This is a genomic window from Methylomonas sp. AM2-LC (genome assembly GCF_039904985.1).
Lineage (GTDB): Bacteria > Pseudomonadota > Gammaproteobacteria > Methylococcales > Methylomonadaceae > Methylomonas.
This window is the reverse complement of record NZ_CP157005.1, coordinates 3518871-3576541: the sequence shown is the minus strand read 5'-3', so window position 1 is coordinate 3576541 and position 57671 is coordinate 3518871. Positions and strand designations below refer to the sequence as shown.

The window sequence follows — 57671 nt, the reverse complement described above, 5'->3', positions numbered from 1 at the left end:
CTGTTCAAAGGGGAACGTATTTCATGACTCATATTACTTAAAAAACGGCTTTTGGCTTGGTTGGCGTTGTCAGCCATTTTCATGGCTTGTTGCAACTTCAAGTCGGTTATTTTGTGTTTGTCTATTTCCTGTAATAGCAATTGCGTTTGTTTTGCTGTTTCCTCATGGGCTACCCGTCTACTCTCGGCATTTAATATTAACCACCAAGTACACAGACCAATAAATACCAGTAGCGAAGAATAAATCTTAAGAAAATTATTGGTTAATAACTGAAAGGCTAGCGTATTTTGCTGCACACTTAGCAAGTCTTGATAATAAATAATACTGACGAAAATACCGGTTAATACTGCCAGAATTAAAAACATTAAACCAAAGCGTAGTAAGCGTAAACGTGCAGTCAGGCTAATTAAACTGGGTAACAGATAATTGGCCAGTTGTTCCAGATAATCATCAAAGCGAAACCCAACTTTGCAAGAATCTAGGCAACGAGCATCCAGTGTGCAACACAAAGAACAGATGCTGCCTGAATATGCTGGGCAATAGGCGATATCTTCGTGCTCGAATTCATTTTCACAAATCGAACAGACTGCTTTGGCAAACTGATTGTTGAATTCGCGATCACGTGCAATATAGTGTTTACCTCCCGTCAGCCATGCAAGCGAGGGAACCAGTATAAAAGACAAACCCAAAGCAATAAAGGCGGAAAATGCTTGAGTTGTTTCTCCAAAAATACCGATATAAGCCAGAATTGACACCATAGAGGCTACGAAGGTAGAAATAATGCCCACAGGATTTAAATCGGGTAAATAGGCGCGTTTAAATTCAATTTGTTTAGGGCTTAGACCTAGCGGTTTGTTAATCATCAAATCTGCTGCCACCGCACTGATCCAGGCGATGGACATATTGGAAAATAGGCCTAACACTTTTTCCAAGGCACCAAATACGCCAAACTCCATTAATAGTACGGCGATGAGTACATTAAAAAATAGCCAGACTACTCGACCAGGATGACTGTGTGTAATACGCGAAAAAAAATTAGACCAAGCTAGCGAACCGGCATAGGCATTTGTCACGTTGATTTTGAGCTGGCTTAGCACCACGAATAGGGTGGTAGCGGCCAAAGCCCACTGTGGATCACTAAATAATTCCTGATAGGCAACCAGATACATTTGCGTTGGCTCATGAGCATGTACCGGATCAATGCCGTGCCGAATGGCCAAATGCGCCAATAGTGCACCCGCTAGTTGGCGTAATACCCCAAACACTACCCAGCCTGGACCTGTCATAAGCATGGCGGCCCACCAGCGGTAGTGATTTTGCGGGGTCTTGTCTGGCAGGAATCGTAAGAAATCGACTTGTTCGCCAATCTGTCCCACCATGGAAAAAGCCACGGTGGCTGCGCTGCCAAACATCAGCCAATTAAAGCCTTGGCCACTGCCTGCTATCCAGAAATAACTTTCTACCGTAACAAAAGCATCTGGCTCTGCATTAGCAACTGCAATATAAGGTGCAATTAATAAAATCAGCCACAAGGGTTGAGTCCAGAATTGCATTCTACTGATGGTTGTTATACCAAAAGTAACCAGTGGTATCACAATGATTGCGCTGACAATATGCGCATAAGGCAATGGCAGATGAAAAAACAGTTCCAGCGCCAGTGACATGATAGACGCTTCCAGCGCAAATAATGTAAAGGTAAACGACGCATATATTAAAGAAGTAACGGTTGATCCAATATAACCAAACCCGGTTGCACGGGTTAATAGATCAATGTCAATGTGATGAATAGCTGCATAGTAAGTAATGGGTAAACTGGTAACAAAAATTATAATACCGACAATTACGATAGCCCAAAAAGCGTTGGTAAATCCATAATTGATGGATAGAAAACCACCTATCGCTTCGAGGACCAAAAATGAGGTGGAGCCAAAGGCAGTGCTGGCAACCTGAAACTCTGACCATTTACGAAAACTGCGGGGAGCATAGCGCAAGGCATAGTCTTCCAAGGTTTCATTTGCGACTAAAGCATTATAATCTCGGCGAATTTTGGTAATCGTTTGGCGCAAGGTTTTCACACTATCTGGAAGGGGTTATAGACGAATGGCACTTACTTAAGCCTGTTTACCTTTATTATCAATCATACAAGGATGTGGTGAGGTAACGAACCGCATCAAGTTGGCTGAACATTCAGCTTATACCTAATTCGCGGAAGATGCGGTTCGTGCATCACCACATCCTACGTAATTATATATTTGAATATTAAAGAAAATTCGCTTAAATCAGTGCCATTCGGGTTATAGACTACTCGCAGTTCAAATTTGCTCTGACACTTTTTTGCTGCAAGGAGTATTCTACAAGTAATCCCAGCATTAAAAACCACAATTGTCAGCAATTTAGCGGTTTTGAATAATCTGCGGTAGTCATTGCAACTAAATTAACATTTTAGCGCCGATCCGGTCCAAATTGGATAGTCAACGGCGTACCCTGATTTTGAATGATAAGCTCCTTTTTTTCATCGTCAGTAGACGTCTCTTCCTTAGATACACCACCCGTATTTTGCCTGTCGGTATTCGCATTTTTTACCACAATAGACACACTTGGCAGCCATTTGGGTTGTTTCAGTGTCGTATTTTCAGGCGTTTGCTGTTTGCTAATCTTGGCACGATTAAGTACTTCAAGACAGACAGTGCTGATTTCATCGTTCAGCTTTTCGCTGTTTTTGGGTGTGTCAGTACTGACACTAAAGCTAGATTGCCATTCTGATACTATTTTGGCATGCGCCTCATCCGTTAATCGACAAGTTATGGGAAGTACATCCGCCTTTTGAAAATCTGAGGCGCGTGGATCTGAGTTGCCACTAGAAAACGAAAAGCCTACTGGTGTGTTTTCATGATTGATTTTGCCAATCACTGCGCGTAATTGATGGCTATAAGGGCCGCTGGATGGCAGCGAGTATCCCCACTCGCTTAAGTTACTGCGAATTTTGTTAGTCAGTTCTGATGGTATGGAGGGCAAGTTATCGGCGCTTATTTCCAGACCGATATGTGTTGGCGTGGCCTGCTCAGCACATAGGCAAGCACTAAACATCAAGAAAGTGGTGGCGGTTAGTAACCGAATATTAAACTGAATGTGCATAGTATTACTCCGAATAATGGTTACAAACTCTACTGAAATAAGGCTTTTTCAGCCATACGTCAAATGACTGATGAGTCATTTGACTAATTGTGGCAAAACTAAATTCAGTCAAAAATTCACCTGCAGTTTTTTGATAGCCATCGTAAGTCGTTGGCCGCATTAATCCAACTTAGGGGAATATACATGACTCATTTAATTCGATATAAAGCCCATGGTCGAAAGTTACGACTAGTGACTTGTGTGGCCTTAGGCACCTTAAGCATTGGGCAAGCCTCCAATGCTGTGGCAGGCGCAACATTTAAAATTGATGATACCAAATGGCTAAGTGTGGGGGCTGGTTTACGTACCAGTTTTACCGCCCAGGAAGCCGCCGCGGGTACGCCGGGTAATTCGCAGTGGAGTAATAACTTTAGTCTGGATAATATCCGTTTGTATTTTAACGGACAAGTACATAAATACATAAAATTTGAATTCAATACCGATTGCCAGACCTGTGGTAACGGTGGTGAAGTGAGAGTACTGGACGCCATCGGTAAATTTGATATTGATGCTGGTTACAATCTGTGGGTGGGTCGTATGCTGGTGCCTGCGGAACGGCGCGAAATGAACGGACCTTTTTATAGCCCAATCTACAATGTTTTTGGGGCAGGAACACCGTTTGAACCGGCAGATTACAATACTACCATCCAAAATAACGGTACGTCTGCCGGGTCTTTTGGCCGGGATGATGGTGCGACAATTTGGGGGGCGTTTTTTGACAAGCGCTTTCAATATGCGGTTGGTTTTTTTCGCGGCTTACGCGGCGGGGCAAATGTAAACGATAACTTGTTGTACGCACAACGTTTTGCTTATAACTTTTGGGATGTGGAAAAAAATCCGGGTTATTATACCTCTGGTACCTATTACGGCAAAGGTGGCGACATCTTAACTGTCGGTGTTTCAAATCAATTTCAAGATCAGGGCGCAGGTAGTACCAATTTTCACGGAAGCTTCCGTGGCACTGCAGTTGATGTGTTGATGGAAAAAGTTCTGCCAGGTGGGGTTCTGACTCTAGATGGCGAATATAAAAATTATGGTATTTCCGGTAACTATAACCCTAATTTAGCAGCCAGCACACCTAACTTCAATATGTTTGAAGGTAATGCCTACGATGTGAGTGGTATGTGGTTGTTTCCACAAAAAATCTGGATAGGACAGGCACAACCCTTTCTACGCTATGTCAACGTTGCACCAACAGCCAGTACCACTCGCGAAGCCTATGAGGCGGGTCTTAATTACATCATTGATGGTCATAACGCCAAAGTTTCACTCAGCTGGCAGTATGGCGATCTACTCAGCAAAGGTCTGAATTACACCACCGGTGCCACCGGAGAAAAAGTCAATCAGATGATGCTTGGTTTCCAATATCAAATTTAATCTCCACTGTTCTGTAGGAAAAATTTATGAAAATTAGTGAAAATCCATTTGTAAAACTGACCAAGCCCTTGGTATTAGGTGCTATGTTGTGGGCGGGAGCCTCTGTATCTTATGCCGAAGAGACTATTAAAGTCGGTGTATTACATTCGCTGTCAGGCACCATGGCTATCAGTGAAACCACGTTAAAAGATACCATGTTGATGTTGATTGATGAACAAAACAAAAAAGGTGGATTGTTAGGCAAAAAATTAGAAGCGGTGGTAGTCGATCCCGCTTCAAATTGGCCGTTGTTTGCCGAAAAAGCCCGTGAGTTACTCACCAAAGAAAAAGTGGCCGCTATTTTTGGCTGTTGGACTTCAGTGTCGCGTAAATCGGTATTGCCGGTTATCGAAGAATTAAATGGTATTTTATTTTACCCCGTCCAATACGAAGGTGAAGAATCGTCTAAAAATGTGTTTTACACAGGCGCTGCACCTAATCAACAGGCCATTCCAGCAGTGGATTACCTGATGAATGATTTAAAAGTGCAACGCTGGGTACTGGCCGGAACTGATTATGTGTATCCGCGGACCACTAATAAAATATTGGAAGCGTATTTAAAATCCAAAGGTGTTAAGGATAAGGATATCTTGATTAACTACACACCTTTTGGACATTCTGATTGGCAAAGTATTGTGGCCGATATTAAAAAGTTCGGCTCAACTGGCAAAAAAACCGCTGTTGTCTCAACTATTAACGGCGATGCCAATATCCCTTTTTATAAGGAGCTAGGCAATCAGGGTATTTCTGCCGAAAACATTCCAGTCATAGCTTTTTCAGTGGGTGAAGAAGAGTTATCCGGTATGGATACCAAACCACTGGTTGGGCATTTGGCGGCTTGGAACTACTTTATGAGTGTTGACACGACTCGCAATGCAGCATTTATACAACAATGGCACGATTATATTAAAAACCCAAAACGCGTAACCAACGATCCAATGGAAGCGCATTACATTGGTTTTAATATGTGGGTTAAAGCGGTAGAGAAAGCCGGAACGACTGATCCTGAAGCCGTACAGAAAAACCTGATTGGGGTCGAATTTCCGAATCTAACTGGCGGTACTTCAAAAATGTTACCTAATCACCATATTAGTAAGCCAGTTTTGATTGGTGAAATTCAGGGTGATGGTCAATTTGTTACCGTCTGGCAAACCAATAAGTTAGTCGATGGAGATGCTTGGTCAGATTACTTGCCTGACAGTAAACCTATCATTGCCGATTGGACAGCACCGATTAGTTGTGGAAATTACAATACCAAAACTAAAAAATGTTCTGGGCAGCACTATTAACAGCCAGAGTTTAACCGATTTGCAGAGCAAGGATGCTCTGCAAACCCTAGCAGTAGCTCTTAAATAGGATATCTAACATGATTATAAATTTTGGCAAAAATTTAATGACACTCTGTTTGTGGTTAGTAGAGAGATTAAGCTCTGTGAAAACCCGTAAAAGATATTTGAAAACGCCAGCCGGTTATGGTGAGCATGAGTGCACAATATTAATCCCTCTGCAAATGTTGACTACTACCGCTATAAACTTCATCAAGCCAACATTGGCTGGCGTTTTCAAATGTCTTTGTCTGTGTGGTGTCCTGATAATTTTATCAGGTGTTTCGCAACTGGTTGCCGCGCAAACTCCGGATACCTTTACTGCGGCATTAGAACAGCTTAGACAAGGTAATATGCAGCAACGTGAAGCAGCCATAGAACTACTCGCTGAAGATTCACGCAGCTTGGTTGTTTTGCAAGCCTTGCAGGATGGCAAATTGTTCGATTTAAAAGAGGCCGGTCGACTGGTTATCGCTACTGAAGATCAACAAACGTATGCCTTAATTGATGCAGCTACCCAGAACGCTTTACCCTCGGTAGAGAGCAGTGCCTTGGGCAAAATAAATCTGACTAATAAATTACGTAGCACCTTACGTAAAATGTTAGGTAAATTACAGTTAAATGCTGCCGATCCTCAGCAACGCCTACAGGCAGTTAAAGCTATGAGCAAGGATATCGATGATAAAGCGCTGGAATTGTTGCAAGCTCATCAATTGGTGGAAACTGATTTAAAAATTAAAACAGCTATCGAACAAGTGGTGTTGTTAAAACAGATTGATAGCGACGATAAAAGCAAGCGTATTGCAGCTATTAATACGCTTAAATTACACGATAGTCAGGATGTCTTGAACCGTTTGCAAACCCTGGCTGACAAAGATGCCGAAGGCCAGTATCTGGAGGCGGATAGCGATGTACGCAATCTGGCAGAAGCCGCATTAAGCAATGTAAAAAGCCGCTTGCAAATGTACGCTGCCATAGAAACAGTGTTTTTTGGCTTAAGTCTGGGGGCGGTACTGGTGCTTTCGGCTATAGGCTTAGCCATTACCTTTGGGGTGATGGGGGTCATCAATATGGCGCACGGCGAACTGATGATGCTGGGTGCCTATACTACCTATGTTATGCAGCAATTGCTGCCGCAAAATTTGGGTACTGCGTTAATTTTATCCATCCCGGTGGCCTTTTTGGTGACAGCATTGGTCGGGATTATTATTGAACGCGGTATTATCCGCTTTCTGTATGGACGGCCATTAGAAACCTTATTAGCCACTTTTGGTGTGAGTTTATTTCTGCAACAAACCGTTCGCTCTATCTTTTCGCCCTTGAATCGGAGCGTTTCCTCGCCGGAATGGATGAGTGGGTCTTGGCAAATTAATGATTTTCTATCATTGACCTGGAATCGCTTTTATATTTTGATTTTTAGTTTGCTGGTGTTTGTCGCGTTATTGCAAATCCTGAAACGCACCAAGCTTGGTTTAGAAGTGCGTGCTGTAGCGCAGAATCGTTCCATGGCCAGAGCTATGGGCATTCCTACTGCGCGAGTAGATGCAATGACTTTTGGACTGGGTTCAGGGATAGCCGGGGTAGCTGGAGTGGCTTTGAGTCAGATTACCAATGTGGGTCCTAATCTGGGGCAGGCTTATATTGTGGATTCGTTTATGGTGGTCGTGTTTGGCGGGGTCGGTAATCTGTTTGGTACGCTGGTAGCCGGATTTTCACTGGGTATAGCCAATAAAGTGCTAGAGCCCTATGCCGGTGCAGTATTAGCCAAGATTTTGGTATTGGTCTTTATTATCTTGTTTATTCAAAAACGCCCACGCGGATTGTTCCCGCAAAAGGGTCGGGCTGCGGAGAATTAAATTATGCGTCATTTCTGGTTAACTCTTGATAAACCCTATGTCTCAGTGCTGTTGGTGTTATCGGCCATTACATTATTGGTGCCTATCTTTAATCTACTGTTTGCGGAAGAATCGTTTTTACATTTTTCCAGTTACAGTGTGTCCTTAATTGGAAAATATTTAACCTTTGCTTTATTGGGTCTTTCCTTGGATTTAGTCTGGGGATATGCGGGTATTCTGGTGTTGGGTCAAGGCGTATTTTTTGCGCTGGGTGGCTATGCGATGGGCATGTATCTCATGCGGCAGATTGGTAGTCGTGGTGTGTATGGTAATGCTGAATTACCCGATTTTATGGTGTTTTTAAATTGGACAGAGTTACCCTGGTATTGGCAAGGCTTTTCTCATTTTCCTTACGCTGCTTTGATGGTGTTTTTGGCACCTGCCAGCATCGCTTTTGTGTTTGGTTGGCTGGCCTTCCGTTCACGCGTTACCGGTGTGTATTTGTCAATTATTACCCAAGCACTGACTTACGCTATGTTATTAGCTTTTTTTCGAAATGAAATGGGTTTTGGTGGTAACAATGGTTTAACTGACTTCAAAGAAATACTAGGATTTAATATTCAATCAGAATCGGTACGTTTAGTGTTGCTGTTTTTGTCAGGATTGAGTCTGATTCTGGTGTTGTTATTAAGTCGCTGGATAGTGACCAGCAAGTTAGGCAGGGTAGTCACCGCTATTCGTGATCAAGAGTCCAGAGTGCGTTTTCTGGGTTATCGTGTTGAATTATTCAAATTGTGGGTGTTTGTATTTGCTGCAATGATTGCAGGGTTAGCAGGTGCCTTGTATGTGCCGCAAGTGGGTATTATTAATCCCAGCGAATTCTCACCACTGAATTCATTGGAAATTGTTATTTGGGTGGCAATCGGGGGTAGAGGCACTTTATACGGAGCTATTATTGGTGCAGTAGTAGTTAATTACGCAAAAACAGTATTAACCGGTCTCATGCCCGATGCTTGGTTGTTTTGTCTGGGAGCAGTATTCATTTTGGTAACCCTGTTATTGCCTGATGGTATTGTCGGCTTGATACGTCGCTTTACCAGACAACAGCCACTCCCGATTACCCTGCCAATAAAAGGATAATTGCTATGAATCAACCTGCTATTAGTTCAGAATTCGGCGTGCATGCTCTGACAGAGGATGTAGATACCAGTCATGGGCCTATCTTGTATATGGAAGATGTGAGTGTTAGCTTTGATGGTTTTAGAGCCCTAAATCATTTGTCATTATATATAGACGAGGGCGAGTTACGTTGTTTGATAGGTCCAAATGGCGCAGGCAAAACCACTTTAATGGATGTCATAACCGGTAAAACCAAGCCAGATAGTGGTTCAGTGTACTTTGGACAAACCATAGATTTATTGCAGATGGACGAACCCGCCATAGCCCAGGCGGGTATTTGTCGCAAGTTTCAAAAGCCTAGCGTGTTTAGCGCCCTAAGCGTGTATGAAAATCTGGAGCTAGCCTTAAAAACCAATAAAAATACTTGGGCCACACTGTTTCATAAATTGAATGCAGAGCAGCGTGAGCGAGTGCACACGGTATTATGCTCTATAGGTTTGCTTGAGTTACAGGGGCAATTGGCGGGTACCTTGTCGCATGGACAAAAACAGTGGCTGGAAATTGGTATGCTGCTCATGCAGGAACCAAAAGTCATGTTGGTTGATGAACCTATTGCGGGCATGACTCATCAGGAAATTGAGCGCACTGCGGAATTGTTACTCTCTCTGCAAGGTAAACACTCTATTGTGGTAGTCGAGCATGATATGGAGTTTGTGCGCAGCATTGCTCGAAAAGTGACGGTGTTACACGAAGGTAGTGTTTTAACTGAAGGTACGATGGATGAAGTACAAAATGATACACGCGTCATTCAGGTTTATCTGGGGGGATAATGTTAAATATTAGTATGTTGCAACAGTTTTATGGCGAAAGTCACACCTTGTGGGATTTTGATTTAAAAGTCACTGCCGGTAGTTGCGTGTGTTTGATGGGCAGAAATGGTGTCGGAAAAACCACTTTATTAAAATCGATTATGGGTTTGATTCCTGTACAAGGCGGTAGTATCGAATTTGACGGTGTGGAACTCAGTCAAACTAAGGCAGAAGCTCGGGCGGAACTGGGTATAGGGTATGTGCCACAAGGTCGAGAGATCTTTCCGCTGCTAACCGTTGAGGAAAACCTTAAAACCGGTTTACGCGCCGCTCAAAAGCACGGTATAAAAAAAATACCAGATGCCATCTACGAAATATTTCCCGTACTCAAACAAATGCTCAAACGTCGGGGCGGAGATTTGTCTGGTGGACAGCAGCAACAGCTTGCTATAGGTAGAGCGTTGGTGTTACAACCCCGCTTATTGATTTTGGATGAACCTACAGAGGGCATTCAACCTAATATCGTTACCGAGATTGGCGACGTGATTTTGCGCTTGAATCGGGCTAAAGGTATTCCCGTTGCGCAAGCAGATGCTAACTTGGTAGGTGATGTGCATCAGGCCATTAATCGTATTCACAGTGAATTAGGCGTAACCATCCTGCTAGTCGAGCAGAAACTGCCTTTTGCCAGGAAAGTGGCAAACCAATTTTGTATTATGGATCGAGGTCGGCATATCGCTAATGGCAATATGAGTGAACTACAGGATGATATGGTTAAGCGTTATTTAACGGTATAGTTATATAATCTGAACTTCATGCTGGTTTGAAAATCGTATCCTGCAATTGTTTTAGGATTACGCGAATGGCATGCTTGGATAGAGTTTTAGACAAAAATACAACACTGAATGGATAACAATTACTCATTACATACTGACACTTTTTGTACAGAATGGGAGGCTGAACTAAGATTGGGGTTTGTCTATCGCGCAAATAAAACAGTGATGGCGCATTGTGAGCACCGTGGGCCACTGACTGTGCAACGGCCATTTTATCCAGAAGACAAGCTTTGCCATGTTTATTTATTACATCCGCCTGGTGGCGTGGTGGCAGGTGATCGCCTCAATATTGCAATCAATGTCGACGAAAATGCGCAAGTGCTGATTACGACGCCGGCTGCAGGTAAGTTTTATCGTAGCGTAGGTAAAACCGCTACACAAACTGTGTCTTTAACGGTTGCCGAACAGGCCAGTTTGGAATGGCTGCCACAGGAAACTTTACTCTTTGAGGGGGCGCAGCTAGACTCCAGTTGTTGTATTAACTTGGGCGACAACTCGACATTTATAGGCTGGGAGGTGCTGATATTAGGGCGACCTGCGGCTGATGAAGGGTTTACTCAAGGTTTTGCCAGTTTACACTGGCAGATTAGGCGTGGTGGTCGATTACACTACCATGAACGAATCAATCTAGACGCGCAAGCCTTTACAGCGAATTGGGGTTTGCAAAATAACGCCAGTTTCGGCACTTTGTTTGCTTGCCCTGTGAATAGTCACCAGTTAAGCTTAGTGCAAGATTTAATCGCCGAGCAGCCAGGACGAGGGGTCACTTTGTTGGATGATTTGCTGATTTGTCGAGCCCTTGATCAACGCGCAGATAAGTTGCGTGCATTTTTTGAGCAAGTCAGGGATGTTTTAAGGACCGAATTAATCGGTCAAAAATCCTGTAATCCACGTATTTGGGCCACCTAACCCATCACTTTTATAATCTTAGATATCGAACAATTATGCAATTAACGCATCGAGAAAAAGACAAATTACTGTTGTTTTCTGCATTTCAACTGGCAGAACGCCGTTTGGCACGTGGCTTGACCTTAAATTATCCAGAAGCTATCGCCTATATTTCCTTTACCATTATCGAAGGAGCTCGAGATGGTCAAAGTGTCGCCGAATTAATGGCCTATGGTCGTACTTTGTTGAGTCGTGAACAAGTCATGGAAGGTGTGCCGGAAATGATACATGATGTTCAGGTTGAAGCCACTTTTCCCGATGGTACCAAGTTAGTCACGGTACATGACCCTATAGTGTAGGAGCAGCAAATGATTCCAGGTGAAATGTTTCCGTCCGAGGACGATATAGAACTCAATATAGGCCGATCTACCTGTAAGGTACTGGTAGCCAACAGTGGCGACAGACCGATTCAGGTCGGTTCACACTACCACTTTTATGAAACCAATCCTGCCTTGCATTTTGATCGGCAGTTAAGCTTGGGTTATCGCCTGGATATACCTGCTGGTACAGCAGTACGTTTTGAGCCGGGACAACATAGAGAGGTACAACTGGTTGCCTTTGCCGGTTTAAGAAAAGTCTATGGTTTTCGGGGTGAAATTATGGGTGATTTGGAGTCAGTGCCATGAGTACTATGAGTCGTAAAGCCTATGTTGATATGTTTGGCCCGACTACTGGTGATCGCTTGCGTCTGGCAGATAGCGAATTGATTCTGGAAGTAGAAGCGGATTACACCTGTTATGGTGATGAAGTTAAGTTTGGTGGTGGCAAAGTCATTCGCGATGGCATGGGGCAGGGGCAGCATGATTCGCAGCAGGCCGTGGATTTGGTGATTACCAATGCACTGATTTTGGATTATTGGGGCATAGTGAAAGCCGATGTTGGAATTAAAAACGGCAGAATCACTATGTTGGGTAAAGCGGGAAATCCCGATATACAACCCAATGTCAATATTATCATTGGTCCAGGTACCGAAGTGATTGCAGGGGAAGGGCAGATTCTAACGGCGGGTGGCATCGATGCACATATCCATTTCATTTGTCCGCAACAGATTGAAGAGGCCCTGGCTTCCGGTATAACTACCATGATTGGCGGCGGTACGGGTCCCGCCACTGGCACCAATGCCACTACTTGTACCCCAGGTCCGTGGCATATTGAGAAAATGTTAACTGCCCTAGATGGTTTTCCCATGAATTTTGGCTTGCTGGGTAAAGGTAATGCCAGCCTGCCTGGTGCTTTGGTAGAGCAGGTTCAAGCCGGGGTGATGGGGCTTAAATTACATGAAGATTGGGGGACAACACCAGCAGCGATTGATTGCTGTTTAACGGTTGCAGATAACTATGATGTTCAAGTGGCTATTCATACCGATACATTGAACGAATCTGGCTTTGTTGAAGATACCTTTGCAGCTTTTGCAGGACGCACTATTCATACTTATCATACCGAAGGTGCCGGTGGTGGACATGCGCCGGATATTATCAAAGCGTGTGGTCTTGCCAATGTACTACCGTCTTCCACAAATCCAACCCGTCCCTATACCATTAATACCGTAGATGAACATCTGGATATGCTAATGGTGTGCCATCATCTTGATCCCAGTATTCCAGAAGACGTAGCTTTTGCCGAATCGCGGATTCGCCGCGAAACCATCGCCGCCGAAGATATCCTGCACGATTTAGGCGCTTTTTCCATGATTTCCTCAGATTCGCAGGCCATGGGCCGGGTGGGGGAAGTGATTATCCGTACCTGGCAAACCGCGCATAAAATGAAAATGCAACGCGGTTCATTAGAATCGGATACGTCTCGGCATGACAATTTTCGACTAAAGCGCTATATTGCCAAATACACCATTAATCCAGCTATCAGTCATGGTATTGCCCATGAAGTGGGTTCCATAGAAGCGGGCAAATTGGCGGATCTAGTGTTGTGGCAACCCGCCTTTTTTGGTGTAAAACCCAGTCTTATTTTGAAAGGTGGCATGATAGCCGCAGCACCCATGGGTGACGCCAATGCTTCAATACCTACCCCACAACCCGTGCATTTTCGACCCATGTTTGGTAGTTTTGGGCAAACAGCAGCCGCAAACTCCATGATATTTATGTCCCAGGCGGCCGTAGCTGCAGGGGTTGCTAACCGTCTGCATTTGCAAAAACAGGTGGGTACTGTCAAAAATACTCGAACTATCGGTAAGGCAGATTTAAAGCATAATCATTATCAGCCTAATATCAGTGTCGATCCACAAACTTATCAAGTACGGGCAGACGATCAATTGCTGGTTTGTGAACCCGCTATCGTATTGCCTTTTGCACAACGTTATTTTTTATTTTAAAAGCCAATGTTAAAACTAACCGAAACTCTGCAAACGGGCGAAATAGCTGATGATACCTTGAGCCTGGTTTTTTCTGATCGACAAAAAACCCGCCAACCGGCTATTACTAAAAGTGGTATTCAAGTGGGTCTTTTTTTACAGCGAGGGCAATCCTTACGCAGTGGCTTGGTTTTAACCGGAAGTCAAGGTTATAAAGTACGCGTAGAAGCCGCGCCGGAAGCCTTATCGGTAGTGCATTGCCAGGATGATTTACTGTTTGCCCGCGCCTGTTACCACTTGGGTAATCGTCATGTTGCCTTACAAATTATGCCGCATGAATTACGCTATTTAGCCGATCATGTGCTGGATTCAATGTTGATAGGTTTAGGTTTACAAGTTGAACATTTAACCTTGCCTTTTGAGCCAGAAACTGGGGCATATCATACTCATGCTGGCTGATGTTGCTTTATTGCGCTTAATGCAGTTGATCAGCCCAGGTCTGCCGATTGGGATGTACAGTTACTCGCAGGGGTTGGAACGTGCTATTGATGACGGCTGGATCACCAACAGCACTGAATTGGAAGAATGGATTTCTGGCGTGTTGCAAAATAATTTGTGTTATTTGGACGCGGCTTATTTAGCTCGGTTATACGATGCTTGGCTACTATCCGATTATACGGCGGTTTATTACTGGACTGAACAACTTTACGCGAGTAGAGAAACCTATGAGTTGCGTGCAGAAGATCGGCAAACCGGTCAGGCGCTGGCAAGGTTGCTTAATCAATTGGAGATGCCCGATGCCGAAAACTGGTTAAAACGCCCCGAGACTACTCTAGCCACCTTGTTTAGTCTGGCTGCAGTACGTTGGCAGATAGATAAAAAGCATACAGTTACGGGTTATCTATGGAGCTGGCTGGAGAATCAAGTGCTGTGCGGGGTTAAATTAATACCACTAGGTCAGGTGGCTGGTCAACAATTGCTGTTAAAACTTGCCGGGCGCTTACCTGCTATTGTCGAGCATTCTCTAATGCTAACAGATCATCAGTTAGGTGGTAGTGCTTTTGGGCTAGCTTTAGCCAGTAGTCGCCACGAAATGCAATATTCCCGATTATTCCGTTCATGAGGTCCTAAAAATGATAACTAAACAAGTGCTAAGAGTAGGTATAGGCGGGCCGGTTGGTTCTGGAAAAACAGCCCTGGTTGATGCCTTATGCAAAAACATGCGTGATGACTATGAAATAGGCGTTGTCACTAATGATATTTATACCCGCGAAGATCAACAATTTCTAATTCGCAGTCAAGCACTGCCCGAAGAGCGAATTTTAGGTGTGGAAACCGGAGGTTGTCCGCATACGGCTATTCGTGAAGATGCCTCAATGAATTTGGCGGCAGTCGAAGAATTGTGTGAGCGATGGCCTGAGTTGGATTTCGTAATGGTGGAAAGTGGTGGCGATAATCTCAGTGCTACCTTTAGCCCAGAACTGGCAGACATTACTTTGTATGTCATTGATGTATCAGCCGGTGATAAAATTCCCCGCAAAGGTGGGCCGGGTATTACCCGCTCTGATTTGCTGGTGATCAATAAAATAGATCTCGCGCCTTATGTGGGTGCTTCACTAGAAGTGATGGACAGAGATGCCAAATTGATGCGTGGCGAAAAACCTTTTCTGTTTACTAATATTAAAGCGGGCCTAGGCGTAAAAGATGTCGCCGAGTTTATAGTAAAGCAAGGGATGTTGGGTAGTGCTTAGCTCATTTGTTTGCTTAGCGCATGTTATTTTTTGATGCTAGGGTATTCTGTCAGAGGACGCCGTGCATACGTCCGTGTAGCTTGAGTCAGTATCCGCCAAGTTACGTTACTGAGTAAATTTACTCAGTAACGTAACCTAATGAAATATCAAAAACTTCTAGAAGAATTACTTAAAGAACGGCTTAGCGAAATCGTTCTTTAAGTAATCTGCTTGTGGATTCAAGGCAAGTTGGCTAAACCACTATTTTCGCGATCTAATTTCACTAAATTCTAGGCAAGGCTATATCTCGGTTGATGCACTGATTATAGCTATTTGATATCCGCCAAAACTGCTCAACCCTTTTTAGTAATTGCTTTTGGTGATTGACCAAAAAACTTTGTAAATGCTGTACTAAAGTTGCTGGCATGGTTATAGCCCACTTTATTCGCTGCCACGCTCACCTGACATTGTTCAGAAATGAGTAGTTGATAAGCCTTGTTCATCCTGATTTCTAGCAATAAACCATAAGGAGTGTTATTAAAATAGCGATGAAACAATTTTTTTAATTTAAATGCGTTAGTACCTACCCGTTTAGCTAGCTGCTCAACGGATGGCGGTTGTTTAAATTCATCATATAAAATATCGCGCGCCGATCTTGCCATAATGCTATCTTTCTGATGAGTTTGCATGACATTTTTGGGCTTATTATCAATCAGGCAACTCAGTTCAAATGCAAGTAAAGATAAAGCTTGCCCATGCATCAAAAGACGGTTGCTGCTACTGAAAATATTGCGATCCAATAATTGCTGAGCCCTAACTAGTGCCTGAATACCGGTGGGCTGTAGTCGCTCATGTTTTTGAGATAACAATTGTCTGGTTTGAGTTTCACCAAAATATTTTTCCAGCCAGTTTTTACTCAGGGCAAAACGTAATTGTTGTGTGGTTATGTTGGCTTCGTAGTGTCGCTCACCTATGCTATCAGTATTCACTGGTACTAGAGTGGTATAGCCTTGTTTAAATATCAGCTCATTACCTGCTTTACTGGTAAAAATGGATTGTCCCTTTAAACTGATGGTCATGATAAGTTGCGGTTCCTGATAGTCTATACGACTCAACACAGCCAAATCCCTATTGGGTGTATACAGAGTTTCTATATAACGCAAGCCATCTTCAAGTTGAAATATTGCGGATCGACCGTTTCCCAGCTCTTTAGGTAAGCTTTGATGCAAGCAATCTGTTTGAGGAAGGAAATGTAAATCTTCGCTATCGATGCTCCAGCGCTTTGCAAAAAACTGTTTTGATATCATAGTTAGTTTCGCCAGTCGTATTTAGAATTACTGAAAGACTAAGCATATTTATTGCCACTTTTTTTTATGTTTACAATTTCATGTGCTTATCTGTGTTTAGTATGGTTATTTGACAATATGGCATTTTTAAAAACAAGGCATATCACACACTTTTTTATTAAAAATAAGGCATATCACGCAATTCTTTGTTTAGCATACGAAATAATCCGTTTGGCATATAAAAGAGTCAGATTCCTAAAAGTGTTATTGGGTAAAATTTTTTGCAACTTTTGTACAGCCTAGCGTGGCTGATATTAATGCTAAATAAATAATACTCAAGATATTTTCTTTCTCTATTTCGGACGTTTCATGAAATCTGTAAACCATCATCCTGCTAGCAGTTCTCAACGTTATACCCCCCTAATCGCGGCTTTTATAGTAATGGGTTTTAGTCATTTAACGATGGCTGACGTACAGTCTCAGACTCAAGAAATGGAGTCAAAAGTCATTAAAAAAGCAGCGAAACCGCTTAAAAATTTCAATGCTATACAGTCGAAACAGGATAATAAAACCGCTCCCGCTTTAGCTGGAACTCAATCAGTAGCATCGATTAATACAGAATTAACACCGGTAGTTGTCACTGCCGCCAGTGATCAGAAACTGGCTATTTCCAAAGCTGAAGTTGCGTTGTCTCCAGGAGGTGTCAGTCTGATTGATATTAATGCCTTACATGATCGAAATATATCCAGTATTGCGGATTTTTTTCGCTATATACCCGGCGTTTGGGCAACCAGTCAAAGTGGTAATGACGAAGTATTTCTGACTAGTCGCGGCTCTAATCTAGATGCCAATAACTTTGCAGGTAGTGGCATAAAATTATTGCAAGATGGTATGCCGGTTACTGCTGCAGATGGTAATAATCACAACCGGATGATAGATCCGCTGGCGTCCAGTTTTGCCACGGTGGCACGTGGGGGCAATGCTTTTAAATACGGAGCCAGCACTTTAGGTGGCGCAGTGGATTTTACTTCACCCACTGCTTACGATAATCCTGCCATGCGCTTATTATTGAATGGGGGTAGTTTTGGCCAGTTTTTGGGGCGTGGCACAGTCAGTAAGGTATTTAATGAAAGTATAGATGGCTTGTTAACTGTCGAAGGCAAAGAATGGGATGGTTATCGAGCGCACAACCAGCAGGATAGGGTGGGGGTTTACGGTAATCTGGGTTGGCAAATTACCGATAATGTTGTGAATCGTACCTTTGTCAGTTATATCAAAAACAATCAACAATTGCCTGGGCAATTGACGCGTGCACAATTTAACGCAAATCCGTATCAGGCCAGCAGTCAGGCTTTGGCGGGTAATTATCAGTTAAACACGGAAACAGAAAGAGTTGCCAATAAAACCAGTTGGACCATTGATGAAAAAAGTTCGCTGGAATTAGGATTTTCCTATGAAAACCAGCAACTGTATCATCCCATCGTGAGCAAGGTGTTACTTCCGAATGTAAATGGTGGGCTTAACGATATGTTCAGTATGCTGGTAGATAGCAATCAGCAGGATTGGGGGTCGACAGCCCGCTATAAGTTACGCCTGGACACACATGACTTATTGCTGGGTTTAAATTTTGGCACCAACTCTGATAAAGGTGGCAACTACACCAATAATGCCGGTTTGCGTGGCGCTATGACTAATCGTATTACCAAAAAAGCCGATAATATCGAAATTTTTGCTCAGGATCATTGGCATTTTGCCGATAATTGGACACTGACGCCAGCTGTGCAAGGCGTATTTGCGCATCGACAGGTGATGAACAATCGATTATCTATCCCACAAGACCAACAAGCTAATTTTTTGTTTGCCGCAACACCTAATTTTTATCCGCTGGGCGGTTATAGTAATCATAATTATTCTGGGATTAACCCAAGTTTGGGTTTAATGTACGATCTGACTAAAAACTCCAGTTTGTATAGCAATATTAGCCGCTTATATGCGCCACCCACCAATTACAACATAGCAGACAATATTACCTCAGGCGTTGGTACGCCGTATTTAAAGGCGATGGAAGGTACGTCTGCCGAAATTGGTACGCGCGGAAGTCAATCTCTGGATAAGTTTAACAATATAAACTGGGATTTGTCGTTGTACTATTCATGGCTGAATAATGAAATTTTGTCTACCACCCCACCCGGTGGATCTGCAGTATCCACCAATTTTAATAATACCATTCATGCGGGTATAGAAGGGTTATTGGGTGGTCGCTTTGCACTGGATGCTGAAGGAACGCACAGCCTTGAACCGCTGGTAAGTTTTACAATTAATCATTTTCGTTTTGATAATGATCCAACTTACGCGAATCATGCCTTACCCGCGGCTCCTGATTATTTCTTAAAAGGTGAAGCTATCTATCATCATGCCAGCGGTTTTTATTTGGGACCCACAGTCGATGTAGTAGGGCAGCGTTGGGGTGATTATGCAAATACTTATAAAATTAGTCCTTACAGTTTGTTGGGGATGCGTACTGGCTGGTCCAATAAAAATTATAAGGTGTTTCTTGAAGGACGCAATTTGTTAGATAAAGTCTATGTGGCCAATACCAATATCATGAATACCGCCAGTGCAACAGATGCCATGTTAAATGCAGGCGCGCCTTTATCATTTTATGGTGGTATTGAAATCACTTATTAAAATCCGTAGCGTGCATCAATTTTTAGAGTCTTCGGATTTTGATGGACGCTGATCTTTACTACTTTTGTTACTAACCTGATGCCATTTATAAAAGTCCACTGGCAACTATTTTGCCACCAGCAACGTTGTATAGTTTTTATTTTAATGGGCATTTATGCGTTTCAGGTAAATGCCGAACCTGCGAAAGCCTCTATCCTGATCCATGCAGCGCGTATTTTTGATGGCTTTACTCTCAGAACGCATAGCTCGTTGTTAGTGGTGGGTGACACAATTAGGCAAATTGACCGGCGTGAAAATATGCAATTCCAAGCTAGCAAAGTGATTGATTTGGGTGACGCTACGTTATTACCGGGCTTTATTGAATTACATGCTCATTTGGCTTTTCAGCATATTCCTACTGATGTGATACTTAAACACGGCATCACCACATTACGTGATGTAGGTGGTCCTGTGCATCCACCTTATGGAGGTGATGGTCGTTTACGTGTGCTTAGTTCTGGGCCGATTATTACTACGCCAACTGGTTACCCAATCTCCGTTATGGGGGCTGATAACATTGCATTAGGTGTGTCTAGTGAACAAAATGCACGGGAAGCCGTTCAGTCACTGGTAAACTCAGGTGCGGTGATCATTAAAATTGCGTTGGAGCCGGGTGGTGAGAAAGGTGCGCATTGGAGTAATGGTGCTCATCATATGCATACAAAGTCAGAAAAAACTCATCAACAGATGTTACATGAAAAAAAAGTTTGGCCGTTATTATCAATCCCCATAGTCAAGGCTATTGTTGCCGAAGCGCATCGCTTAGATCGTAAAGTGACTGCTCATATCGGTGAAGAAAAAGGCGCAAAAATTGCCATTCAAGCAGGTGTTGATGAATGGGCGCATATGCCGTGTGCAGAAATTTCCGTGGACTTGTTAAAAAAAGCGCTAGCACAATCGGTAAAAATCATTACTACTTTGGATAGCTTTTCCCAATGTGCTGGCGTTGAGAAAAATGCCAGAAAATGGGCTGCGTTGGGAGGTGAGTATTTATATGGAGCAGAGATTGCTCATACTGATACCCCATGGGGTATTGATGCGCAAGAGCTTATCTATATGTTGCAATTCTCCCATGGTCAGCCTATCGATGTGTTGCGCAGTGCCACCTCAAAATCGGGAGAGTATTTAAATATCCCTTTATTGGGTACCTTACAATCGGGTGCGCCAGCAGATCTGATCGCGGTAAAAGGCGATCCTTTACAAAACTTGAAAATACTGGAATATCCCGGTTTTGTTATGTCTGGCGGCAAAATTATAGTCAATGATTTTACTGAAGGCGAACCTCTACCTTAGTTGCTACGCAATGAAATAGGATAATGTAGGTAGCAGTTAATTCGCCGACACCCTATTTTTGCCAACAAATCATGCAACGCCAGACGTGTTATTGTCTGAATTGGGTTGCAGAATACCGTATCTGATTCAGGTGACTAAATGCTAATGCGTATTTTTCTCTTTCAACATTTTAACCAACGTCTGTTGTTTCTGAAATGCATCGGGAAGATTGCCATATTTAAGTGAACTCGTACAATCATCCAGCGCTTTTTGCAATTCCCCCAGTTGCATGTAAGCATAACAACGATTATTAAAGCCAATCATTAATTGATTGTGGTCGGTGGTTTGCTCTTCATCAAGCAAAAATGGATGGCTTTTAAATACGCTGAGCATTTGCGGGTAATCTTGTTTTTGTGCATAGATAGCCGATAGATTAATCACTGCTGATTCTCGATACGAGCTTTCCGAATCGGCAACCTTTTTAAAATCGGTTAATGCGGCATCCGCTTGATTAGAACTCATATAAGAAGCGGCACGCCACCAATAGGCGTGCATATCTGCTCCTGATTCTATTCGAGCGCTGCAGGCCTGAATAGCGTCAGTATAATATTTCAAGTTAAAATAACTGCCACAAGATAAGGACTTGTCAAAACGGCCACCTCCCATGGCGATTGCCGCATTTTGATAAACTATAGCTTTTGCGTACTTGGCATTATCAAAGTACATAGAGGCAAAATTTAAGTAAATATCAGCTAAAGCGATAAACTGTTCTTCCTCGTTAGGAAAGCGCGTGTTTTTAATGTCTAATAACGCTTCCTGATATTTTTTTTCCGCATTTTCATAGTGATTAATGTCTTCCCAGGATTTGGCGGCCACTTGATCAAGTAAGTAATTGTTATGACCACTATTATTATCCACCAATTGTAATTGACTGCCCATGCGGTCAGAAGCCAATTGCAGTATGCTGCCACTAAAATGATCGGCACCGGAGGTTTCAGCTAAAGACAACAGGATAGAGTTTATTTCTAAAGCGAATTGATACGGGTCGGTTTTGTTGTATAGTTCCAATGCAGTATTTATATCATCGGCCATGCGTGGTTTTATCAGTTTTGCCATAACTTCACCGACACATTTGTCCCGTTCTTTGTCTGAGGAACAGGCTATCGATGCCGCATCAACCATGTAGTTATAGAGTTGTAGATATAACATTTTTAGCGGTGAATGTTCCTTAGCTTTATCAGCATATTTGCTGGTAAATGCATACATGGCTTGTGGAGAGCCACCCCATTTGGGTGTTAATGATTTAAGTCTGGCCCGATAGAGTGCGTAATAAGTTGGAAATTTATTAATGCCTAGTTGAAAAGCTTGTTCTGTTTCTGGACTATCGCCCATCCTGGATATGCTATTCAAGTACATGAAATAACTATAAGGATTTTCAGCGTTTAGATGAATGGCGGCGAGAATATCTTTGTCGGAATTTTGCAAATAATCCTCATAAGTTTGCAAATGTGTATCGGCCACTTTAGATGAAAAATCGTAACCACGTATACCTTGACCGATACTGTAATACCATTGTGCGCGGAGTAAGTGAGCCAGTGCGGATTTAGGTTCTTGCGCCACCCATTTATCCAGATATTCTAAATAACCGTAATCTGTTTCGTTAAAAAAATAGCGCATAAAATCGTTAAATGGATAGAAGCGCCAGTTTAGTAGTTTGCTATGCGCTAACACATCACCAGTAATCTGTGCGGCAGTAGAAAAATCATTGCGCTTAATGGCCGCTTTGGCGGCCAACGCTTTTTCTGTGGTTAGTTCAATATTACGCTTAGGTAGTGCCAGATTGCTAGTTTCCTGGGCAATGGAAATTTTTACCGGATCAGGAGCGTTAGATGCAAGACTTGCAATCGATGGTGTCGTAGCTGGTAAATTGGCGTTAATGGTAGTGGCCTCATAACCCAGTAGAGTCAATAGGCCATTTTGGTAGGCAATAAGCCCCGCTGACAGCATTAAGGCAAATACCGCTAGCCATTGAAATAGTGGTCTAACAGAAAATAAGGTATTGGTTTTGTTTTTGTTTTGATCGGTCATTTTTGAAATGGCTGAGAAAATTTATAGGTAAAGGAAAAACCAGTTAATGAATATTGCTTGATTTAAGCAATCAATTTGGGTTTTATTTCCTCATCCACTGCAAATAAACAACTATTAAAATTCAATGTAGGATGGGGTCGTTATCGTTCAACTCATCATACAGTAATCGATTTATACGCTTTAAATCATCAGGCTGAATAGTTACAAATGTATTTTGTAATCTTTCCTGAATAACAAGGCATTTCAGCTGGTGTAGGACGTATATGATTATGCCGACCAGTTAGGCTGAGGTTATGTATGAATACCAGGGTGGATAGAAAAACACTTAGTTAAAACTCTAACACAAATATCGCTAAACGCAATGTTTTTAACTAACATCTATAATTATTAATAGATAGAAATAAGCTGCAATATCAGAGTTCATCTGTTGGTGTGGTGTAGATGTTTTATTGCATTGCAAATTAAAATTTACCACTATATAATTAGCTCAGTCGATACTTAAATCGACTGAGTGTCAAATATAGCTTAAACATTTACTGCTTGAGAGCAGATTATTCAGATTTAAAATCCCAAACTAGCATTATAAAATCTGTCATCATTTTTGTGTTTATCTTGCTGGGTAGCGAGTTGTATTTTGGCTAGTTGCGCATTTGTTAGCTTATTAATTAAAACTTGCCACCTAAAAACGCGGGCATTAATAAACCATTTGCCAGCTGCAAATTTAATGGGATGTCTGGGAAGGCTGGCTTCAAATTTGGCTCGATAAATGTCGAACCCTAAGGAAGATAAAGAATATTTAAACCACACTTCGTGGTTATATTTAAATTCTATTGGCATGTGAACACACATAGAAACTCCTATTATAGTTTTTTAATTGTGCTCAGCGTTTTCAACTATATCATAAATACATGCTATTGCAAATATAAAGCTAACAATAATTGCTAAATACCCATCATTATTTTATTCCCTGCTAAAAATAGCGGGTGTGTAATAATTCTTCATATGCTTAAGGACAACAATTTACCTTATCCCATTTGCCTTTATTACCCCTCATCATGTCTATTAATCAAGCTGTTCCCCCTGCTTCAAAACCGCATTTGGCATCACTTACCGATTTATGGCCTTTTTTGCGCCCCTATCGCAGTAAAGTTGTGCTGGCGTTTTTGCTGTTGTGCCTAGGTTCAGCGACTATTTTACTGGTGCCACTTGCGTTCCGCGATCTTATTGATTTTGGCTTTGGCGCTCAGCAGCAAGTCAATGGCGGGTTATGGGATTCACTGAGTATGAATGCGCATTTTATTGCGCTGTTCGGTTTGGCCAGTTTATGGGCACTTGCGGTGGCATCACGTTACTATACGGTTTCCTGGCTGGGTGAGCGTATTACTGCCGATTTGCGCAGTGCGGTGTATTCCAGAGTACTGGCACAGTCGCCGCAATTTTTTGAAACCCTGCAAACTGGCGAAGTATTATCACGTTTAACGGGAGATACCGCCTTAATCCAGACCGTGGTAGGTAGTTCCATTTCAATGGGGTTAAGAAGTCTGTTTCAATTTCTGGGTGGCATGACAATGTTGGCCGTCACCAGTTTGTATTTATTTGCCTTGAATTTGGGTTTGATGGCGCTGTTGATATTGCCCTTGATTGTCATTGGACGTAAAGTAAAAAAACTTTCTCGAGAATCCCAAGACAAAATTGCAGATGCATCCGCACTGGCTGCCGAGATATTAAATGCTGTACCCACTGTGCAGTCTTTTACCCAGGAACAGCAGGAAGCCAAGCGTTTTACAGGTCGGGCAGAAATCAGTTTTCTGTCTGCAATTCGCCGCAGTCGGGTACGTGCTGCTTTAACTGCATTGGTGATAATGGCGGTGATGGGCGCTATTATTTTTGTGTTATGGATTGGTGCAAATCTGGTTCATGCCGGTAGCATGACGGGTGGGCAATTGGCTTCTTTTATTCTGTACGCGGTGCTAGTGGCAAGTGCAGTGAGTAGCATGGCAGAAGTTTGGGGTGATATTTTGCGTGCAGCAGGGGCAACTGAGCGTTTGCTAGAATTGCTGCATGCACAACCCGCCATTACAGAAGCGAATGTTGTGCAAGCATTGCAGCAACCTGGAATCGCCGAAATACAATTCGAAAATGTGACTTTTCGTTATCCCTCCAGAATGCAGAGCGCTGCACTTTCTGATATTAGCCTAACTATCGCGCCTGGTGAAAGCGTGGCGCTGGTTGGTCCTTCCGGCGCGGGTAAAACAACCTTATTCCAGTTATTGCTACGCTTTTACGATGTCAGTAGTGGTGTAATTCGTATTAACGGTCTGGATATCAGGCAACTCGCTATCCAGGATTTACGTAGTCAAATTGCCATTGTGCCGCAAGATGCAGTGATTTTTTCGGCAAATGCGCTGGAAAATATCCGCTATGGTCGGCCAGATGCCAGTGATGCTGACGTGATTGCAGCAGCAAAACTTGCGCAAGTTGATGAATTTATTAATCGTCTGCCTGATACTTATCAGACTTTTTTGGGCGAACGCGGTACGCGTTTATCTGGTGGTCAACGTCAGCGTATTGCCATTGCACGAGCCATTTTGAAAAACGCTCCGCTGTTGTTATTGGATGAAGCCACCAGTGCCTTGGATGCAGAGTCTGAAATTCTGGTCCAAAAAGGACTAAACGCCGCCATGCAGGGCCGTACTACCCTGATTATTGCGCACCGTCTGTCTACCGTGAAACAAGTCGATCGCATTATCGTTTTAGATCAAGGGGTCATAGTCGAAGCAGGTGCGCCAGACGATTTACGCAAACAAAGCGGTCTTTACGCCAGGCTGGCAGACTTACAGTTTGATAGATAATGAAGCTTAAGGGTTTGGGAATAGGGCTTGGGAACGCGGATTATAGTTTAATGCTTTCCAATACTTGCATAATTTAAAAACCTGAGTACGATGTGTCCAGCTTCATTAATTGCATCAATTATCAGTGTGGTTTTTCATGGAGTTTAACCAAGTGAAAGTGTAACAAAAAACTATAAAATATCCTTAATCTATTAGGATAAGTTTATTATTTAATCATGGGAGTTGTTTATGAAAAGTTCATTATTTAGTCCTGTCACGATAGCAACACTATTAGTGGCTGGCACATTTTTCACCCTTCAGGTTAGTGCGCAACCCGTAATAACTCAGGATCGTGATTCTCAAGCGCGTAATTTTTATCAACAAGTAAATAATTGTCAATCTGTCCAACCCTGTATCATTACCTTTGCAGCGATTCCAGCCGGAAAACGTTTGATTGTGGAACATGTCAGTGCGATTGTGACCATGCCTACTGCTGGTTACCTTAATCTAGTGGAACTCAGAGGTACTAGTGGTTCGAATGTATTCCAGTTTTTGCCTGCTGTGGCAGCAACGGGTCAGTATGGCGGTCAATTTAACTATATTGTCAATCAGCCAGTGCTGGCAGCCTACAATGCGGGTGAGGTGCCTACGGTTGACACATTTGCCACAAATGGAGATACAGTCTCCACTCTGGCGACTATCTCAGGATACCTGATAGATGTACCCTAATTAATATCTATAGACACAGGCAGGACACGTGTAAATCGTGTCTTACCTGCTATGTAAAGACATTCCGATTATATTAATAGCAGGGTATGTAAAATCAATAAACAGATGCAAACAACCACTCGCTACATAAATCCTAAAAAACTATTGTTAAGTAAATGGACTGCGGTTAATCCACAGCACAAAGAAAAACATTTTATCGTGACCAAAACCGTTGAACCTGAACCGCCCAATACTCTGGTTGAGCAAATCGAACTTGAAGCTATTTATTCGCGGCGTATTTTTATAATCTCCTGGCGAGAATTGACCGAAGTTGGACGCTGGTTACAAGGTTGGAAGTAATTAATATTTAATGATTCCAAAAACTTGCCTAACTAGCGTAATTTCAATTAGCTTCCATGCTGTAATTATTCCGGCGGTGCATCAGATAGCAATAGTAAGCCGTGTTAGCCATTCAGGGGCGTGATTTAATATCCATATTTCAAGCAATTTATCCAGCCCGCTAATAATCAATATACCTGCACCAATCAATAGACCACCAAACAACATTTTTCCCTTTTTACCCGTTAACAACAGTTTGGTTTTGTTGGAAAACAAACCCTGTTGAGACAAGCTACCTAAAGCTATTAACGGTAAACTGGCACCCGTGCCAAAAAATAGCATCACCATGCCGGTATGAAATAGATTGCCGCCTTGACTGGCTAAAGTCATCGCTGCACCCAACGTAGGACCAACACACGGACTCCATACCACCCCTAATAGCAAGCCAAGCATAAATTGCCCGGTTAAATTGTCACCGGAAATTTGTGCTAACCAGGGTTGTCCGGCACTGCTAAATTTTGCAGTTGCTGCGCTAAATAAGGTTTGTAAACGCTCAGAGATTAAAATGGCACCAAAGACAATTAATAACAAGGCGGCCAGATTGCGCACCAAAGCGGGATCCAAGCCCAGAACACTGCCCATGGCGGCCAACAGTAAGCCAATTAGGGTGTAGGATAGCGCCAAGCCTCCTGCCAGTGCATACAAGCCCAAGCGGTGGGTATTTAGTGCTGCTCCGGCTAGAATGGGTAATAAAGGTAATACGCAGGGAGATAAGGTGGATAAAATTCCGGCAATTAAACTAAGCCCGTAAATCGCTAATTCCGTGAACATAAACACCTCCCCGTATCATAACGCTTTTTTAAGCAGGTTTTCGATGCCTGCAACACTGGTATCACCCACGCTACGCCCCACTTCTTTACCGCCTTTAAACACAATTAGTGTACTTTGCATGGTGGCTTTAAAAGCATTGACTACTGATTTTTGTTGATCGAAATCGACAGTGAGTGCGTTAATAGGTTGATACTCGCTTTGTTTCAGTAACTTGGCAACAATAGGTGCCTGTGCTCGACAGGTAGGACACCAATCAGCATGGATGGAAATTAGAACAGGTAAACCTTGTGCTTGCAGTTTGTCAAACGTTGACTGAGTAAAAGCCAGACTGTCAGCGCTAGCTAAACCCATGCATAACAAAAACATCAGGAACGAGCGTATTATAGTCATTATTTTGCACCTTTCTTTTAGGGATATTACAGGTTAAGAACACTTACACTTTCTAAGACTAAGTACTGCAATTCAAGTTCAAAGTTACTGTATAGACGCGCATTGTTTTCAATTTAAAACTGTAGTCATGCTATTTATAGGGTAAGCCAACCAAAGAGCGACACTTTCTATATAGATACGCAGTAAGTCGCAATTACCAAGTAAGGGGCGGCCTCATAGGGCGCATAGCTTCAGTGTAATGTGTCGCATGATGGAAGGCAACCGTGTCGCAATACGGCTTTGCCTATTACGACCTATTTCGGCTTATCGCGTTGCATTAACAACAACAGATGCGCTTCATTTCGTTCAGTTCGTCTTGTAGGTGATTGATTTTAGATTATAAAAATGCTACTAAATAGATACGATTAGATTACTTAATTTAATAAACACTTGTTCGAATGATGTGTGGATGTTATAGCGTCGTATGCACAATTTTTAAACAGCCTACCCACAGGAGTAAGCCATGCAACATGATTTCTGGCATCAACGATGGGATCAAAATCAAATTGGTTTTCATAATCATCAAGTAAACCCCTATTTACAACGCTTCTGGTCCACACTGTCACTTAAACCAGGCAGTCGGGTGTTTGTACCCTTATGTGGTAAGAGCAATGATATGCTCTGGCTATTGGCCCAAGGTTATCAAGTGGTTGCAGCAGAATTAAGTCCTGTGGCGGTCGCAGCGTTTTTCGCGGAAAATAATTTACACCCTACCATTCGTCGTCAGGGAGAAGTGTTACTGTATGAGATTGATGGGTTGCAGCTCTATTGCGCTGATTTTTTTGACCTGAGTTCTGCTCAACTGGGGCATATTGATGCCGTTTATGATAGAGCGTCTTTGGTTGCTTTACCGCCGGAAATGCGTCTTGATTATGTTTATCATCTCTCGTCATTGCTGGAGTCTGGGCAGCAAATTTTGCTGGTTACCTTTGTTTATGAGCAGCATGAAATGACTGGACCACCGTTTAGTGTCCTCAGCACAGAAGTCGACTTTTTGTATGGTAAATGGTGCAGTGTGAATAAGTTAACCAGCGAAGACGTACTTCAGCAAGAACTGCACTTTAAACAACGCGGTCTGAGTTCGTTGCACGAACAGGTTTACCAACTGGTTGTGCGTTAAATAAAGGATAAGCTTTAATAACAAATTTTATGGGTTAAACTCTGCCAGGTTTTAAAAGGTTGTTCGGGGTTAGTTGTTTCTAAATAATACATACCTATAGTTCGTTCTGCCGGTAACTTGGGTATTTCGTCATAAATAAAACCATCGTCAAATCCTGCTGCAGAGGCATGTAAACGGTCACAAGCATAATAAACAGCAGAAAGTCGCGCCCAATAAATAGCGCCCAGACACATTGGGCAGGGTTCGCAACTGGTATAGAGGGTACAGTTCGTTAGCTGGAAATCCTGTAATACCAGGCAGGCTTTCCTAATCGCCATAATTTCTGCATGTGCGGTAGGGTCTTGATTGGCACTGACCCGATTACCACTGGCAGCAATAATTTGCTGGTTTTTAACCACCAAGGCACCAAAAGGTCCGCCGCCTTCGCTGACATTATTACTTGCCAGTTCCACTGCCTGTTGTAAAAAAAATGCATGCATTTATAGCCCCAGTGGATTATTTGGGTCTATATCGTCCATAAAAGGTAGGCGACGATCTTCGTTGGTAATTTGATAAACTTTGCCCAGCCAATTGTTAAATACCGCCTTGGCCGAATCACGCCAAGTATTATCTAGGTGTTTGATGATCTGGTCTTCAGGCATGCGTGCCAGATCTGTGCCGTGCTGTTTGGCATAGTTTACTTCGTGGCAATAATCGCTTAACAGTTGCTGCACCTCAGTATCAAAATAATGCGCAGGGTAGGGCGGGTAATCCTCGCGTTCGTAACGATAATAGCGTAACACTTCGCGTTTATACTCTTTAAGTAAGCTAATGTCGTCGTACTCTGGATGTCCTTGAAAATAAACAATACGAAAGCCATCGGGCGATACAGCTAGATGTACTCCGGCTTCTTTACTGGCCACTAATATTTTCAGGCCAAATTTTTCCATATCCGTCTGAAAAATTTCGTTGTAGCGCGAATGTGGAACATCAAAGCGAGTGTTAATTTCAGCCATTAACGGATGAGAGCGGTCTATCACTTTGTGTGAAAACACACCCCAACGTTTATCAGGCAAACGGCTGCGTTCAATACCATAGCAGTACTGAAATACAGCATGGGTAGCCAGACACGAGCATAAAATGGAGGTGACATTTTCGTTTGCCCAGGTAAACACTTCAATTAAAGGTTCCCAGAATGCTTCTTCCTGTAAATGTGCTTTGGTAACGTTAGCGCCACTAATGACAAGCGCATCCAGACCATCCTCTCTGATTTGTGCGAAGGACTCATAATATTTATTAATATGTTCCTGCGCCTGCGTACCTCTTGGTAAGCCTTCTATAGTAAAAGGATGTACATGGAATTGCGCAATTTGATTACATGCGCCTACCAGCCGAAAAAACTGTCTTTCAGTGGCTTCCAATGCAGCATCCGGCATCAGATTTAATAAGCCGATATGTAGTTCACGGATGGATTGATGTTCAGCGCGTTCGGCAGAAAGAATTTCTTCGCCTTCTTCCTGTAAACGTTGAAAAGTAGGTAATGCGGTATGTGCAACTAGGGGCATTTCAGTTATACGTGTTGGTGCGCCATTGCATCAGCTATCAGAGCCATAAAATCCTCTTCGCTAGTGACTTTGGCAACTGCTTCCGCACTGACAGTGTAACCATACTGTTGTGCGATAGCTTCGTAGCGGGGAACGCGCGATTTAAATAGCTGCGGAAATACCCAGCTCACAAAAGCATCTGGGTTTATTTCATCGGTAGAGCTATAGCCATTAATTTGCATAAAGTCGTGCAGTTTTTCGTCGACAAATGCCGGACGGTAGTAAAGTGGTTTGGGATCCAGTTTGGCGCGGTCTATGATGGTTTGCTCTAGAGATTCCGGAATTTTAATGTAAACCAGCACGGTATGCTCGGCCAGCGTTGCCAGTACTTCTGGGTTATCCAGTTCGCAAACACTGCCGCCTGCATCGTTTATAAAATGCTTGTAACCATAAATGGCTTCTGCTTTATGAATAAATTCAGGTACATCATTCATAGCATTAATTTCTGCTTGATGATGTAAAGCTTGGCGGCGCTTAAACTCCGCCAACGATAAACCACCCAGGTTTGGATTACCAATTTTGCCCAGAAAACTGGAAACAGGTGCCAAATTTTCCACCGTGATATTACTGCAAATATAAATCGAATCTGATTTTAGTAAATCCCGTAAAAATGGAACGCCCATGGCTTGTTGTTTAATATTATCCAGAATGGCTTCTTCAAGGTATTTGGTACCAATCCGGTAGTCGCCAGAATAATGAAACCATTTATCTTTGGGAAGTTTATTCGATAACGTGGTTTTGCCTGCGCCCGACATTGCCAGCAGGGTAATACTCTTGGATTCCCAGTCCAAAAATTGTTGCGGAGTCATTTTCATAAATTTTACTCATCATCCAGAAAGTCACTAATGTCCAAATCTTCACTATCCGCGCGAGTATGACGATCAGTATCGCTATACCCCAGATCATCAAGTTCAATTTCATCAAAAGGGGCGCTCCAGTCTTCCGGGTCTTCAATGTAATCGAAAGTAGAGTTATACCAGGCCTCGCCATCGTATTCACCTAAATCGCCATTGGCATACTGCACGGCAATCGACTCATCATTCCCTTCAATGGCAACCACTTTGAATGTGAGATTGTTTTCAAAATCTTTGTACCAACGGCCTATAACTGGGTCTGCAATAGTAGTCATCGTCATGTCCTTACAATGTATTGTGTTAAGCTAATCATAGCTGAGAATCAGTAAAGCGGGGGAGTTTGAAATGCAAACTATTTAACATTTTAGTTTAAAATACACTAAATATATAGAGTACAGGTTGGCAATGAACGAAGAAAGAATCATAGAGCTGGAAATAAAACAGGCGTATCAAGAAGAGTTGATTCAAGTCCTTAATCAGGTGGTTGCTGGTCACCAGCAACAAATCGTTAAACTGGAAGAAACCTGTAAATTATTAAATGACAAGATCAAAAGCTTGGCTTATTCTGGCAGAGAATTGGGATCGGCCGACGAAAGACCACCGCATTACTGATGAAAGTCTAGTCCATCAAGCTGCATGCAGGATGTTCTATAACCAGGCTTATCGCGCTAATCATTAAGGAGCAAAAATTTTATGAAGTTGATCGTTTGGATTTTGGTTTTGTTATCCTGGAATGTTTGCGCAGATGATACACCACTCTCGATAACCCAGTTTCTGAAAAAATATGATCAAACAGTTAAAACTAATTTCACTATTTTGAAGAAAACCAAATGCATACAAGAAAAATCGGCTGAAACTAAAGGAAAAACAGTCGCCAAATGTGCATTGTCTTTGCCTAATTCGCATTTATCGATAGATGCATTTAGCAATAATGTTATGACAGCCACTTTGCTTATTGATCCACAAGGTTTGCCGCATGCGGATGATATATATCATGCACCTGGGTTATTAGTTGGCATTGCTCGTGGCGATAAAGACGCTGGAGATTTTTTGCAATTTGGTGAAAAGGCATTACAAAAAATGCTGGTTGAGCATAGAAAATCTGAATGCACCTACGATTTGCTTTCCCGTTCTGCTTTATGTTCTACGTTTAATGGCGGTATATATAGTTTTATGCTGTATCGCTATCAACGTGTGCCAAGTGAGTGATGAGATTTTGAGTAATAATTTTCGCTTAGTTTAGTCAAATGTGTATGGAAGCCTGCCAATTAATTTACACAGTGTGATTTTGACTCTTAAAATAGTGTCCTGGTGTGTTTCCTAAAGTGCTACGAAACATATCAATAAAAGCACTGATGCTTTCGTAACCTAAATCAATGGCTACCTGAGTGACACTTTCGCCTTCTGCCAAACGTGATAAGGCAATGTGCAATATTAATCGTTTTCGCCATTGTCCAAAGGTGAGTCCAGTTTCATTCACAAAAAGTCTAGCCAGTGTGCGGCTACTGGTATTTGCTATTTTGGCAAGCGCTTCCAGCCCCTGATTTTTATCAGGATTTAGCATAAGCGCGTCCAATACTCTTAACAGTCTTAAATCTTTTGCAGACGGCAAATGAATATCAGTGCTTTCTGCTTGCGCAATTTCATCAATCAACACAATCATTAACCGATAGCAATTATCATTGATTCGATAATTCTCGCCATAGTTTGCCGCTCTTTGAATCAATTCGTGTAGCAGTGTCGATACCTTAAGCACAATGCACGATTTTGGTAGTCTTTCTGCAAAGCCAGGATCAATAAACATGCTATACATAGTGACATCGCCGGGAAAATAGACTTCATGTTCAACCATTGCCGGTATCCACACTGCTTGGGTTGGCGGTGTTACCCAGCTATTACCTGAACAAACAATTCGCATGACACCACTACTGGCGTAAATCAATTGCCCCCTTGGATGTGCATGCGGGGCCGCACAACCCGCTCTTGAAACTTGCATCTGTAATGGGATAACCGGATGTTCCACCGAAATTCGATAGCCAAGTTCAACAGGAGGCAAAGTTGTCAGTTTTCCCTTATTCATTGTCAATTTTTCGAAAGATAGTCATTTTGAATTATTAGATCATAACCATTCGCTAATTAATCAGGAAAATTGATGAACACCGCCCAAGTAAAACAACATGCAGAGCTTATTATTGAACAATTCTCAAAGCAAGCAACGCCTTTTGGTCAAGTACCCGGCCACTTGCAATCTATCTTATTACTATTGGAAATTGCAGATGTCAAAAATTCTGATACGGTATTAGACTTAGCCTGCGGACCAGGAATTGTGGCATGTGAGTTTGCAAAAATTGCCAAACACGTCACTGGTTTGGATGTTACGCCTGCCATGTTGGCTGAAGCCAAACACAGACAAGACAACAATGCTCAGGAAAACTTGACTTGGATTGAGGGGGATGCCGGAGCCTTGCCCTTTCCAGAGGAAAGCTTTTCCGTAGTCATTACACGTTATAGCTTTCATCATCTACTTGACCCTGAAACTACATTGGCCGAAATGCACCGTGTCTGCAAACCCGGCGGTAGACTGGTGGTTGCAGATGTTATTATGCAGGCAGAAAGGTCAGCAGCATTTGATCGGCTTGAAAAGCTTAGAGACCCTTCTCATCATCACGCGCTTACCGAAGAAGAATTTGTGGATTTGTTAAATCGCTCAGGCTTAAAAAACATACGTTATATAGATTATGGCGTAGATATCGGATTAGAAGAACTGTTACAGGCTTCTTTCCCAAATCCAAATGATGTGAGCTTAATTCGGCAATTAATTATCAATGACATTGGCATCAATGCTTTGGGAATTAATGCTCGTAACGAAAATGGTGCAATCCGATATAACTTACCCATACGCGTTTACGCTGCTGATTGCGTTTAAAGCCATAAATATGACATACCAACTTTAAAGCTTAAAAACGTGTAAACGCTAAAAATTGGCTTGCTTATGGGAAGTACAAATAAGGATTTTACTAAATAACGAACGGCTGCAAATGATCTATCGCAAAATGTAATTAACCACAATAATTACAGAGTCAGGCTGATGGGTAGGGGTAAACTTCCATAGTTTAAGTGCTTTAGCGGCCGAGTCGTCCAGCATTTTATGGCCGCTACTGTGTAACAGCTCTACACCGCTACTCATACCTTTTGCGGATACATTAATTTTGATAACAGCGGTGCCCTGATAACCTAAAAAAGCCGCTTCATCTGGATATTCCGGGCTGACATTATGCTCATCGCTTTCCGGAAAATTATCAATAGCATTAGGTTTTTTGGGGCGGGGGTGTATCAGTGTCGACGAAACCGCTTTAACTGAGCGCGAGTCTGGCTGATATTGCACCGACCTTGCTACTTCTTTATGCGGTTGGTTTTCAATTAATTGTTTAAGGCTGGCAAAATCTTCAGGTTTTTGCGCCTCTGGTGGCTTTTTTTCTGTGACAGGTTTTGGTTTTTCTTTCTCTTTAGGTTGTGGTTTTAATTCTGGCGTATGTGCCGCAGCGCTGGGTTTTGCTTCTGGTTCTGGAATCATGCTCACTTCCAGCTTAAACGGCATTACCTGCGCAGAAACAGGTTGCGGCTGTGCTGACTGTTTATACACCAGGAAAACTGAAACGTGCAATAGTAATACCAACAAAGCCACTAGAAACAACATTCTGTCGTAGTGTTCTGGCTGCAGGGCAGGGTATGACAAGTTACTGGTCAGGTTCTTTGTCAAACGTTTCATCTGGCAACGCCCAAGCCTGTGTTAGACAGATAGAAGGCGTGCCAGTTTAAAATGTAAAAATCAGACAGCATGCACAAATAAAAACAATGTTTACAATTCTCGGGTAGCACTAAAATGAATATCCGGCCAGCGTTCTTCTGTCAATTGTAGATTAACCCGGCTGTTGGCAACATACACCAAAAACCCGCCACCGTCTTCCGCTAAATTATCAAATGCCTTGTTTCTAAACTCTTCCAGTTTGGCTGGATTTTTGGCAGTAACCCAGCGTACTGTATTAATGGCAATGGCATCGTAAACGCATTCCACGTTATATTCGCTTTTTAAGCGATGTGCTGTTACATCAAACTGCAAAACCCCCACCGCGCCCAAAATCAAATCGTTATTGCGTAGCGGACGGAATAACTGCGTAGCTCCTTCCTCCGTTAACTGAATCAAACCTTTTTGCAAGGCTTTGGCCCGTAACGGATCTTTTAAAACCACGCGCCGAAATAGCTCAGGTGCAAAATAGGGAATACCGCCAAACTTTAAGGTTTCGCCCTGGGTAAAAGTATCGCCCACCTGAATAGTACCGTGGTTGTGCAAGCCAATAATATCGCCGGGATAAGCTTCCTCAACATTGGTACGGCTATCTGCCTGAAAAGTAATCGCGTTAGCTACCTGAATGTTTTTGCCAATACGCACATGGTTCATCTTCATACCGGTATCAAATTTGCCCGAGCAGATGCGCATAAATGCCACCCGATCTCGATGTGCCGGGTCCATATTTGCTTGTATTTTAAACACAAAGCCGGTAAATTTTTCCTCATCAGGCTGTACTTCGCGTTGCTCTGCCTGGCGTGGTCTAGGGCCAGGTGCATATTCGGCAAACGCATCCAACAACTCAATAATGCCAAAATTGTTGATGGCCGAACCAAAAAACACCGGGGTTTGTTCGCCTGCCAAATATTTTTGCAAATCAAATTCATGACTGGCACCTTTCACTAACTCAATTTCTTCGCGCAATTCAGCGGCCTGATCACCTATTAGCTCGTCCAGTTTTGGATTGTCCAGACCATTAATGATTTCCGCTTTGGCAATACGTCCACCGTGTTGAGCGCTGAACAGCAAAATTTCGTCTTTATACAGTTGATAAACACCTTTAAAGCGTTTGCCCATGCCAATAGGCCAAGTCATTGGTGCGCACTGTATTTTTAATACTGTTTCAACTTCGTCCAGTAATTCAATGGGTTCACGGCCCTCGCGATCCATTTTATTGATAAAAGTTAAAATCGGTGTATCTCGCAGGCGGCACACTTCCATCAATTTAATGGTTCTATCTTCAACACCTTTGGCAACATCAATCACCATCAGTGCAGAATCCACCGCCGTTAAGGTACGATAGGTATCTTCCGAAAAGTCTTCATGCCCCGGTGTATCTAATAGATTAATAATGCAGTCGTTATGTTCAAACTGCATAACAGAGGTTGTGACAGAAATACCACGCTCTTTTTCCATTTCCATCCAGTCGGAAGTAGCATGGCGCGCAGCCTTACGTCCTTTTACCGATCCCGCCAACTGTATAGCACCCCCAAACAACAGCAATTTTTCGGTGATAGTCGTCTTGCCGGCGTCTGGATGAGAAATAATGGCAAATGTGCGTCGTCTGTTTGTTTCGGTGAGTTGCATGTGTATTGCGTTTTAAAATGTAAGAGTGATGTACTGATTTGTGCACTAAATCGAAAGGCACACAAAATACGATATTAATATTATAACGCTATGCAGCATCGCTTGCCTTATCTTCCCGTTAAGAAACAAGTTACAGCAGACTATTTACAGTGTGCGCCTTACTGATTGAAGATCGAATATAGCAATTTAGGGTTTTCAAGTTTCATACATTATGGGGAAACTGTCTGGAGTTTTCCTTTTACTGCTTTGCTTTTTGACTATTTCAATAGTCTATAGTAGGCTGCTCTGCAATTTTAACTACCTTCTAAAGGATTAGGACTAAAAATTTAATGAATAATGACCACTTCAAATAGGGTCAATGAGTAAAGTAGTAGAGTTTTGTTAAAGAGAATGGGCTTTTGTAGCCTGTACCTAATAGTATTTTGCAATTATTTTATGGGTTAATAATATGGCTTATGATCGACAACTCATTATTCAATTTTTATGTGGAGACTCATCAGATAAACTGATTACTGATAATGCCAAAGCAATTAATAATAGAGCTATCAGTAAAGGATTAAAATCTCATATCGTAACCTTACCTATGTGGAACGGCTTTTTTGGTAATATTACTGGACACTTTCAGCTTAAAAGTCTTAAACACGAGCTTAGCAAACTGACTTCTAAATCACGGGTATATATCCAAGGTCACGGGGATTGGCAATCACAAAAAGTAGCGGACTGGACTGCAGATTTTTCAGTCGACTTTCTGGTTGGTTGTGGTTTGCCTGCAGTAAAAATGGTTAGTATTTTAGCTTGTGAAGCAGGTCGAGATTTAGGTTCCGCTAATGATATTCGAGTAACCAATTCGGCAGACAGTTATGGTTCAAAATTCCATAAACGAATGTTTACCAAACATGGTTTAAAAATCGAAGTATATGCTCGCGTATATTGTGTTGTCCCGATAGGGCCTGCAGCGCAATCTGTATTTGGTCTTGATAAAGATCAGCTTGGTAGAAAAGCAACATCTGATGAAAATGATGATGCAATGTTATCTCAATATGGACGAACCAAATCGAAACTACGATTCTACTGGTTGAATGGACAGCAAGTACGTGAATGGGCTTACTAAACATTACCAATAACAGCATAGGTTGGAGTGATGCGATTACAAATTCTTATTAGGATGCTGTTTCATTACTCCTTGCACCTTTAGAGTCTCTTGATTCATGCCGATACACCATCGCATCACGCGCTTTTTTATGAATTTGTTCTACCAAGTCCATAATCTGCTGATCCAACATAAAGCGTAATTGCCATTCCATGGCTAAATCGGCGGGTAAGCTGCCAATGCGATGATGCTCGGTGTAGCTTTGTTTTAAAAGCGCATGAATATTGGCAATTTTAATCCAATATTCGGGGGGATCGCCCTGAAGGATAAGGGCCGTATTTTCCAGGGCGGTGGATAGGCTGGCATCGAAAGCACGGCTATGTTCCTGAAGTTCGTCAGGGAAACGGCTAAATTGTTGACCACTCAGCAAACGATAACGTTTTCTAACTTGAAGCAAGCCAGACAAAGTGCTGGCATCTTTAATGACAGATCGGAGCGCAGTGCGTTCAAGCGCTTTATGGTGCAAGCGTGCATCAGGTTCCAATATGGCGTGCAATACCAGATCTTGTGCAGCGGCTAGCTCTTTTTCAGTAGACAGTCGCAAAGGCAAGGCATACTTGAGCATTAAACTAATATCGGGTAGCCGTATGGTTAGTTTGGCAAGTGTGTGCAGAGCGGTTGCGATATGGTGACGGGCAAGCTCAATGGAACGACGTGGCCATAAAGCATAATCAAGTAAGCCCATAACGCTAATGCCTAACAAAATACCAAAAACGCGATCTCTAGGCAGATACAGGTCGGTTACCGGGCCAAAATCATGTAAAACGAATAGCGCGAAAGAAAAGCCAACTTGTCTGCCCAAATAAGCGATACGTTCGCTGCCTGCCGATATCCAGGCGGCTATGGCCCAGATCGGTGCAGTCGAAAATGCAAAGCCGACTATGGTATCTAGTTGCGACTGGAACACCAAAACATAAAAATAGGCTAACACGCCCCCCAAGGCAGCACCCGATAAGCGTAATATTGATAATCGGTAATCGGCACCAAGACTGGTTTGTGCCGCAACCAGACAAGTGGGTATGGCCGTATTGATATCCGGCCAGGCCAAGCTTTCCACAATCAGCATGCACAGTATGGCACCCAAAGAAAACTTAATGCCAAATTGCAGACTGTCGGCGTGCGTTTCCCAAAACGCATAGCTAAACCAGGCGGGTATCCACCGGGTGGTTTCGCTAGGGTCAGTCGAGGCTGCCAAATTGTTGGTTTCTGACTGTGGTGGCAGCTGTAATTGATGCATCAATTGCGCAATACGCTGTATGGCACGCCACATGGCTGTTAATAGTGTTGGGTTAGTTTTTAGCGAATAGCTATCGAGTACCTCATCGGTTAACAGTAGCTCTATCTGTTCAGAAACATCTTTTGATGTTTCCACACCTTGCCTGATGAGTGCGCAGGCGCTTTTTAAGGTTAGATAGACATTCAGTTTTTCCTGCAGCATGGGTTGCGCACGATAGTCTGCGGTTAAAACCTGATCCAGCCAGATCGCTATTTGACGTAAGCCATCTATTTCAAGTAGTAGAGCCAGATGATTTTCATGCTGTTTATGCAGGGAAGGGTGTAGCGATTCTGCGTTCGCCAACAGACCAATGACTTTGCCAAAGCTGCCGGTATCGGTCAGTGTTGAGAGGGCGCGCTCGTGTTCTTTTACACCACTATCAGCCAAACGGGCGCTAAAAATAGATTCCACCGCAGAAAGTTGTGCGGCCAGATTCGTCTTTAGTAGTTTGAGTGGATCTTGCGGTTTGATGGTCAGGTGCACCAGTGTCCAGCTACCAATCGCCAGAACGCCAATGATGGGTATATTCCATAAGGCGTTATAGATAGCTTGCTCTGGATGGCTTGGACTATACAATACTGCGACCGAGTACCAAAGCGCAATACCTGTAGGCCAGGCATTCAGGCGGGCATGAAACAGCGCGGTGGCTAGGATAATGAAAGATAAGGGTAGCAATAGCCATTCATCATTACCGGCTAACATGATGGTAAACACCGATACCAGTGTGGTGACAATCAAATAGCCAAGTTGGCGTAGTCCAAATGTTAGTGATTGCCCGGCATTCGCATAGGCATCGTAGCTAAGGCTGATCAGTAAGGCTATGGCCGCTATGGGTGGCACATGCAGGTTTTGGCTGATCAGTACAATGATGAGTGAAACGATGAATAGGCGTAATGCTGCAACTTTCCGCCCTGGAAAGTCGCTAAGTTCAGTCTTTAAAAATTGTGTAAGACTGGTTCCAAACCATAGTTTACTGCGTCTGTTGTGATGTGTGGAGCTGTGTTCTGTGTCGCCGTCATTCATTGTGGCATTTGGGGTTTACTCAAGCCGTTGCTAGGGCTGGCAGACAGGTCAGTTTTTTCAGCAGGGCCATCTAAAATGGTGACAAAAGCTGTCATCCCCATGCGCAACGGATAATTGGCATCGCGATCTTGTATCTCAATGCGTACCGGAAAGCGCGAGGCCAGAATCACCCAATTCAGAGTGCGCTGCACTTCAGGTAATACGCCTTGTTGTTTGATAGTATCGGGAGAATTGGCCCAACCTATGCCGGTTACCACACCTTTATAACGTTTTCCGGGATAACCGATCAGAAAGATGTCGGCAGGTTGACCGGGGTGTATGGAATGCAGATAAGTCTCTTTAAAGTTGGCAATTGCGTACCAATGGCGGTCATCAACCAAAGCGAAAAGTTGCGTTCCGGCTTTGGCGTATTCCCCTTCGCGAATATTTAGGTTCGTCACATAGGCATCAAAGGGTGCGCGTATCGAACAGTATTCCACATCCAGTTCCGCAGCGGCAACCACCGCTCTGGCGGCCTCGATACGGGCATTAACATGATCAACCTGGGCGATCAGCGCTTGAGCTCGCTGGCTTTCACTTTTGGCTTCATCTATGGCACTACGCGCAGCCAGTGCCTTGGCCTGCGCATCGGCCAGTGCCGCACGCGAAGAGGCATATTTGGATCTAGCCTGTTTAATTTGATCTGCCGTTACGTAGTCTTTCTCTGCCAATGGTTCAATACGTTCCAGATAATTATGCAAGTACTCATCTTCGGCTGTAATTCTGGCTACTTCGGCGCTGGCGGCCACCCGATTGTGTTGCAGTCTATCAATTGCCAGGTTAGCAGAGTCACTCGATGCACGGCGCGAATCCACCTCTTTTTCGGCAATCATTAATTCTGCTTGGGCCTGTGCTAATTTGGCTTGGTAAGGCCGTGAATCTATTTCAAAAAGCAAATCACCCTGTTTGACATATTGATTATCTTCAACATGTAATGCGACGATGCGTCCATTCACTTCTGAGGCAATGCCGACAATGTTTGCCCGTACCATGGCATCGTTAGTGCGCGGGTTTTGATAATTAATGTGCCAAACCCACGCGCCAGTCACTAGCGCACCCAGCACAATTAAAATACCGATAATACGCCCCAATAATTGGCGCTGTTTAAGATTTATCAGTTGAGGATCGATTTGGGTATTTTCCATGATAGGCAGAGCTGGACCTTAGTTTAAATAAAATAGCAACCAGATAATAAAGGTGGATAACGCCCACAGGCTGGGAACAATTAACAGAGGCGGCCCCAGATAGGGAGCCAGTCTTTGCCGGACAAACAGCCACATTAACATCATGCAAACTAACAGGCCGGCTAAAATACAAATGATCCAGGCTGGCCAAAATGATCCCTCAATACTGAGTAGTGGATCGCAAGCCGCTAAAAAAGGGGTCAAAAAAACAAGGAAAATTGCTATTCGCAAGCGGGTCAAGAATGACATAATTTGCGCCTGATCAATGTGGGTAAGCTTTAATCATGTAAGTAAATTCAAAACATCTGTACATAGGTATGGCATAGGTTGTGGCTGGGTTTCACTTTGTTAAACTCAGCGTATGCCCCATATCCCATATAAATATAATGAATATTTTTCCTCATATTACACTATACAAATGGTAAAGTGCTTAATAGATAGGTTCACTGCTGAATTTTAGTCGTCCTAGATCTTCTAATAGCTGCTTAATAACAAAAATTTACCTTTGAATAAACTGTTTTTAACTTTATCAATTTTACTAAGCTGCAGTGCCAAGGCATTCATCTCATGCCTGCTGCATACTGCCAGAGGCTATGCGCTACTCGCATTGTTATCGTTAACTGCGTGTATGCCATCAAAGGTGACACCCGTTGTTGCTCCCGCTGTAACTCTAGAGCCGGCTCCACCGACGCACGCTAGTGATAGACCCGTGCAGGAAAATAGTCGCGCGGCACAAGTCAATGCAGAATTAAATTATCCACTGACAGATAATCCGGTTGATACCCATATAACCTATGATCTGCCAGCCTTGGTCGATCTGGCTTTACGTTCCAACCCAGAAACCAAAGTGAGTTGGGAAGAGGCGCAAGCGGCAGCCGCTCATCTGGAAAGAAATCGCAGTACTTGGTATCCCACTTTAACAGCCATGGCATTTGGGCAGCAATTTAAGGATAGTATTGTCATACCTGGCGGGGTATTGTTACGCAATGGCTACGGTTCTTTTGCCGGGCTGGATTTAGCCTGGACACTGTTCGATTTTGGACGTCGGCAGGCAGTTGTTGATGCCGGTGTACAGCGCTTAAGCGCCGCAAATTTTTCGTTTACCCGTAAACATCAGGAAATTGCCTATCGGGTTACCACTAGTTTTTTCGCATATCAGGCGCTGTTGTCCAGGGTAACCGCTGCGCAACAAACGCTAGAGGCAGCCAGTGCGGGTACGGATGCCGTGCAGGCAAAATTCAACAAAGGTCTGGCGACCCGACCTGACTTGCTGCTTGCAATGCAACAGCAGGCCAAAGCACGTTACGATCTGCAAGATGCGCGCGGTGCCGTGGTGCAGGCACAGGCCGATTTAACCGCTAATTTGGGCATTTCGCCTACATATACCTTACAACTGATCGATTTAAGCAAACTGGCTTTGCCAGCAGGTTTAGTGTCATCAGTCGAAAAAATTGTCGATCAGGCGCTGGAGCAACGGCCCGATTTATTAGCGCGTCTGGCAGAACTACGCGCCCGCGAGGCAGAAGTTAAAAAAGCCAGAGCCGAGTTCTGGCCCAAGTTTTCGTTAACGGGTATGCTCGGCAATCAATATTGGTTAAAAGCACAAACCTCGTTTTCCGGTAGTCAGAATTATACAGCCAGTAATCTGGTTGATACTGCCATGTTGAATGTGGAATGGACCCTGTTTGATGGTTTTGAGCGGAGCAATGCGGTCCGCGAAGCGGAAGCACGCACAGCGGCTTCCAAGGCACAGCTAGAGGCTTTGCGTCTGGAAATTATCCGCGATATTTGGAAAGCCTATGCCGATACCAAAACGGCCCTGGAAAAACGGGAATTTGCCCTGGCTCTGCTAAAAGCGGCAGAAGAATCTTATGCGGCTACACAGGAGTCTTACTCGCATGGTTTTTCTACGGTGATAGAGCTGCTTTCTGCGCAAAAAGATTTAGCGCATGCACGCTTTACCGAAATCGATAGCCGTGCTAACTTATTACGTAGCGCATCAACTTTAGTTTATGTGGCTGGTGAACAAAATCGCGGCGATGTTAATGCAGATAGCGAGGTGTTTGGGCGTACTTTGCCATAACCGTAACTAAACTATTCAATGCCTATATGACAATATCAAAACCCAATTGTTGTTAGCAATCATGAAATGTACTCAAGCAACGCATTGCGCGCTTCCGTAATGCGAATAAACTGTTCGTTGCTGCCACCGGCATCGGGGTGCATCTTTTGGGCAAGCCGTCGAAATGCGGCTTTGATCTGGGATGACTCAAGCGTCCCGTCGATTGGCAAATTTAGCGTCTCACGATGTTGCCGTTCTTTGAAAGGCTTTCGGTTTACTGGATGTCGGCCCTGGCCGCCGTAAAGAAGCTCCAATTCCTCATTAATTCGTTGTTCTGTAGCTCGGCGTATTTTAAGGGACTCTCGTCGCAGTTCCACTTGGTCGTCTTGCCATTTTTGGCGTGACATGATGATACAAGCGGCGAAGGCGATTCGACCATGCGTCTTAAGCGCGTCATAGCTGAAGGGGCCCACCATGTCAAAGGGTTCATCCAGCCATGCGATTCTACCACCGGTGCCGACTTCGACCCGCGCAATCGCTACCGTGGTGACGAGGCCGTGGGCGCTATTCCAGATGACCCATTCTTCCTCATCCGCAAACCTGTCATCCAAGTTTAGTCTCCCTGGCTTGGCCGTTACAATGACCTGAGAACCAAGCGCACAGAAAAGGGTGCCGCCGGTCCAAAGTTGTCCAGACGCTTGCAACAATTGTGGGATGAATTGAAGTAAACATTACAAAAATAGCCTATTCGAAAAGGTTTTTTTATAACTTAGCAAATTGCACGCCAATAAAATGGTACGCCCAGATCGTAATCTAACCTGAGAACAGCAATGCCTATAGCCTTTTTAAACGCCATGTATCACCTAAACGGAAGGATTTTACCAACTATAAAGTCGTAACTATTCGTTGATTCCCGGCAGAAAACGAATCTACTGAGAACTTCGAAAAACTTGCTTTTGTGCTTCGACGGTCTCAGCACGAACGGTAAGCTATTGATATATAGATGCCACCGTTAGCCCAGAGCCTTCCGATATAACTCAGGAGAGACTTGTCGAAGGGTGGTTTTTCGAAGTTGTCACTGACGCCTGGAATCGAGCACTGGCTATTGACAGGGAAGTGTTAAATAGAGGGATATTTTTGTGACACTGACTATTTTCGTTGGATATAAATCAAGAATACTTGCCTGTAAATCTGGCATGAACCTTGTAAGCTCTATTATTTCCGATAAACAGAGTTAGCGTAATTAGCTGTTCTTTGAAACCAGTAATTTATTTAAGGTATGAGCAGGTTTTCTGTACCAAAAACGCATGATCTTAAGTAAACAATAATTGCATTAGCCTTAATTTTTAGAATCCTGATGACCATTAAAAATCTATTAACGCCCATACAAATTGAGGATTTATCGTCGTTGCGATATATCAATAGCATTGATGAACATATTAGAATTGTATCCAGCGTTAAGGTGCTAGATGACGCACATCAGTACGACAACTCTGTGCTATTGGTACTTGATATTTTTTGTGACGACAAACAAATCGACACCATGAGTTTCAATTTGCACAATTATGCCTATGAAGAAATCAAAGAACTCGCACAACATATTCGCAACAATGACTATATTTTGCGAGCTGTGGACACTTTACTGTCAGGAGATATTGAATAAACTTTGCGCTTTCCACACACTTGATTTACACAACAACCTGGCAGAGTGGTTTAGATAGCATTTTGGCAAAATTGGCGGGTATCCTTATTCATCCCATTCTTCTTCAGCCATCTTTTCAAAACGGCTATTATCTTTAGCCGTTTTTTGTTTAAAAATGCGTTCTAGCAGTGGCGACAGGGTTCCGGTAATTTCTTGTTGTAATTCGGTAATGATTTCTTCAATATCGGGGCCACCTTTAACTATGACAGGATGAGCGCCCAATTTGATCAACTCATTTGTCGCAGATCCGCCGACAGATCCACAATAAACCATATCGCACCCCGTTAACCAAGCAAGCTTAGGTTTTAATTTATCTTCATTCCCGTCACGTAGCTCTTTACCAAACGACTTAACCGCCAATGGTTTAGCGGTACTGCCATCTATACCATAGACATGAAATCCCTGAGACGAACCGAAATGTTGATTTACAATTTCACCATCCGAACTTGCAAAAGCAACTATCAGTTTATTGTCATCGACTTCAAGCTCTGCAACACTATTAACATCAGCCAGTTGACTCATATAACACTCCTTAATGAAAATTGCACCAAAGCACGACTAAGATAAGCGCTTAAAATCGATGGTCTTTGGTGTTGTTTATTCTCGCTAACCGAATCCACTGGATACGGGTCAGAATAGTTAAGTAAAAACCGAGTTATTTTTGGTGATAGTATTCCGCAACCAGCACTTTAATCTTTAATCGCATAATGTCTTTCAACATCTGCATTTTTCTATTATGTTCCTGATGCGCAATATCGTAGATTTGTTTTCTGAGTGTTTCGTTACTATCCTCCGGTATACTCAAAGACCATTCAGTAAAAAAGGCATCGTAGCTGTCTATGGTTTTGATTAACGTAAACCTGAGCTTTTCCCTTTCTTTACTGGGGATGGGCCTTAGAGCTTCGTCGATAACCGCATCAAGATCTGTTTTTTGTTGTTTGTGGGAAACGGGAAACTGGATGATTTCAGACATAAGCACCGTAAAATGATTAGCAACCTAACACAGTATTAATTTCTGTATAGCTTGCTTAATTCATATTTTGCGCCAATTTTTAAATGATTGATTAGTCTATATAAACGTCTAATTCTATCTGTTGCATTTGTAACAAATAACAAGCTGTTGGAACATCAATGTTTGAATGCTTGCAGTCGCGTTTAATCAACTGCCGGAATCGGTTTTCTATTCAGGCAAATTTCCCAGCCGTTTAACTATACGAAATAAACTCCACATCAATACCAGTACCATTAAGCCGATCACGCCACCTAAAAACCAGCTACTTTCTAAAATACTACTCATATTTAGTTTTTGTTTGCTTGGTATCAGCGCAGTTTCAGCCCCTAAGCTAACGCTAGTTGTTTGATAGCCACGCTCCAACAGCTCTTCAATTGAGGCTGTATCGTAAACAGGTCGGGTCATTTTTTCTGCACCGTAATATAGTTGGTATTGCTTGCCCGCTTGAGGCAGAAATAGCAATTGATAAGCATGGCCAATAGCACTAATGCTGCTTATCTCCAAAGCCGGATTATCTTGATTATGGATAACCAATCGAAAATGGGTCTGGCGTTGTTCTGGAAAAGTCAGTTCTGTTTGCAGCTGATTAATCTCTTGAAAATGCAAAGCCTGCAATTGTGCTGTGCCTATCACTTGTATGGGTGCTTGCACCCCCGGCTGCGCTATTTGTACTTCTGCATGCCGACTAAAATTAGCGGTATTGATATCCAGCTTAAAACCCGTTAAAGGTTGGCGTTTGCTGTCTATCTCGATCACGCTAGTTTTCTGTTCGCTATTCTGGCTAATGGTAAAGTTGCTCAGCGAATAAGGGAACGCTTGTGCCGCTTCTGCTTGCGTACTGGCCTGATTATGCCAAGCCTCAATACCCTCAATATGCAGCGGTTCAACCTGTAATTGCTGTTTTTCCTGACGCTGTTGTTCTTCTCCCGCTTGTAAGGTACGGGTTAGTTCCAGCATTTGGCTGTTTCGGCTTTGCGTAGCTTCGGCAACAATAATTTTTAAAAATTGGTCCTGATTATCGGGCAGGCTAATATCACGATTACTGACTGCCATATAACGAGAATAATCATAAATCGTGGCCTTATCGACCAAAACATGCCAAGCATTACCATCGCTAGAACCCATGATTTGTAGGCTATAGTCGAAATTGCGTTGCTGAGTGTTAATAGTTAAACCATTGGCAAAGGCAGCGTTTTTATCTAAACTCAGCGTGACAACAATGCCGTTCTCACCACTTTTTTGTAACGATTGGCTATCGATAACGCTGCTTAATCGCTGAGTGACTGTTTTGCTGGTGGCTATCTTTTTCAATAGATACGGTGTTTCTTGTTGATCCTGGTCCAGCAGGCGTAAATCAGCAAAATCGGTTTGGCTGGCAGCATAAATGGGCTCATCCAAAATAATAGCTAATAATGTCTGGCTAGTAGTGTCCGGCAGTAAAACCGGGCGGCTAAAACGTGGGTTGCCTATATCAGCAACACAATACTGCCATATCAATAGCATTAGAAAACTAAACAGGGTGGTTTTGCCGATCATGATAATTTCTCTGTAGTCGATTTGCCGATAAAGGTTTGCTGATAGCGCATATAGAAAAATGCCCCGCCTAAAGCCAGCAAGCCCAGCACGATAAAGGCAAGAATGCGGTAAATCTGTTCAAGTCGCGCCAAATCAATAAAAAATACTTTCCAGGTGACTAACGCAAATAAAACTAGCCCCACCCATCGTAATGCAGACACTTGCCGTTTGATACCAGCAAACACCGAACTTAACGCAAACACTGACCACAAAATAGAGACGCCACCGGAACGAAGGCCCGGTACAAATTGATAGAGTATAGAGTTGGTTTCTAAACTCAAAAAGCAAAATAACAGCGCATAAGCTACGCCACCCAGCCATAAACGTTGACGATAAGTGTCTATATTGGTGGTCGATAACCGCTGGAAAGTAAACAGCAAGAAGCCAATAATGGCTGCAAAATCCAGTAACCGCATTAACAACAGTGCAAAGCTATAATTTGCAGCATAGCGCATGGTCAACACACTGTCACCGTAACCGACTTGTTGCAGATTTAAATCCCAGGAGGGTAGATCAATAAACAACAGTTTAAACAGCACGGCACCAATAAATACCCGTAAGGCAGTTAATAACCAGGCCCTGGGCATGGCCAGATAACGTAACAACAATAGCAGACTCATACCCAACCAAACCAGTGTCAGTATCGGTAATTGCAAGGGTGGATACAGATAACCAAAACTGCGGTACAACTCCAATTGCACAACAATAAACAATAAACCGGCCACCAATATCAGTAGCGCTTGTAACAGCCAGTTATTCTTTAACCACAACGGTACATCATTACCCTCTGCACAGGCCAAATTGGAACTGGCAGCAGGTTTTTCTATCAAGCGATAGGCGAAAGCCAGCGAAGCGATAGGTGTACCAAAACTGATGATACGCTCAAGCAAGCCTAATAAAAATCCACTAACAGGCTGATCTAAGGGCAGGGTGCTACTATATTGATCGGGTAAATCAATAAAACACAAACGCGCTAACACGAATAAATATAATAAATAGGCCACTTGTTGCAAAAACTGACTGCGTAATTTGCCCGCCAGCCACAGCATGACCAATGCCTGTAACGACCAACTGACGGTAATCCATTGCTTAGATAGTATTATAGGTAAGGTAATGGTCACAAAAAATGCCGCCAAACCAATAAAGCTAAGCAATAATTCCTTATCCAAAACCCGCCGTAGCAGACAGTAATAACTATGGCCGACATAAAAGGCAGACAGCGCCACTGTCATTAAGGCTACCCAAATTTGCCCGTAAGCACTGTCAATTAAATCATAAGCGGTAACGAAGAAAATACCGGCATTAATCATCAGCGCCAGCAAATCCAACAAAGTCGATTTAACCTGATTGACCACACAAAACAGGAAAATCATGGTGGAATAAAGTACAAAAAAGCCGATCAAAAACGGCATTACTTGCCAGAAATGACTAACTTGATAATGCTGCATGGCACCAAAAAACAGCACATAATTAAAGAAAAAGCTTAAAAAATTGAGTAAATGCCAGTGCTTATAACGATTAATAGTCAGTGTGCCTATGCCCAGCAACAACATATAACTAAACAGGCCGACAAAATTCACCTGACCTGTAGATAGTAAAATAGGCGTGCAATAACCGCCAATAATGGCAAAAATTGCCACTAATAGCGAATCCAGTCGTATTGCCAGCGTTGCCGCACAACAGGTAACCAGCAACATCAATGCAAATGCCGGATACATACCTAATAAATGATAAAAACTAAACGCAGCAAACACGCTGAAATACAGCACGGCAATACCACCACCTAGCAAGCCCTGGCTAAATAAATGGTATTGCCCACCCACCAAGCGTACACCGGCCACGATCATGGCTAAGCCAGTCAGCACCGATAACGCCACCCGCGCATGTTCGCCCAGCAAACCGTTATCGATAGAATATTTCAGAAAAAAGCCAATACCCGTTACCAGAATCAACACACCAATGCGCAGCAACCAGTTACTGGCAATGGCATATTCCATAGATACCCCTGCCGGCCTATGTTTTTCGCCCACAATCAGCCAGTTCCATATTTCGCCCAGTATTTGTTTGGCAGCCAGTTCAAAGCGACTAGGTTCTGGGGGTTGCCAACTGGCGCTATCCCAAGTTGGCTGGGTCACTGCCTGCGTAAGCTGCTCCGTTACCTCCGCATCCGGAAATGTGGCAGAGTAACTGGGTGTTTCGTTAGTTTCTATTGCGGGGGATAGTATTACTGATTCTGCTAGCGGTGGTGGCGTTGCCTCAGCGGTTACAGGCGTTTCGGCAACGCTGCCAAGGTTTTGCTTAAACAATGCTAGTAAGCGCTGAAAATCGTCTTGTCTGGCCGTTTCCATTTTTTGTAAAGAAGCGCGAATTTCTGCCTGAAACTGGCTGTGTTTTACCAGTAAGACCACCAGCAGTATGGGAACCAGCCCCAGCCCAGCCGCAATGAAATAAAAAATAGCATCCACGCAAAGCTCCTCGGCTGGATAAGGTAATGACCAATATTATGTAAGAATGCGAGTAGCTATGCAATGATAGTTGGAACTAAATACCAGCGTCTTGATAGAGTGGCAAATTACAAATCAAGATAATTAATTCAACTTAATCGTTAGGGCTATAGTTTAACTGCTAAGAAAAGTAGGGTAACATAGCCACCTAACACGATTAATGGGCTGCATACATAAAACAGCATAAGGTAGGTTAGATGCGCAATGGCTAATCTTTATGTCATATCCTCGCATCGTAACCCACCGTGGGCGTAACAAATCTGCTGACTAGTATTAACCTTTGGGTGTACCAGAGTTAAGCCAAATCGTTACCTTAATATTATTGAGTATTGCCAATGCCATCCTTAGTGATTAAATTTTTAGCCGTTGCCATTTTAATTTATCTGGGTCTTTGCGTTGGTTTGTATGCCGGGCAACGTGCCTTACTTTACCACCCAACCCCAAGCAAGGGCGCAGACGTCGCCGACGCAAAACTAAAATTAGCCGTAGAGGGTGCAGAATTGGCCATTACTGCCAGTCTGCAAACGGGTGATAATGCCTTAATTTATTTTGGCGGCAACATGGAAGATGTATCATGGAGCTTGCCGATGTTTAGCAAAATGTTTCCAGGCTACGCCATTTACCTGCCGCACTATCGCGGCTATAGTGATAGCACCGGACAACCTTCCGAACTAGCCCTGCACAATGACGCACTAGTGTTGTTCGATAAAATACATGCCCGTCACAAACACGTTTTTGTCGTCGGGCGCAGCTTGGGTACTGGCGTAGCGGTACGTTTAGCCAGTCAACGCCCGGTAGAACGTTTGGTACTGGTTACGCCATATGACAGTATCGAAAAAGTAGCCGAGGGTATTTATCCACTATTCCCCATAAGCTGGTTGCTAATCGATAAGTACGAATCCTGGCAATACGCCCCCAAAATAACCGCCCCTACCTTATTGGTTGCAGCAGAACAAGATCAGGTAATTCCTTTAGCCAATACCGAAAATCTTTATAAAAGCTTTTCCAAGGATGTAGCTACGCTTAAAGTGATTCCGGGTAGGAATCATAATGATATTATGGAGGATGTTGGGTATTTGGAGTGGTTGAAAATCCAATAAGTTTGCATTAATAGCTTAATAAAATGTATTAATGTTGAAACTGACCCCGTCAGACACACGTGGAAAGCACCACCGACTTTAACTCTAATTTCTTGCACACACTCCAATAACTGTCATTGGCTTTCAGTCAGACTCATATGGGCGTATCAAAATGGTACAATTGCGATACCCGACCAAGAGTCGTTATCGAAGATAACAACTAGGGTGCAACTCCATCCACAATTACCAACTTAGCCAACAGCATATCTATGCTCATTCGTCCTTACATAGCGGGAGAAGAGGAAGAACTTCGTCGGGTTTTTCTTTCGTCCGTCCACCAGTGTGCTATTAGGTACTATAGATCCGACCAAATTCATGCTTGGGCACCAGATACTTACGACTTTGAGGATTGGTACAATCGAATTTCCATGCTGAATCCATTTGTGGCTGTCATTGACGGACAGATAGTTGGCTATGCCGATGTTCAAGGTTCTGGATACATCGATCATTTCTACGTTGCAGGCCCATTTTCAGGCAAAGGTGTTGGTACCGCACTAATGCGCCGCATACATGAAGCTGCGTTATCACAGAACGTCTCAAGATTGTATGCTGATGTCAGTCTTTCAGCGGAAGCATTTTTTGTAATCAATGGCTTCACTGTCGAAAATAGAAAGACGGTTATTGTTCGAGGAGTCGAATTGCAAAATACTCGCATGAGCAAAATCCTGTTTGCCAAGCCTCAACTCCTGTAGGATTGCTTTGGCGACCTCTGAATTCCAGTTTTGGCAGTACGCTAAAGGATATAAGAAAAAAAGGGTCAGGTTAGAATAGCACTTGCTTAAGAGTAAGAGTTTTTTATATCAATAACTTAAACATATTATCGAGACATATATGGATTGAGCGTAGGCTGGGTTGAACAAAGTGAAACCCAGCATTATCTGTCGCCAAGCTGGGTTTCACTGCGAGGTCAAGTGACATTTAGAAAAGAGGTGTAGCAGCACCTTGGTATTAAGGTAGGTGATAAAATTGAGCTAGATTTACTACCTGATGGTCGGGGGCTACTCAAAGCAGCCCGCTCATCCGGTACGATTGATGGTTTTGTAGGGCTACTAGCAGGACGAACAGAGAAAGTGGCCACTCTTGAAGAAATCAACGAGGCGACCGCGCAAGCTTGGGCAGGTAAAGAATGAAGGTTGTAGTTGATACCAATATCCTGGTTCGTGCTGTCGTGCAAGATGACCTAGCGCAAGCAAATGCAGCCACCAAGCTTTTAAAAGATGCCGAATTGATCGCAGTTGCGCTTATTATAGCGCAAGGGCTATCAGCGTCCCTTTTGTGATTAAACAATAAAAACTGGTCGGGTAAGATTTAAAATTACCCCGCTCGAAATCAGGTTTTGGTTGTTTGCTACTTAACGCTCTAAATTGCGATTCCTAAATTCTCCTGGTACGCAACCCACTTCACGGCGAAAAAATTTCACAAAATTGGTTGCCTCTTCAAAACCCAAGCTTTCGGCAATTAGCGACACGGGTAGACGGGTATGGAACAAAAGCCGTTTGGCTTCCAAAGCGATGCGCTGAGAGAGATAGGCTTTAGCATTCATTTCGGCAATTTCCATTGTGGTGCGACTAAGGGTCTTTTCAGAGCAACCAATGAACTTGGCGTAGTCGGATACCCTGTGCCATTTGTGAAGCTGTTGCGTGATGGCAGATCGGTAGCGTTTGAAGCGCTGTAGGGTCACTGGATCAGTAATTGTTGATGAAGGATTATCCGATTGATAAAGATAGAGACGAATCAGTAACGCATATAACTGATGACGCAAAATGGCACTTGATTAGCAAGATACCTCAGCTGAACGAAGCCAAGCAGCAGGACGGGGCCCTACAGATGCAGCCGCCACCAGAAGTCTTATCGGGAGCGTATCGAGTTGGAATCGTCGATTAAAACGAAACTCAAAAGCCGCCAAGTAGCGAGAAGCATATTTGGCGAAGTTGAATGAATGATAAGAACCGCCCAAACTGGTTTTGAGATTACCAAGGATGGTGTTAATCCACTGAAACACAGGTAGATCTTTGGGTTTACGACCAGCTGTAACGATGACATCATGCTGACAACCGGCTTCTGTCACCCCGGCAAAACAGGCGAGGCCATCAGAAAGTACTGTACAATCTGAGACCAAATTTTCTTTGGCCCACTGAGCAATCGCTTTGAGTGTAAATCCACTCACTGGCGTTAATTTGAGATACCTGGGGTGTCCATTCTCATCCAGTGATAGTGCCGCCACAAAGGGTACCTTGTTTTCAGAACCCCGTCCGGCCTTGCCACCGCTAAGCTCACCGCCTAGATAGGCATCGTCAATCTGGATTTGGCCGCTCAGCGGATATCTTGTTTCACGTTCGGACATGGCTTCCATCAACTTATGCTGCATAAGCCATGCTGTGTGGTAACTGACCCCGAGATATCGCTTTAGCGCGAGCGCAGACAAGCCTGTCTTCGCTTGACTGATCAGATAGATCGCCAGAAACCAGGTCGTTAGCGGAAGCTTGGTGCTCTGGAACAGCGTACCGGCTATGAGTGATGTTTGGTGTCGGCAAGTCGTGCACTGAAACATTTTGAGCGTTCCTATCTGGAATTCACAACAATTTGTGTCTTCGCAGCAAGGGCATACAAAGCCGTCAGGCCAGCGCGATTTCTCCAGAACGGTTTCACATTGGGCTTCGGTGCCGTAGTGTTTTAGAAACTCAGGCATAGACATACCGGGTTGAAACTGGATGCGATTGATTGACATGGTGCACCTCTTAGATGGGCTGTGCTCAGTCTACTCGCTTTGCGGAGGCTCGGCTGAGGTATCTTGCTAATCAAGAAATGGCATGTATCACATTCCGCCCCACCAAACGTTGTGTATCTGCATACATGCTGTTGATTGTATCCAGAATCCATTTTTGCTGGCGTTCATCAAGTGCCAATCCACTCGGTAAATCTTCCAAATATTGAAAAATTTCCTGTTCATCAGCAGATGTGGGTGTTTTTTTGGGCTGTTGAAATTCTGGGCGATAAAGTAATATCCAACCTTGCCAGTCAGTCGTCATATCAAAACGATGTACTTGTCCCGGCTGTAAAATTAATAAGCTACCCGGTACACAATCAATCCACTCGAAATCCACCATGTGTCGACATTGTCCATCGCTGATAAAAATCAACATGTAAAAGGCGATACGTTCTGTTAGTTGTAGTCTTTTCGCGCTCACTCTCTGTCTCAATACCGAGACGGGAAAAATCTCCAGATCTAAATCATAGCCGGCTTGCGGCATATAGTTGATTTTCTGAATGGCGTTCTTTTCTGGTAGTTTAGTCATGTCAATTACTATGTCCGTTTTATATCATTATATGTCTTATAACTATCTTGTTATATGCATAATTAAAGCAGAAAATTACCTCCGTAATGATCGGTTACCCATTTAATAATCAAGAAGGAGATATAACTATGACTATGCTTAACTCTCGGTGTATTACCCAGGCCGCAATAATTTTCAGTGCAGTTTTAATTCCCTTGACAGCAAATTCTGTTGAGCATACTCAGGAGAAAACCATGATCAGCCCGTACAAACAAAAAGTCGTCAGTTTGCTAAAAAGTATTGAGTCCGGGGATTCAAAACCGCTAGCTTTCATCAATCCCAATCAGTATATTCAGCATAATTTATCCGTAAGCGATGGCTTAGATGGCTTTACCAGCGCATTAAAACAATTGCCAAAAGGATCAACCAAAGTCGATACGCTACGTGTTTTTAAGGACGGCGAATTCGTCTTTACGCATACTAACTACGAGTTTTTTGGCCCAAAAGTTGGGTTCGATATCTTTCGGTTTGAAAATGGCATGATTGTAGAACATTGGGATAATTTGCAAGAAAAACCCACAAATGCCAATCCTAGCGGACACAACATGTTGGATGGTTCGACAGAGCTTACTGACTTGGATAAAACCGAAGCAAATAAAAACCTAGTGCGTCACTTCGTTGACGACATTCTAATTCATGGTCGTATGAATGTGTTGGCAAGTTATTTTGAGGGTGATCATTATATACAGCATAATCCATTGATTGCAGACGACTTGTCTGGGCTGGGCGCAGCCTTACAAGCTATGTCAAAACAAGGTATTACAATGAAATACAATCGCATTCACCAAATACTGGGAGAAGGAAATTTCGTTTTGGCGGTCAGCGAGGGTGATTTAGCTGGTCGGCACAGTGCATTCTACGATTTGTTCCGCGTGGAAAATAGCAAGATTGCTGAGCACTGGGATACGATTGAAAGCATTCCATTAACGACACTGCATAAGCATGCAAACGGTAAATTCTGAATCTTAGCCAATAAGCGTTCTATGATCGTTAAATAACCATGTGTCGCGCTTGTCTTGATCAGTAAAAAATGGGCCGATTACTTTTTAAAAGTAACCGGACCCATTTTACACTTTTTTTCGATTTACTTTGAGGTGTTTTTCGTAATTTGCTGATGACTTTGTACTAAACGTCGTTATTTCAGCAATTATTTAGGTTCATATTCACTGGTAATCGCTTTTTCGTGATTCGACAAAGCTTCTTGACTTACACACGCAAATGCGCCAAGGTTTCAATTGGTTGCATTCGCATTTACACGGGGTTTGCCAGCACTATTTGTTCTATTCGTTATTCTTTTAATCGCACAACTAATATTTAGAAGAAAAAACTGATGGTGTATGGCTTTGTCTATTAAGGTATTTCAGGTTAGAAAGCAATACAAATCCGTAGCCGTCATGTGGTCAAAAACTGCAAAACCAATGCCGTAGAATAAAAATGAACAGCATTGATGTTTTTAATTTCCTATCACACTCATAGTCAAACAAAAGTATCTATACCACTCGTATTAGACGTTTTTGAATTATTACTACTGGTAACCGAATTCTGATTAGTTTCAGATTGCGTTTGTGCAGCTTGTTGTTTTTGCATTTGTAAAAGTAGTATTTGTGCTTCTAACAATTGCACTTTAGTTTCTTTAGTTTTGGTGTCATCTTTGCTTTTTTGCTCAGCTGAAATTTCCTGCTCAAGTGCTTTAATTTTTTGATCAATGGAACTTGATGAACCAGAAATTACACTGCTACTGGTTGAGCTTTGGGCGCTGCTAATAGATGTCATAAAACATTACCTTTCGTTGAGCCAACATAAATAGGAAAAATTAACAATCTGGCCTTTTTTCAACTTAAAAAAGCATTATAAAGTTAGGTTTTTATAGGATGCCGACGCTAGAAGGCGCCTCAATCGAAACAGATGCGCTTCACTTTGTTTAGCGCATTCTATAGCTAATTCATTTTAAAATTTTAAAACTTTCTGAATAGACGCAAAGCATTTTTATGTGCTAGGCCAAGTTATTCTAGCACCCTATACTATTGGAAAATTACCCAAAAAGAGAGAGCTGGAAATGTAAAGTTAAGTAAAAGTTTTAATTTAACTATTTAGATTTTGCGTAGCGTGTTAATTGTCATTTAGAGTGGGTGAGAAATAATGCTAACCATTTTCCGCCGTTCGTTCGGCGTCCACTCCTAGAATAAAAGGCGGAAAATTGGATGACATAAATAGTTGGTGTGTAGAATACATTAATGTATCGGCAATCCTTTGCCAATGCCCTCGTCATTAATTACTGACCGCGTCCAAATCCACCGTCATTTTGCGCTAAATTCTTCTGTACTTTCTGCTGTTGTTCCGCAGTCAATAGTTTGTAAATCGAATTATCCAGAGTGGCTTTTTGCAGTATCATTTCCTTATGCGCACTTGCAGCTTTCTCTAGCAATACTTGCATATTTTTATCGTTAAAATCATTAGAGAAACTTAAGCGGTGTAAATCAATGGCCACTTTTTTGTCCTCTTCCCGTTTTGAATCGAAGTTGGTGCGATTGTTTTGAAACAGATTTTTAATGTCTGTTTTTTGTTGGGTAGATAAGTCGATGCCTTGCAAAAATCCGGGCAAATGCTCTTTGTCTCCGCCGTCAGGTCCGTGATGATTTGGCCGAAAGTCACCAAAAGGTGGCTCCCCTTG

At 43.0% G+C, this 57671-nt stretch carries 54 protein-coding genes and 2 pseudogenes (2 of these 56 cut by a window edge); 30 read left to right on the top strand and 26 right to left on the bottom strand.

Annotated elements, in window-relative coordinates:
• Both ABH008_RS16030 and ABH008_RS16025 read right to left on the bottom strand, forming a co-directional pair.
• Window positions 1–2075, bottom strand: the 5' portion of a protein-coding gene (locus ABH008_RS16030) for an ATP-binding protein (protein WP_347986620.1). The gene continues 1300 nt to the left of window position 1, outside the view; 2075 of the gene's 3375 nt are visible here — the first part of the coding sequence; the start codon lies at window positions 2073–2075; its stop codon lies beyond the left edge, outside the window.
• 367 nt (window positions 2076–2442) lie between these two features.
• Window positions 2443–3135 carry a hypothetical protein gene (locus tag ABH008_RS16025; RefSeq protein WP_347986619.1) on the bottom strand — a complete coding sequence of 231 codons (693 nt, stop codon included), beginning with the start codon at window positions 3133–3135 and terminating at the stop codon, window positions 2443–2445.
• A gap of 183 nt (window positions 3136–3318) precedes the next feature.
• On the opposite strand from ABH008_RS16025, the gene ABH008_RS16020 reads away from it, so the two are divergent.
• The 13 genes from ABH008_RS16020 (at window position 3319) to ureG (ending at window position 15518) form a co-directional block, all read left to right on the top strand.
• A complete protein-coding gene (locus tag ABH008_RS16020) occupies window positions 3319–4551 on the top strand; it encodes a hypothetical protein (RefSeq protein WP_347986618.1) in 1233 nt (410 codons plus the stop codon).
• A gap of 83 nt (window positions 4552–4634) precedes the next feature.
• A complete protein-coding gene (urtA, locus tag ABH008_RS16015; RefSeq protein WP_347989987.1) occupies window positions 4635–5879 on the top strand; it encodes an urea ABC transporter substrate-binding protein in 1245 nt (414 codons plus the stop codon).
• Between the two features lie 77 nt (window positions 5880–5956).
• Window positions 5957–7771, top strand: coding sequence for an urea ABC transporter permease subunit UrtB (gene urtB, locus ABH008_RS16010; RefSeq protein ID WP_347986617.1), 1815 nt, complete (start codon window positions 5957–5959; stop codon window positions 7769–7771).
• A 3-nt stretch (window positions 7772–7774) separates the two neighbouring features.
• Window positions 7775–8890, top strand: a complete 1116-nt coding sequence (urtC, locus tag ABH008_RS16005) for an urea ABC transporter permease subunit UrtC (protein ID WP_347986616.1) — start codon at window positions 7775–7777, stop codon at window positions 8888–8890.
• A gap of 5 nt (window positions 8891–8895) precedes the next feature.
• Window positions 8896–9699: an urea ABC transporter ATP-binding protein UrtD gene (gene urtD / locus ABH008_RS16000; RefSeq protein WP_347986615.1), complete on the top strand. Its 804-nt coding sequence runs from the start codon at window positions 8896–8898 to the stop codon at window positions 9697–9699.
• Window positions 9699–10475 carry an ABC transporter ATP-binding protein gene (locus tag ABH008_RS15995; RefSeq protein WP_347986614.1) on the top strand — a complete coding sequence of 259 codons (777 nt, stop codon included), beginning with the start codon at window positions 9699–9701 and terminating at the stop codon, window positions 10473–10475. Before urtD ends, ABH008_RS15995 begins: the two co-directional genes overlap by 1 nt.
• Before the next feature lie 108 nt (window positions 10476–10583).
• A complete protein-coding gene (locus ABH008_RS15990; RefSeq protein ID WP_347986613.1) occupies window positions 10584–11423 on the top strand; it encodes an urease accessory protein UreD in 840 nt (279 codons plus the stop codon).
• Window positions 11424–11458: 35 nt separating this feature from the next.
• The gene (locus ABH008_RS15985; RefSeq protein ID WP_347986612.1) at window positions 11459–11761 is read left to right on the top strand and encodes an urease subunit gamma; all 303 of its coding nucleotides are present in this window, start codon (window positions 11459–11461) and stop codon (window positions 11759–11761) included.
• Window positions 11762–11770: 9 nt separating this feature from the next.
• Window positions 11771–12088, top strand: a complete 318-nt coding sequence (locus ABH008_RS15980) for an urease subunit beta (protein WP_347986611.1) — start codon at window positions 11771–11773, stop codon at window positions 12086–12088.
• The gene (ureC, locus tag ABH008_RS15975; protein ID WP_347986610.1) at window positions 12085–13788 is read left to right on the top strand and encodes an urease subunit alpha; all 1704 of its coding nucleotides are present in this window, start codon (window positions 12085–12087) and stop codon (window positions 13786–13788) included. Before ABH008_RS15980 ends, ureC begins: the two co-directional genes overlap by 4 nt.
• A gap of 6 nt (window positions 13789–13794) precedes the next feature.
• Complete coding sequence (ureE, locus tag ABH008_RS15970) at window positions 13795–14226, top strand: urease accessory protein UreE (RefSeq protein WP_347986609.1); 432 nt, start codon at window positions 13795–13797, stop codon at window positions 14224–14226.
• The gene (locus tag ABH008_RS15965) at window positions 14186–14890 is read left to right on the top strand and encodes an urease accessory protein UreF (protein WP_347986608.1); all 705 of its coding nucleotides are present in this window, start codon (window positions 14186–14188) and stop codon (window positions 14888–14890) included. The genes ureE and ABH008_RS15965 overlap by 41 nt, the downstream gene beginning before the upstream one ends.
• 10 nt (window positions 14891–14900) lie before the next feature.
• Window positions 14901–15518 (top strand): urease accessory protein UreG, encoded by a 618-nt coding sequence (ureG, locus tag ABH008_RS15960; RefSeq protein ID WP_347986607.1) that lies wholly within the window; start codon window positions 14901–14903, stop codon window positions 15516–15518.
• 332 nt (window positions 15519–15850) lie between these two features.
• On the opposite strand, the gene ABH008_RS15955 is transcribed toward ureG, so the two are convergent.
• On the bottom strand, window positions 15851–16804 hold the full coding sequence (locus ABH008_RS15955) for an AraC family transcriptional regulator (protein WP_347986606.1): 954 nt from the start codon (window positions 16802–16804) through the stop codon (window positions 15851–15853).
• Window positions 16805–17152: 348 nt separating this feature from the next.
• Here ABH008_RS15955 and ABH008_RS15950 point away from each other — a divergent pair, with 348 nt between their 5' ends.
• Window positions 17153–19471: a TonB-dependent receptor gene (locus tag ABH008_RS15950; protein ID WP_347986605.1), complete on the top strand. Its 2319-nt coding sequence runs from the start codon at window positions 17153–17155 to the stop codon at window positions 19469–19471.
• 78 nt (window positions 19472–19549) lie between these two features.
• Window positions 19550–20803: an amidohydrolase family protein gene (locus ABH008_RS15945; protein WP_347986604.1), complete on the top strand. Its 1254-nt coding sequence runs from the start codon at window positions 19550–19552 to the stop codon at window positions 20801–20803.
• Window positions 20804–20944: 141 nt separating this feature from the next.
• Here the strand turns inward: ABH008_RS15945 and ABH008_RS15940 are convergent, their stop codons facing one another.
• Window positions 20945–22870 carry a hypothetical protein gene (locus ABH008_RS15940; RefSeq protein ID WP_347986603.1) on the bottom strand — a complete coding sequence of 642 codons (1926 nt, stop codon included), beginning with the start codon at window positions 22868–22870 and terminating at the stop codon, window positions 20945–20947.
• Between the two features lie 1055 nt (window positions 22871–23925).
• Here ABH008_RS15940 and ABH008_RS15935 point away from each other — a divergent pair.
• The 3 genes from ABH008_RS15935 (at window position 23926) to ABH008_RS15925 (ending at window position 26769) form a co-directional block, all read left to right on the top strand.
• Complete coding sequence (locus ABH008_RS15935) at window positions 23926–25722, top strand: ABC transporter transmembrane domain-containing protein (RefSeq protein ID WP_347986602.1); 1797 nt, start codon at window positions 23926–23928, stop codon at window positions 25720–25722.
• 228 nt (window positions 25723–25950) lie between these two features.
• Window positions 25951–26430, top strand: coding sequence for a hypothetical protein (locus ABH008_RS15930; RefSeq protein WP_347986601.1), 480 nt, complete (start codon window positions 25951–25953; stop codon window positions 26428–26430).
• A 105-nt stretch (window positions 26431–26535) separates the two neighbouring features.
• Window positions 26536–26769 (top strand): TIGR02450 family Trp-rich protein, encoded by a 234-nt coding sequence (locus ABH008_RS15925; RefSeq protein WP_347986600.1) that lies wholly within the window; start codon window positions 26536–26538, stop codon window positions 26767–26769.
• An 81-nt stretch (window positions 26770–26850) separates the two neighbouring features.
• Here ABH008_RS15925 and ABH008_RS15920 read toward each other — a convergent pair whose 3' ends face one another.
• Window positions 26851–27579 carry a cytochrome c biogenesis CcdA family protein gene (locus ABH008_RS15920; RefSeq protein ID WP_347986599.1) on the bottom strand — a complete coding sequence of 243 codons (729 nt, stop codon included), beginning with the start codon at window positions 27577–27579 and terminating at the stop codon, window positions 26851–26853.
• Between the two features lie 15 nt (window positions 27580–27594).
• Window positions 27595–27969 (bottom strand): thioredoxin family protein, encoded by a 375-nt coding sequence (locus ABH008_RS15915; RefSeq protein WP_347986598.1) that lies wholly within the window; start codon window positions 27967–27969, stop codon window positions 27595–27597.
• A 502-nt stretch (window positions 27970–28471) separates the two neighbouring features.
• Here ABH008_RS15915 and ABH008_RS15910 point away from each other — a divergent pair.
• Window positions 28472–29128, top strand: a complete 657-nt coding sequence (locus tag ABH008_RS15910; RefSeq protein ID WP_347986597.1) for a thiopurine S-methyltransferase — start codon at window positions 28472–28474, stop codon at window positions 29126–29128.
• A gap of 14 nt (window positions 29129–29142) precedes the next feature.
• Here the strand turns inward: ABH008_RS15910 and ABH008_RS15905 are convergent, their stop codons facing one another.
• From ABH008_RS15905 to ABH008_RS15890, 4 genes are read right to left on the bottom strand one after another with little or no spacing between them, the layout of a single operon-like run.
• Entirely contained in the window at window positions 29143–29607 is a 465-nt protein-coding gene (locus ABH008_RS15905) for a nucleoside deaminase (RefSeq protein WP_347986596.1), read from the bottom strand.
• A complete protein-coding gene (locus ABH008_RS15900; RefSeq protein WP_347986595.1) occupies window positions 29608–30672 on the bottom strand; it encodes a homoserine O-succinyltransferase in 1065 nt (354 codons plus the stop codon).
• Window positions 30673–30677: 5 nt separating this feature from the next.
• Complete coding sequence (locus ABH008_RS15895; protein ID WP_347986594.1) at window positions 30678–31526, bottom strand: ATPase; 849 nt, start codon at window positions 31524–31526, stop codon at window positions 30678–30680.
• A gap of 5 nt (window positions 31527–31531) precedes the next feature.
• Window positions 31532–31840, bottom strand: a complete 309-nt coding sequence (locus ABH008_RS15890) for a DUF6763 family protein (RefSeq protein ID WP_347986593.1) — start codon at window positions 31838–31840, stop codon at window positions 31532–31534.
• A gap of 130 nt (window positions 31841–31970) precedes the next feature.
• Here ABH008_RS15890 and ABH008_RS15885 point away from each other — a divergent pair, with 130 nt between their 5' ends.
• Window positions 31971–32177, top strand: coding sequence for a SlyX family protein (locus ABH008_RS15885; RefSeq protein ID WP_347986592.1), 207 nt, complete (start codon window positions 31971–31973; stop codon window positions 32175–32177).
• Window positions 32178–32258: 81 nt separating this feature from the next.
• Window positions 32259–32774: a hypothetical protein gene (locus ABH008_RS15880; RefSeq protein ID WP_347986591.1), complete on the top strand. Its 516-nt coding sequence runs from the start codon at window positions 32259–32261 to the stop codon at window positions 32772–32774.
• A gap of 64 nt (window positions 32775–32838) precedes the next feature.
• On the opposite strand, the gene ABH008_RS15875 is transcribed toward ABH008_RS15880, so the two are convergent.
• Entirely contained in the window at window positions 32839–33645 is an 807-nt protein-coding gene (locus tag ABH008_RS15875; protein WP_347986590.1) for a helix-turn-helix transcriptional regulator, read from the bottom strand.
• 72 nt (window positions 33646–33717) lie between these two features.
• On the opposite strand from ABH008_RS15875, the gene ABH008_RS15870 reads away from it, so the two are divergent.
• Window positions 33718–34491: a methyltransferase domain-containing protein gene (locus tag ABH008_RS15870; protein WP_347986589.1), complete on the top strand. Its 774-nt coding sequence runs from the start codon at window positions 33718–33720 to the stop codon at window positions 34489–34491.
• A gap of 117 nt (window positions 34492–34608) precedes the next feature.
• On the opposite strand, the gene ABH008_RS15865 is transcribed toward ABH008_RS15870, so the two are convergent.
• Window positions 34609–35334, bottom strand: coding sequence for a TonB family protein (locus ABH008_RS15865; protein ID WP_347986588.1), 726 nt, complete (start codon window positions 35332–35334; stop codon window positions 34609–34611).
• A gap of 90 nt (window positions 35335–35424) precedes the next feature.
• Entirely contained in the window at window positions 35425–36999 is a 1575-nt protein-coding gene (locus tag ABH008_RS15860; RefSeq protein WP_347986587.1) for a peptide chain release factor 3, read from the bottom strand.
• 448 nt (window positions 37000–37447) lie between these two features.
• Between ABH008_RS15860 and ABH008_RS15855 the strand changes: the two genes are divergently transcribed.
• Window positions 37448–38110: a hypothetical protein gene (locus ABH008_RS15855; protein ID WP_347986586.1), complete on the top strand. Its 663-nt coding sequence runs from the start codon at window positions 37448–37450 to the stop codon at window positions 38108–38110.
• 49 nt (window positions 38111–38159) lie between these two features.
• Here the strand turns inward: ABH008_RS15855 and ABH008_RS15850 are convergent, their stop codons facing one another.
• From ABH008_RS15850 to ABH008_RS15840, 3 genes are read right to left on the bottom strand one after another with little or no spacing between them, the layout of a single operon-like run.
• Window positions 38160–40448: an FUSC family protein gene (locus ABH008_RS15850; protein WP_347986585.1), complete on the bottom strand. Its 2289-nt coding sequence runs from the start codon at window positions 40446–40448 to the stop codon at window positions 38160–38162.
• The gene (locus tag ABH008_RS15845) at window positions 40445–41632 is read right to left on the bottom strand and encodes a biotin/lipoyl-binding protein (RefSeq protein WP_347986584.1); all 1188 of its coding nucleotides are present in this window, start codon (window positions 41630–41632) and stop codon (window positions 40445–40447) included. The genes ABH008_RS15850 and ABH008_RS15845 overlap by 4 nt, the downstream gene beginning before the upstream one ends.
• Window positions 41633–41650: 18 nt before the next feature.
• Window positions 41651–41920, bottom strand: a complete 270-nt coding sequence (locus tag ABH008_RS15840) for a YtcA family lipoprotein (protein ID WP_347986583.1) — start codon at window positions 41918–41920, stop codon at window positions 41651–41653.
• Window positions 41921–42176: 256 nt separating this feature from the next.
• Here ABH008_RS15840 and ABH008_RS15835 point away from each other — a divergent pair, with 256 nt between their 5' ends.
• Window positions 42177–43754, top strand: a complete 1578-nt coding sequence (locus ABH008_RS15835; RefSeq protein WP_347986582.1) for a TolC family protein — start codon at window positions 42177–42179, stop codon at window positions 43752–43754.
• A gap of 59 nt (window positions 43755–43813) precedes the next feature.
• On the opposite strand, the gene ABH008_RS15830 is transcribed toward ABH008_RS15835, so the two are convergent.
• Window positions 43814–44344, bottom strand: coding sequence for a DnaJ domain-containing protein (locus ABH008_RS15830; RefSeq protein ID WP_347986581.1), 531 nt, complete (start codon window positions 44342–44344; stop codon window positions 43814–43816).
• Window positions 44345–45090: 746 nt separating this feature from the next.
• Between ABH008_RS15830 and ABH008_RS15825 the strand changes: the two genes are divergently transcribed.
• Window positions 45091–45396 (top strand): hypothetical protein, encoded by a 306-nt coding sequence (locus ABH008_RS15825; protein ID WP_347986580.1) that lies wholly within the window; start codon window positions 45091–45093, stop codon window positions 45394–45396.
• A gap of 84 nt (window positions 45397–45480) precedes the next feature.
• Here ABH008_RS15825 and ABH008_RS15820 read toward each other — a convergent pair whose 3' ends face one another.
• From ABH008_RS15820 to ABH008_RS15805, 4 genes are all read right to left on the bottom strand, one after another.
• Window positions 45481–45957 carry a NifB/NifX family molybdenum-iron cluster-binding protein gene (locus tag ABH008_RS15820; protein WP_347986579.1) on the bottom strand — a complete coding sequence of 159 codons (477 nt, stop codon included), beginning with the start codon at window positions 45955–45957 and terminating at the stop codon, window positions 45481–45483.
• Window positions 45958–46090: 133 nt separating this feature from the next.
• Window positions 46091–46408, bottom strand: a complete 318-nt coding sequence (locus ABH008_RS15815; protein WP_347986578.1) for a hypothetical protein — start codon at window positions 46406–46408, stop codon at window positions 46091–46093.
• A 207-nt stretch (window positions 46409–46615) separates the two neighbouring features.
• Window positions 46616–47983: a DUF3999 family protein gene (locus ABH008_RS15810; protein ID WP_347986577.1), complete on the bottom strand. Its 1368-nt coding sequence runs from the start codon at window positions 47981–47983 to the stop codon at window positions 46616–46618.
• Window positions 47980–50487 carry a DUF2339 domain-containing protein gene (locus ABH008_RS15805; protein ID WP_347986576.1) on the bottom strand — a complete coding sequence of 836 codons (2508 nt, stop codon included), beginning with the start codon at window positions 50485–50487 and terminating at the stop codon, window positions 47980–47982. Before ABH008_RS15805 ends, ABH008_RS15810 begins: the two co-directional genes overlap by 4 nt.
• A gap of 374 nt (window positions 50488–50861) precedes the next feature.
• Here ABH008_RS15805 and ABH008_RS15800 point away from each other — a divergent pair, with 374 nt between their 5' ends.
• The 4 genes and pseudogenes from ABH008_RS15800 to ABH008_RS15785 form a co-directional block, all read left to right on the top strand.
• Entirely contained in the window at window positions 50862–51626 is a 765-nt protein-coding gene (locus ABH008_RS15800) for an alpha/beta hydrolase (protein ID WP_347986575.1), read from the top strand.
• Between the two features lie 248 nt (window positions 51627–51874).
• A complete protein-coding gene (locus ABH008_RS15795; protein WP_347986574.1) occupies window positions 51875–52357 on the top strand; it encodes a GNAT family N-acetyltransferase in 483 nt (160 codons plus the stop codon).
• Window positions 52358–52543: 186 nt separating this feature from the next.
• Window positions 52544–52795, top strand: a pseudogene (locus ABH008_RS15790) (AbrB/MazE/SpoVT family DNA-binding domain-containing protein).
• Window positions 52792–52908, top strand: a pseudogene (locus tag ABH008_RS15785) (VapC toxin family PIN domain ribonuclease); the annotation flags it as partial. The pseudogenes ABH008_RS15790 and ABH008_RS15785, both read left to right, overlap by 4 nt.
• A 108-nt stretch (window positions 52909–53016) precedes the next feature.
• Here ABH008_RS15785 and ABH008_RS15780 read toward each other — a convergent pair.
• The 3 genes from ABH008_RS15780 to ABH008_RS15770 form a co-directional block, all read right to left on the bottom strand.
• A complete protein-coding gene (locus ABH008_RS15780; RefSeq protein ID WP_347986573.1) occupies window positions 53017–53427 on the bottom strand; it encodes a helix-turn-helix domain-containing protein in 411 nt (136 codons plus the stop codon).
• 12 nt (window positions 53428–53439) lie between these two features.
• On the bottom strand, window positions 53440–54393 hold the full coding sequence (locus tag ABH008_RS15775; RefSeq protein ID WP_347985947.1) for an IS1595 family transposase: 954 nt from the start codon (window positions 54391–54393) through the stop codon (window positions 53440–53442).
• 70 nt (window positions 54394–54463) lie between these two features.
• Window positions 54464–54961 (bottom strand): AraC family ligand binding domain-containing protein, encoded by a 498-nt coding sequence (locus tag ABH008_RS15770; protein WP_347986572.1) that lies wholly within the window; start codon window positions 54959–54961, stop codon window positions 54464–54466.
• A gap of 128 nt (window positions 54962–55089) precedes the next feature.
• Between ABH008_RS15770 and ABH008_RS15765 the strand changes: the two genes are divergently transcribed.
• Window positions 55090–55962 carry a hypothetical protein gene (locus ABH008_RS15765; RefSeq protein ID WP_347986571.1) on the top strand — a complete coding sequence of 291 codons (873 nt, stop codon included), beginning with the start codon at window positions 55090–55092 and terminating at the stop codon, window positions 55960–55962.
• A gap of 514 nt (window positions 55963–56476) precedes the next feature.
• Here the strand turns inward: ABH008_RS15765 and ABH008_RS15760 are convergent.
• Both ABH008_RS15760 and ABH008_RS15755 read right to left on the bottom strand, forming a co-directional pair.
• Window positions 56477–56773 carry a hypothetical protein gene (locus ABH008_RS15760; protein ID WP_347986570.1) on the bottom strand — a complete coding sequence of 99 codons (297 nt, stop codon included), beginning with the start codon at window positions 56771–56773 and terminating at the stop codon, window positions 56477–56479.
• Between the two features lie 499 nt (window positions 56774–57272).
• A protein-coding gene (locus ABH008_RS15755; protein ID WP_347986569.1) for a Spy/CpxP family protein refolding chaperone crosses the window boundary here: on the bottom strand, window positions 57273–57671 show its 3' portion. The gene runs 66 nt beyond the window's last position; only the last 399 of its 465 coding nucleotides appear in the window; its start codon lies beyond the right edge, outside the window; the stop codon is at window positions 57273–57275.

What these genes read in the sequence shown, in the direction of transcription:
- ABH008_RS16025 (WP_347986619.1), bottom strand. Translation starts at nt 3,135, where the DNA reads ATGCACATTCAGTTTAATATTCGGTTACTAACCGCCACCACTTTCTTG.
- ABH008_RS16020 (WP_347986618.1), top strand. Translation starts at nt 3,319, where the DNA reads ATGACTCATTTAATTCGATATAAAGCCCATGGTCGAAAGTTACGACTA.
- urtA (WP_347989987.1), top strand. Translation starts at nt 4,635, where the DNA reads ATGTTGTGGGCGGGAGCCTCTGTATCTTATGCCGAAGAGACTATTAAA.
- urtB (WP_347986617.1), top strand. Translation starts at nt 5,957, where the DNA reads ATGATTATAAATTTTGGCAAAAATTTAATGACACTCTGTTTGTGGTTA.
- urtC (WP_347986616.1), top strand. Translation starts at nt 7,775, where the DNA reads ATGCGTCATTTCTGGTTAACTCTTGATAAACCCTATGTCTCAGTGCTG.
- urtD (WP_347986615.1), top strand. Translation starts at nt 8,896, where the DNA reads ATGAATCAACCTGCTATTAGTTCAGAATTCGGCGTGCATGCTCTGACA.
- ABH008_RS15995 (WP_347986614.1), top strand. Translation starts at nt 9,699, where the DNA reads ATGTTAAATATTAGTATGTTGCAACAGTTTTATGGCGAAAGTCACACC.
- ABH008_RS15990 (WP_347986613.1), top strand. Translation starts at nt 10,584, where the DNA reads ATGGATAACAATTACTCATTACATACTGACACTTTTTGTACAGAATGG.
- ABH008_RS15985 (WP_347986612.1), top strand. Translation starts at nt 11,459, where the DNA reads ATGCAATTAACGCATCGAGAAAAAGACAAATTACTGTTGTTTTCTGCA.
- ABH008_RS15980 (WP_347986611.1), top strand. Translation starts at nt 11,771, where the DNA reads ATGATTCCAGGTGAAATGTTTCCGTCCGAGGACGATATAGAACTCAAT.
- ureC (WP_347986610.1), top strand. Translation starts at nt 12,085, where the DNA reads ATGAGTACTATGAGTCGTAAAGCCTATGTTGATATGTTTGGCCCGACT.
- ureE (WP_347986609.1), top strand. Translation starts at nt 13,795, where the DNA reads ATGTTAAAACTAACCGAAACTCTGCAAACGGGCGAAATAGCTGATGAT.
- ureG (WP_347986607.1), top strand. Translation starts at nt 14,901, where the DNA reads ATGATAACTAAACAAGTGCTAAGAGTAGGTATAGGCGGGCCGGTTGGT.
- ABH008_RS15955 (WP_347986606.1), bottom strand. Translation starts at nt 16,804, where the DNA reads ATGATATCAAAACAGTTTTTTGCAAAGCGCTGGAGCATCGATAGCGAA.
- ABH008_RS15950 (WP_347986605.1), top strand. Translation starts at nt 17,153, where the DNA reads ATGAAATCTGTAAACCATCATCCTGCTAGCAGTTCTCAACGTTATACC.
- ABH008_RS15945 (WP_347986604.1), top strand. Translation starts at nt 19,550, where the DNA reads ATGCCATTTATAAAAGTCCACTGGCAACTATTTTGCCACCAGCAACGT.
- ABH008_RS15940 (WP_347986603.1), bottom strand. Translation starts at nt 22,870, where the DNA reads ATGACCGATCAAAACAAAAACAAAACCAATACCTTATTTTCTGTTAGA.
- ABH008_RS15935 (WP_347986602.1), top strand. Translation starts at nt 23,926, where the DNA reads ATGTCTATTAATCAAGCTGTTCCCCCTGCTTCAAAACCGCATTTGGCA.
- ABH008_RS15930 (WP_347986601.1), top strand. Translation starts at nt 25,951, where the DNA reads ATGAAAAGTTCATTATTTAGTCCTGTCACGATAGCAACACTATTAGTG.
- ABH008_RS15925 (WP_347986600.1), top strand. Translation starts at nt 26,536, where the DNA reads ATGCAAACAACCACTCGCTACATAAATCCTAAAAAACTATTGTTAAGT.
- ABH008_RS15920 (WP_347986599.1), bottom strand. Translation starts at nt 27,579, where the DNA reads ATGTTCACGGAATTAGCGATTTACGGGCTTAGTTTAATTGCCGGAATT.
- ABH008_RS15915 (WP_347986598.1), bottom strand. Translation starts at nt 27,969, where the DNA reads ATGACTATAATACGCTCGTTCCTGATGTTTTTGTTATGCATGGGTTTA.
- ABH008_RS15910 (WP_347986597.1), top strand. Translation starts at nt 28,472, where the DNA reads ATGCAACATGATTTCTGGCATCAACGATGGGATCAAAATCAAATTGGT.
- ABH008_RS15905 (WP_347986596.1), bottom strand. Translation starts at nt 29,607, where the DNA reads ATGCATGCATTTTTTTTACAACAGGCAGTGGAACTGGCAAGTAATAAT.
- ABH008_RS15900 (WP_347986595.1), bottom strand. Translation starts at nt 30,672, where the DNA reads ATGCCCCTAGTTGCACATACCGCATTACCTACTTTTCAACGTTTACAG.
- ABH008_RS15895 (WP_347986594.1), bottom strand. Translation starts at nt 31,526, where the DNA reads ATGAAAATGACTCCGCAACAATTTTTGGACTGGGAATCCAAGAGTATT.
- ABH008_RS15890 (WP_347986593.1), bottom strand. Translation starts at nt 31,840, where the DNA reads ATGACTACTATTGCAGACCCAGTTATAGGCCGTTGGTACAAAGATTTT.
- ABH008_RS15885 (WP_347986592.1), top strand. Translation starts at nt 31,971, where the DNA reads ATGAACGAAGAAAGAATCATAGAGCTGGAAATAAAACAGGCGTATCAA.
- ABH008_RS15880 (WP_347986591.1), top strand. Translation starts at nt 32,259, where the DNA reads ATGAAGTTGATCGTTTGGATTTTGGTTTTGTTATCCTGGAATGTTTGC.
- ABH008_RS15875 (WP_347986590.1), bottom strand. Translation starts at nt 33,645, where the DNA reads ATGAATAAGGGAAAACTGACAACTTTGCCTCCTGTTGAACTTGGCTAT.
- ABH008_RS15870 (WP_347986589.1), top strand. Translation starts at nt 33,718, where the DNA reads ATGAACACCGCCCAAGTAAAACAACATGCAGAGCTTATTATTGAACAA.
- ABH008_RS15865 (WP_347986588.1), bottom strand. Translation starts at nt 35,334, where the DNA reads ATGAAACGTTTGACAAAGAACCTGACCAGTAACTTGTCATACCCTGCC.
- ABH008_RS15860 (WP_347986587.1), bottom strand. Translation starts at nt 36,999, where the DNA reads ATGCAACTCACCGAAACAAACAGACGACGCACATTTGCCATTATTTCT.
- ABH008_RS15855 (WP_347986586.1), top strand. Translation starts at nt 37,448, where the DNA reads ATGGCTTATGATCGACAACTCATTATTCAATTTTTATGTGGAGACTCA.
- ABH008_RS15850 (WP_347986585.1), bottom strand. Translation starts at nt 40,448, where the DNA reads ATGAATGACGGCGACACAGAACACAGCTCCACACATCACAACAGACGC.
- ABH008_RS15845 (WP_347986584.1), bottom strand. Translation starts at nt 41,632, where the DNA reads ATGGAAAATACCCAAATCGATCCTCAACTGATAAATCTTAAACAGCGC.
- ABH008_RS15840 (WP_347986583.1), bottom strand. Translation starts at nt 41,920, where the DNA reads ATGTCATTCTTGACCCGCTTGCGAATAGCAATTTTCCTTGTTTTTTTG.
- ABH008_RS15825 (WP_347986580.1), top strand. Translation starts at nt 45,091, where the DNA reads ATGACCATTAAAAATCTATTAACGCCCATACAAATTGAGGATTTATCG.
- ABH008_RS15820 (WP_347986579.1), bottom strand. Translation starts at nt 45,957, where the DNA reads ATGAGTCAACTGGCTGATGTTAATAGTGTTGCAGAGCTTGAAGTCGAT.
- ABH008_RS15815 (WP_347986578.1), bottom strand. Translation starts at nt 46,408, where the DNA reads ATGTCTGAAATCATCCAGTTTCCCGTTTCCCACAAACAACAAAAAACA.
- ABH008_RS15810 (WP_347986577.1), bottom strand. Translation starts at nt 47,983, where the DNA reads ATGATCGGCAAAACCACCCTGTTTAGTTTTCTAATGCTATTGATATGG.
- ABH008_RS15800 (WP_347986575.1), top strand. Translation starts at nt 50,862, where the DNA reads ATGCCATCCTTAGTGATTAAATTTTTAGCCGTTGCCATTTTAATTTAT.
- ABH008_RS15795 (WP_347986574.1), top strand. Translation starts at nt 51,875, where the DNA reads ATGCTCATTCGTCCTTACATAGCGGGAGAAGAGGAAGAACTTCGTCGG.
- ABH008_RS15775 (WP_347985947.1), bottom strand. Translation starts at nt 54,393, where the DNA reads ATGTCAATCAATCGCATCCAGTTTCAACCCGGTATGTCTATGCCTGAG.
- ABH008_RS15770 (WP_347986572.1), bottom strand. Translation starts at nt 54,961, where the DNA reads ATGACTAAACTACCAGAAAAGAACGCCATTCAGAAAATCAACTATATG.
- ABH008_RS15765 (WP_347986571.1), top strand. Translation starts at nt 55,090, where the DNA reads ATGACTATGCTTAACTCTCGGTGTATTACCCAGGCCGCAATAATTTTC.
- ABH008_RS15760 (WP_347986570.1), bottom strand. Translation starts at nt 56,773, where the DNA reads ATGACATCTATTAGCAGCGCCCAAAGCTCAACCAGTAGCAGTGTAATT.